Raw genomic sequence first — 57,547 nt, 5'->3', positions numbered from 1 at the left:
CCTGCCGAAGCAGGCAGCGATGGATCCGATGCACGGCGTGTCGCACTCGGCCGCCAGGTTACCGGCGCCGATCTCTCGCCCGATGGCCTCACCCTTGCGGTGCTGACCTACGACCGCCTGCTGCTCTACAAGCGCGCTGCCGGCGAACCCTGGTCGACCGCCGTCGCGCGCGCGCCCAACGCGCAGGCGTTGCCGTGGCTGCACCAGGCCGAGGCGATCGCGTGGTTGCCCGACGGCAAGGGCCTGATCGCAACCGGCGAGTTCAGCCCGGCGCCGCTGGTCTGGCTTCCGGCGACCCGCTGAAGGCCGCCATTCGTCGCCCACCGCTTGCGTGACTGATATCAGAGTGATATCACATCACCGCGCCCCAATTCCGGGGCAGGCGAGGCCTTCGATGAAAGAGAACCCCATCCGTTCCGCGGCCGGCATCCCCATGTTGCTCATGCTGCTGGCGGTGCTGCTGGTCGGCGGTTACCTGATTTTCAACGGAATCCGCATGCATGCCCCGCTGTGGATCGTCGGTGGCCTGCTGGTCAACCTGGTCGCCTTCTTCTGCCTGTTCGGCCTGTACATGGTCGAGCCCAACCAGGCCGCGGTGCTGAGCCTGTTCGGCAAGTACGTGGGCACGGTCAAGGAAAACGGCCTGCGCTGGAACAACCCCTTCTTCAGCAAGAAGAAGGTGAGCCAGCGCGTGCGCAACTTCGAAAGCGGCAAGCTCAAGGTCAACGAGCTCGACGGCAGCCCGATCGAGATCGCGGCGGTGATCGTGTGGCAGGTCGTGGACAGCGCCGAAGCGGTCTACAACGTCGACGACTACGAGAGCTTCGTGCACATCCAGTCCGAATCGGCGCTGCGTGCGATGGCCACCAGCTATCCCTACGACCAGCACGAGGAAGGCCAGTTCGCCCTGCGCAGCCATGCCGCGGAGATCTCGCAGCATCTGGAAAAGGAGCTGTCCGAGCGCCTCGCCGATGCCGGCGTTCAGGTGCTCAACGCGCGCATCAGCCACCTGGCCTACGCACCGGAAATCGCGCAGGCGATGCTGCAGCGCCAGCAGGCCAACGCGATCATCGCCGCGCGCACGCGCATCGTCGCCGGCGCGGTGGGCATGGTCGAAATGGCGCTGGCCGAGCTGCAGAAGAACGGCGTCGTGCACCTGGATGAAGAGCGCAAGGCGCAGATGGTCAGCAACTTGCTGGTGGTGTTGTGCGGCGAACGCGCCACGCAGCCGATCGTCAACGCGGGCACGCTGTACTGATGGCTGAAAAGAAGGCCTATCCGCTGCGCATCAACGCGGACGTGTTGAACGCCGCGCAGCGGTGGGCCGACGACGAGATCCGCTCGCTCAACGCGCAGATCGAATACGTGCTGCGCGACGCGCTGCGCAAGGCCGGGCGCCTGCCGGCGCCGCCGCCGACGAAGGAAGAGGACGACAACGATGGCGTATGACCGCTGGAACTACCAGGTCGTCGAAGTGAAGCCCGGCTTCATGGGCCTCAAGCGCGACGTGGTGCAGGAAAAGCTGGTGCAACTCGGCCTGCAGGGCTGGGAATTGGTGAGTGTCGTGCAATCGCATCCGTTCAAGCCCGTGCAGCTCTATCTCAAGAAACCCTTGTAGGGAGACAGGCCATGACGACGTCGCATCGCGGATATGTCACAGCTTCGGCCCTGGTGTTCACCGTCGTCGCATTGGCGCAGGCCTGGCGCGCGTTGGTCGGTGCGCCGGTGGAGATCGCCGGGCAGGCGATTCCGGTCGCGATCTCGTGGGTCGCCTTCGTCGTCGCGGGCGGCCTGGCGGCGTGGGGTTGGCGCACGCGCTGAGGCGTCGGGTACCCTTGGCGCATGCGACGCATGCCCAAGGTGTTGCTCAACACGCCCGACATCGAATTGTGGCCCGGCGGTTTGTTGCGTGCGCGCAGCAACCACGATGCGCGCGTGCTGTCGCGCGCAGTGCGCGTGCTGCGCCGCAAGCGCGACGGCCGCTATCTCGCCGCTGAGTTGCCCGAAGGCCTGATGCCGCTGGTGCCGTCGTTGCAGCGCGAGGACGGGATCGGCGAGGCGCTCGACGTATTGGATTCGTTCTCGGCGCACCAGCGTTGGGGCCTGGAGCGGGTGTACGACCTTCCCCTCGCCCGCCTGCACGAACACCTCGACCAACTCGGCATCGCCGAAGACGACTACGCGGACCGCACGGGCTTGTCGCTCGTCGCCGAACCCGATCGCCTCGACTTCGCCGGCTTCGACCGCTTCCGCCGCCCGATGTGGCTGCGGCCCGGTGCCGCGCGCGCATGGTTGCACCTGCAGGCCGAAGCCCTGCGCGACGACGTCGTACTCGAATCGATCAGCGGCTATCGCTCGCACGATTACCAACTCGGGATCTTCGAGCGGAAGCTCGCGCGCGGGCAGACGGTCGAAGAGATCCTCACCGTCAACGCCGCGCCCGGTTTCAGCGAACACCACGGTGGGCGCGCGCTCGACATCGGCACGCCGGATGAGCCGCCGGCCGAAGAGTCGTTCGAGAAGACGCGTGCATTCGCGTGGTTGCAGGACAACGCCGAAGGGCATGGATTCGTGCTGAGTTATCCGCGCGACAACCCGCACGGCATCGTCTACGAACCGTGGCATTGGTGTTGGCGTGGCGGGTGAACGCACGCTGGCGTCCGCTTGGACCTCCGGCCCGAACCACTTCAACCTCCTGCGCCTGATCGCCGCCTGGCTCGTGATCTACGGCCATGCGTGGGCGATCACGGGCACGCCGGGCGGCGATCTGTTCGCGCGCGCGACGCAGGTGAAGTTCGCCGGCGCGATCGCGGTGGACATGTTCTTCGTGATCAGCGGCTTCCTCATCGCCGCGAGCCTGCAGCGCAACACCGTGCGCGGCTATCTCGCTTCGCGCGCGCTGCGCATCCTGCCGGCGCTTGTCGTGTGCGTGGCGCTCACGGTGTTCGTGCTCGGGCCGTGGATGACGCACTCGGAGCATTACTGGTCCGCCGAAACATGGCGCTACCTGTGGTCGAACGCGACCCTGTGGCGCGCCGAATTCCACTTGCCCGGTGTGTTCGACACGCTGCCGCAAACGGCCGTCAACGGATCGCTCTGGACGCTGCCGGTCGAAGGGCGCCTGTACCTGTTGCTGCTCGGCGCATCGTTGGTCGGCGTGCTGACGGCGAAGCGCTACCTGGTGCCGTGGCTGCTGGTGCTGGCCGGGATCGTCGGCTTCGCGTTGTGGCGCGCACCGCTGCCGGATTGGCTGCTGAACGACTTGTGGTGCGTCGCGTTCTTCGTCACCGGCACGGCGGCGTGGTTGTGGCGGGCGCACATCCGCCTGTCGTGGATGCCGATCGTGGCCTTGCTGATCGTTGCGGCGTTGCTGCGCGGCTCGCCGTGGTTCGCGGCGCCCTACTTCGCGTTGATCGCGTATGGCACGTTGTGGCTCGCCTTCGCGCCGGTGCCGCCGCGGCTCGCACACCACGATCTGTCGTACGGCCTGTATCTCTACGGATGGCCGGCGGCGCAGATCGTGCAGACGTTTTCGCCGGGCCCGCCGCTGCACAACGTGTTGTGGGCGAGCGTGCTTGCGCTCGCACTCGCCGCGGCGAGCTGGTTCCTCATCGAACGCCCCGCGCTGCAATTCAAGCGCCGCTTCGGTACGCGCACGCCGATCGAGTCGCCTGCGCGGCCGACGCACGCGTAAGTTTTCAGAGCGCGCGAGTCTTCCGAGAAAAACGCGGAGCAATCGCCCTATCGCGCATGCAAGGGGTGCGCAAGGCTCTTCGAACCTTTCATCGGAGAGCCTGCCATGTCGCTGCGCACCCTGCTTGCAACGCTCGCGTTGCTGGTCGCAACACCGGCCGCGGCTTACGAGCCCGACCACTTCTACGTCATCCGTTCGAAACTCGACGGCCGCGTACTCACCGCCGAAGGCAATGCTTCGCACCTGCACGGACAGGCGCACGTCGCCACCGGCGTGGCGATGCGCGCGCCCGACAACTCACCCGCGCAACTTTGGTACGTCGAGCGCGCGCCGGGTGCCTACGGCGCGATGGGGATGATGTACATCCGTAATTACCTCGGCGGGCGCGTGCTCGATGTCGAAGGCTGGCAGACCAACGTCATCAAGTACGCGAAGAAGTCGGCACCGGAGTGGAACCAGCTCTGGCGCATCGACGGCAATCGCATCCAGTCGTACCGGGCCACGAACCATTGGCAATGTCTGGACGTGCTGTACGCCAACTGGCGCTACGGGCCGAACACCGGGCGGTGGAATTGCACCGGCGGCAGCAACCAGCAATGGGATTGGGTGCGGAAGGAACGCATCGTGCGGATGGGCGACGTGCCTGGGCGCGCCACGGTTGCGCCTGCGGGCGGATTGATGTTCGCGCGCCCGCTGATACCCGAGGAGGCGAGTGCCGGGGGAATCTACGGTTGGCCTGTTCCCGCCAGCCCCAAGATGAAGTCGTACGTGCTTCTGACGTGGAAGAACTCGAAGGCTGCCTGCGAACGCCTCGTCGTGAACGGCACCCCCAATTGGCGTCTGCCAACGCAGAACGAGTTCGTCACGTTGCTCAACACCTACAAGCCGCTGGGCGCACCGCCTTCGGGCGTTGCGCTCGAGCGTCTGGGCTGGATCAACGGGACGCACTGGCTCTCGCGCGTCGTCGGTGAGTACTGGAACGGGTTGATCGTGCCCGATGACCCGACGCGGGAAGACGCGTGGGCCACCGACACCCCCTTCCTTGCGGCCTGCGTGCGCTGATGCGCAGCGAGGCGCTCGCACCTCACCCCTGCGAGCGCTTCACCGGTTTCGCATCCTTCGCCTTCGGTGCATTCGCCAGGTCCGCGATGCGCCAGAGATACAGGCTCGCGTAGGTGCGATACGGCCCCCACTTCTCGCCGCGCGCCTGCAGGACTTTCGGCGCCGGCATCTCGTCGAGTTTGTCGATCGCCTGCGCGCCCTTGCGGATGCCGAGATCGTCGATGGGCAACACGTCGGGCCGGCCGAGTCGGAACATCAACATCATCTCCACCGTCCAGCGGCCGATGCCGCGGATCGGGACGAGCGCGGCGATGATCGCGTCTTCGTCCATCGTGGACATCTGCTTCAGCGTGGGGATTTCGCCGCGTTCCTCGCGCAACGCAAGATCACGCAGCGCAAGCGATTTGTTGCCCGACACGCCGCATGCGCGCAACGCGACATCGTCGATGCGCGCGAGCGTGTCGCAATGGAAACGATCGCTGGCGATCGCGGCTTCCACGCGGCCGACGATCGTCGCCGCGGCCTTGCCGCTCAGCTGTTGGTAGAGGATGGCGCGCGCGAGCGCGTCGACCGGATCGAAGGGTTTGCGCCAGCGCGGGTCGGCTTCGATGGGGCCGAGCTTTTCCATCCACTTGCCGAGCTTGCGGTCGCGCTTGGTCAGGTGCGACCAGGCCGCGTCGGTGTCGAATCCCCGGGTGCGTCGCGCCATCGTGTCTCCTTCAGCGTCGCAGGCAATGCGCGGCGAACAACAACCAGCCGGCGATCGTGATCATGCCGCCCAGCGGCGCGAATGTCGTGGGCCCGTGCGCGACCGCGGCGCCGACGAGGCTGCCGGAGAACAACAGCACGCCCGCGAGCAACGCCATCAACGAAACCGCACCGAGCCAATGCGCACCATGGCGCGCGAGGGCCGCGAGCGCGATGCCGTGGCCGAAGGCGAATGTCGCCGCGATGATCACTTGTTCGCGCGCGTGCGGCTCGAGCGTTGCATGCATCGCATACGCGGACAGCGCCACCGCGCAGGCGGCGAACAGGCCGCCGGCGAAACCCGCCAGGCGGATGGTGATCGTGCGTTCGCCCGTGCGCATGCGTTCCTCCAAAACGACGAACGCCGCGAGCGCGGCGTTCGTCTTCAAGCATCGATGTCGATCGGCTTACTTCAGCTGCCAGAACAGCTGGTAGTGGCCTTCGTCGGTGAAGCCCGGGTCCACGCCGTTGGTCCACGATTCGAACGGACGGCCGGTGGTTTCGTAACCGCGGGTCATCGTCCAGGCGCGCAGCGAGTCGCGCACCTTGGCGAGGTTGATCATGTGGCCGGTGAAGCCGGCGGTGGCGAAGCGCGCGGGCGTGGTGCGCACGAACTGCACCTGCTGCTCGAGCTTCGGCGCCGGGATTTCCGACGGTTCGCCCGTCTCGCCCTTCTTGCGCACCGGGATCGCGGTGTCGAAGGAGTAGGCGTCGGCGGCGAATTCGGTGGTGATCACGCGCACCGGGCCGGCGGCTTCCAGGCCGTTGGCGTCCATCACCTTGCGGATCCACTGCAGGTTGGCGTTCATCGCCTGCTGGATCTTGTCGGGGTCGCGTTCGACCGTGGCCGGCGCGAACAGCAGGTTCTCCGCCGGGAGTTCGACGACCTTCGGCAGGTCGACCGGGCTCTTGCGGCCGAAGTCGGCGTTGTAGTCGTAGTTCGGCACGCCGGCCAGCATGTTGGTCAGCTTGCCCAGGCCCAGCTTGATGTCGTCGCCGACCGAGCGGATGTACAGGCCCGAGTAGCGGCCGAACAGGTCGAAGCCGTAATCGACGTCGTAGGTCTGCGTGATTTCGACGTTGCGGTTGTTGCGGCCCGTCGGCTTGAGCATGAAGACGGTTTTCTTGTCGGTGCCGCGGTTGCGATCGACGATGTCGTATTCGATGCGGTTGGGCTCGTTCTTGACGAGCGTCCACTTGCCCGTGCCGACCATCTTGTTCGTCGAGTTGTATTCGAAGCCGGCGCCCACGCCGGTATCGGGACCGAAGAACTTCCAGTCCATGCGCGGGTCGCGCAGCGCCAGGGTGTTCCATTCCTTGAAACGACGCGGGCTGGTGAGCGTGTCGCGCACGATGACCATCTTGCGATTCGTCTCGATGCTTTCGGACACGTGGCGCGAAGACGGCAGCGCGATGCCGACGACGACGAAGAGCACGGCGACGATCGCCAGGGAAATCAGGATCTCGATCAAACGGGTCATTCGGGGGTCTCCAGACCGGGCCGCCGCCGGGCGGCCCGCACAGACCGGCGATGCTAGCAGGTGAGCGGCCGTGCTTGCGAGCCACCGGAATGATGGGCCGCAAGCGGCCCTTCATTTCCGGGCTTATGTCACAGCCCGGCCGTCGGTCACACCAATTGCAGTTCGAACGCCTTCAGCACCGCACGGGTGCGATCACGCACGCCGAGCTTGGACAGGATGTTGGACACGTGGTTCTTGATGGTGCCCTCGGCCACGCCCAGCGAGTTGGCGATCTCCTTGTTGGAAAAGCCGCTTGCCATCAGGCGCAGGATTTCCGTTTCGCGATCCGTCAGGGGGTCCGGACGGTCGAGGCTCACGAAATCGTTGCGCATGTGCTCCAGGCCCGACAGCAGCCGTTGCGTCACGGCCGGTTGGACCAGCGAGCCGCCCGCCGCGACGGTCTGGATCGCGCCGACCAGCTGTTCGAGCGTCACGTCCTTGAGCAGGTAGCCCTTGGCACCCGCCTTCAGGCCCGCGAGCACGAGTTGGTCGTCGTCGAACGTCGTGAGGATGATCGTCGGCGGCAGGGTGTTGGCGCGGCCCAGGGCCTGCAGGGCTTCCAGGCCCGACATCACGGGCATGCGCATGTCCATGAGGACGACGTCCGGCTGGATCTGGGGGATCAACTCGACGGCCTGGCGGCCATCGCCGGCCTCGGCGACGACCTCCATCCCCGGGGCGAGGGCCAGCAGCGAACGGATGCCCTGCCGCACGAGGGTCTGGTCGTCGACCAGGCAGATGCGGATGGTGGCGGTGTTCATGACGCGGTGGCTCCTTCGGGGGTGGTCTCGCCCGGCGTGGGCGGGGTTTGCGAGGGGTTGGACCCTGAAGCGGCCGCAATGTTGCCGAGCGGCACGCCGAGCATGGTGGCGGGCAAGGCCAGGCGCAGGCGGAAGCCGGCGCCGGGGGTCGATTCGACCTGCAGATCCCCGCCGTGCTGCGCCAGCCGCTCGCGCATGCCGCGCAGGCCGTTGCCGGGGATCAGCGCTTCGGTGCCCGTGCCGTCGTCGCGCGCCTCGATGGCGATGCCGCCGTCGACCCGGCGCGCGTCGATCCACAGGTTGCGCGCGCCCGCATGGCGCACCGCATTCGTGATGATTTCCTGCGTGCAGCGCAGCAAGACATGCGCGCGCTCGGGATCGTCGAGCGTCAGCGGCTCTTCGATATCCATGTGGATCGCGAGCGACGGGACGTTCTCCGCCAGGGGCCGCAGGGCCGCGGCGATGTCGATCGCCCCACCCTCGCGCAACTGGCTCACCGCTTCGCGCACGTCGGTCAGCAACAGGCGCGCGAGCGTGTGCGCCTGCTGCACGTGTTCCTTCACCCGCCCGTCGGACAGATGGCCCGCCACTTCCAGGTTGAGGCTGAGCGCGGTGAGGTGGTGGCCGAGCAGGTCGTGCAATTCGCGCGAGATGCGCGTGCGTTCGTTGACGCGCGCGCTTTCGGCGAGCAGCGCGCGTGTCGCGCGCAATTCGGAATTCAGCCGTCGTTGTTCTTCGCGCGCCTGCGCCTGCTGCCGCGCGACCAGGCTGGTGACGAACACGAAGCCCGAGAAGCCCGCATACAGCACCGATTGCATCAACGCTTCGAGCAAGGGGAAGTTGAGCCCGTGCACGAACACCGGCACCACCGCGAGCTGGCTCAGGACCAGCCACGCCACGCCCAGCGGGAGCGGCAACAACCACGGCAGCACGCACGCGGCGACCATCAGCAACACGCTGCCCAGGCCGCTCTCGTTCCAGTAGCTCACGCCCACCGCGGCGAGCGTGAGAATCAGCAACAGCGCGAAATCCCCGACCGTGCGCCGCCGCACGCCCAGCCCGCGCGTGAGCCATGCATAGCTCACCCCGAAGGCGAAGTACGAGACCCACCCCTGCCACGGCATGGGGCGCAGCGCGAGTTGTTCCTCCGCGCCGTCGCCGAGCAAGGGCACGAGCCAGGAATACACGAGGGGCAGGCTGACGACGGCCCACGTGAAGAGGCCTGCGTAGCGCAGGAGGCGGTCATGGCCGAAACGGGCGAACATGCCCAATCCTAGCCCTCCGGGGCGGCAGGTGCGGGAGGCCGAAAGTCATGCCCCACCCCCCGGATCGCGTGCGATAATCCGCGCCAGCGCCGGGGACAGCGCGTCCCACCCGCCCGCAAGACCTTGAGAAAGACCGGAGCCGTCAATGTCGATTGTTGTCCGCGACGTGCGTGAGCACGAGCTGGATTCCGTCCTTGCCCTCAACAACGCCGCCGGCCCCGCGATCCTGCCGCTCGACGCGGCCAAGCTCCGCAGCTTCTTCGATTCCGCCGAATACTTCCGCGTCGCCGAGCGCGACGGGACGATCGCCGGCTTCCTCGTGGGTTTTGGGTCCGACACGGCGCACGAGAGCGACAACTTCGCCTGGTTCCGGGCGCGCACGCCTGCGTTCTTCTACATCGACCGCATCGTGGTGGCTTCGCGCCGTCGCGGCGGCGGCGTGGGCCGCGCGTTGTACGCCGACGTCCAGAGCTATGCCGAGCTTCGCCATCCGCAGTTGTGCTGCGAGGTGCTGCTCGAGCCGGGCACCGACCACGCCCTGCTCTTCCACGGCAGCTTCGGCTTCCGTGAAGTCGGCCAGAACGTCATGCACAACGGCCACCGCGCCGCGATGCTGATGAAGGACCTGTGCAGCTACGCCTGGGTGCGCGAAACCTACGGCGACACCCTGCCCGCCGCGCCCTGGATGCCGATGCCGCGCGTGCAGTCGCTCACGCTCGCGCACCGCCCGACCGGAACCTGCGCGTGAGCACGGCCATCGATTACGAACAGGCAGGCGAACTCAAGATCGGCCAGGTCGGCATCGCCAACCTGCGCGTGCGCACCCTCGACGTCGCGCAACTTGCCGCCGAAATGCGCGACCGCGTGCAGCGCGCGCCCAAGCTGTTCGCGCGCGCCGCGGTGATCCTGGATTTCGGTGGCTTGTCGAAGACGCCCGACGTCGACACCGCGCGCAAGCTGGTCGACGGCCTGCGCGAAGCCGGCGTGCTGCCGGTCGCCCTGGCCTACGGCACGCGCGAGATCGAAGAACTCGCCGCCGCGCTGAACCTCCCGCTGCTGTCCAAGTTCCGCGCGCAGTACGAACGCACCGGCGACGCACCGGCCGAACCGGCGCCCGCGCCGCGCGCGGCATCCAAGACCGCACCCGCCGCCGAACCGGCGCCCGCGCCGCCGACGTCGCAACCCGGCGCCGCTCCGGGCATGATGCAGGTCACGCCCGTGCGCAGTGGCCAGCAGGTGTACGCGGAAAATTGCGACCTCACCGTGGTGACCACCGTCGGTGCGGGCGCGGAAGTGATCGCGGACGGCTCCATCCACATCTACGGTGCATTGCGTGGTCGCGCGCTCGCCGGCGCGCAGGGCAACGAGAAGGCGCGGATCTTCTGCCGCGAATTCCATGCCGAGCTCGTGGCGGTGGCCGGTCACTACAAGGTGCTGGAAGACATTCCGAAGGACCTGCGCGGCAAGGCGGTGCAGGTATGGCTCGACCAGGGGCAGCTCCGCATCGCGGCGCTGGACTGAACAACAACAAGAACGCATTCGAGAGGAACATCACTTGGCCGAAATCATCGTAGTCACTTCCGGCAAGGGCGGCGTGGGCAAGACCACGACCAGCGCAAGCATCGCTTGCGGCCTGGCACGCCAGGGCAAGAAGGTCGCCGTCATCGACTTCGACGTCGGCCTGCGCAACCTCGACCTGATCATGGGTTGCGAGCGCCGCGTGGTGTACGACTTCGTCAACGTGATCCACGGCGAGGCTTCGCTGAAGCAGGCGCTGATCAAGGACAAGCGTTTCGACACGCTCCACGTGCTGGCCGCCTCGCAGACGCGCGACAAGGACGCGCTCGCGAAGGAAGGCGTCGAGAAGGTGCTCAACGATCTGGCCGAAGACGGTTTCGACTACATCGTGTGCGATTCGCCGGCCGGCATCGAGAAGGGCGCGTTCCTCGCGATGTACTTCGCCGACCAGGCGATCGTCGTGGTGAACCCGGAAGTCTCCTCGGTGCGCGACTCCGACCGCATCCTCGGCCTGCTCGCTTCCAAGACGCGCAAGGCCGAGAACGGCGAGCGCGTGAAGGAACACCTGCTGCTGACGCGCTACAGCCCTTCGCGCGTGGAAACCGGCGAGATGTTGTCGATCACCGACGTCGAGGAAGTGCTCGGCCTCAAGACGATCGGCGTGATCCCCGAATCCGGCGACGTGCTCAACGCGTCGAACAAGGGCGAGCCGGTGATCCTGGACATGGAATCCAACGCCGGCCAGGCCTACGACGACGCGGTCGCGCGCCTGATGGGACAGGAACGTCCCATGCGCTTCACGCTGCCCGAGAAGAAGGGATTCTTCACCAAGCTCTTCGGGGGCTGAGCCATGTCGATCTTCGATTTCCTCAAGCCCAAGAAGAACACCGCCGCCGTTGCGAAGGACCGTCTGCGCATCATCATCGCGCAGGAACGCAGTGCCCACGGCGGGCCCGATTACTTGCCTCTCCTCCGTCGCGAGTTGCTCGAGGTGATCCGCAAGTACGTCAACGTCGACGCGGAAGCTGTGAAGGTCGACGTGGTCAAGGACGGCGAGCACGACGTGCTGGACATCTCGGTGGCGTTGCCGGAGGAGCGCGCCGCGGTGGGCTGACGCGTGTCCGTGTTGACGCTGTCGGACATCGATCACGGCCATGTCGCCGCGTTGCTCGGTGCGTACGGGTTGCAGTTGGTGCACGTCGATGATGGTGCGCCCATTCCCGGGAGTTACTGGGGCGAGCCCGAGGCCGGGCTCGTCGGTGCGACGGTGTACGCGCGCGCTGATACGCCGGTGCATTCGTTGTTGCATGAGGCGGCGCATTTAATCGTGTTGCCGCCGGAGAAGCGGTCGGCGGTGCATACCGATGCCACGGATTCGGTCGCGGAGGAAGACGCGGTCTGCGTGCTGCAGTCCTTGTTGGGTGATGCGATTCCCGGTGTCGGGGCCGCGCGTGTGTTCGCTGATATGGATGCGTGGGGGTATACGTTCCGCCTGGGGTCTGCGCGGGCTTACGTCGAGCAGGATGCGACGGAGGCTTGGGAGTGGTTGGCGCGTCGTGGGTTGGTCGACGTTGAATCCAAGTCGCTGGTGGATCCGACGGTTTGACGTCCCACCTCCCCTCCAGGGGAGGTCAAAAAGAAGCCCGCCACATGGCGGGTTTCTTTTTGGGTGGGGTAAAGCTTGAGGTGCAGTACGCAGACCCATCGTCTTTGTAGTTTGTGCGCCACCACCAGACCGGCGCATCGGCACGCCGCATTGAAGGCCACATTGCTACGCAAGAGCTCACGCTCCGCAATGTGACCTTCAACGCGACGACCGCTGCGCACCAGGGCTGTTTGTTTCGCGACAGCCCTTGATGAGTGAGTGCGTCGACGCTGATCGATTCGCGCCGACTGCCAGCACACCCGATGGACGGAACCTCGCCCACCTCGGCGCGCGCACCGTCGTGACTTCGTCGCCTCTGGCAGGCGATGTTCCTCGCAGCGATCTGATGGGCGAAGCGGCGCCGCTCTCCCTATGGGAGAGCGGTTGGGTGAGGGCGCTACTTCAGAGCGCGCTCCTGGATTTCAGCGGACCAGTAGACCGTTTTGAGAACGCGTCCGATGCTGCGTTCGACGCGCTTGAACACCCACGCGAACGAATGTGGGCGCAACGACTTGTCGTATCCGCTCGCGGCAGACGTGCCAGGCTCTGCTAGCCGCCCCATGACGCGCATGTACTCGCGCAACTCGACGAGCTCGAGATGCGATCTCTCCGGAAGAACGTAAACCGCAAGCGGACGCTGCGGACGCGCTGCATCTTGCATGGAAACCTCCCTCGATTCGTTTCCCTCGCACCGGATGGCACGAAGGTGTCGGGAGGTGAAATTCCGCCGGCAGCGAGGACAAAGCCGGAACGTTCTGTCGATGCGTTTGAAAGGTCCTCCGACAAGCGCTGAAGGTCTTCGCCAACACCTCAGCGGCTTGCGATAGGCCCTCTCCCAACCGCTCTCCCGCAGGGAGAGCGGCACCGCTTCGCCCGTCAGATCGCTGCGAGGAACCTCGCCTGCCAGAGGCGACGAAGCACGACGGTGCGCGCGCCGAGGTGGGCGAGGTTCCGTCCATCGGGTGTGCTGGCAGTCGGCGCGAATCGATCACACCACGGCGCAAACATTCACCAAGGGCTGTCGCGCACCCAACCACTCGTGGTGCGCAGCGGTCGTCGCGTTGAAGGCCACATTGCGGAGCTTGAGCTCTTGCGGAGCAATGTGGCCTTCAATGCGGCGTGCCGATGCGCCGGTCTGGTGGCGGCGCGCAAACAACCACCACGATGGTTCTGCGTACTGCACCTCAAGCTTTACCCCACCCAAAAAGAAACCCGCCATGCGGCGGGCTTCTTTTTGACCTCCCCTGGAGGGGAGGTGGTGCGTACCCTCAGCCCTTAGCAGCCGGCGTCGCATTCCACCCACAAGTCTTCCCTTCGTTCTGCTTCTTCAACCAATCCTGCAACGGCGCGAAGTACTCAAGCACAGGCGTCGCGTCCATCTTGTCGCTGCCCGTCATCTCCTTCAACGTCGCCTGCCACGGCTGGCTCGCACCGCGGGACAACATCCGGCTGAACTTCTCACCCGCCGCCTTGTTCCCGTAGAAGCTGCACCCGTGCAGCGGACCCTTGTACCCGGCCTCATCGCACAACGCCTTGTAGAACTGGAACTGCAACACGTGCGACAGGAAATAACGCGTGTACGGCGTATTGCCCGGCACGTGGTACTTCGCACCTGCGTCGAAGAACTCCTCACCGCGCGCCGACGCCGGCGCGACACCCTGGTACTTCGCCTTCAGATCCCACCACGCCTTGTTGTACTGATCCGGCTTGATCGACCCATCGAACACCCCCCAACGCCAACGATCGATCATCAGCCCGAACGGCAGGAACGACACCTTCGCCAACGCCATGCGCATCTGCGCATTGATCAACGACTGATCGCTCTGCTGCTGCTCACCGACCAACCCGATCGAATGGAGATACTGCGGCGTCATCGCCAACACGATCGTGTCGCCGATCGCCTCGTGGAACCCATCGTGCGCGCCGTTCTGGAACAACGGCGGCAGATGCTTGTACGCCGTGTAGTAATACACGTGCCCGAGCTCGTGGTAGATCGTCGTGAAATCTTCCTCGTTCGGCTTGATGCACATCTTGGTGCGCACATCGTCGGCCATGTCCATCGGCCACGCACTCGCATGGCACACCACGTCGCGATCGCGCGGCTTGATGAACTGCGACTTCTCCCAGTACGTCGCCGGCAGCTTGGGCATGCCGAGCGAAGCGTAGAAATCTTCCGCGCGCTCGGTCATGTGCTTCGCGGTGGCGAGCTGGCCGATGACGCGCATGTCGGCGAGATCGTCGGCTGTCGGTGAACCATCATGCTGCGCGAGCGCGAGGTTGAAATCCTGCGTCGCCAGGTCCTGCAGCTTTCCGGTGATGTTGAGATCGTCGCCATTCGGATACGGCTGCAGGATGTCCCACAGGTTGCTCCAGTCCTGCTGCCACATGTTGCCCATCAGGTGCGCGGGCAGCATGCCGCCGGCCACTTCGCCGCGGTCGCCGTATTTCGCTTCGAGTTGCGTGCGCGCGTAGCAGTGCAGTTGGTCGTAGAGCGGCTTGACCTGACCCCACAGACGATCGGTGTCCGCGGCGAATTGCGCGGGCGTCATGTCGTAACCCGAGCGCCAGAGTTCACCCGTGTCGGCGAAGCCCATGTCGCGCGCGCCGATGTTCGACAGCTCGACGAACTTGACGTAGTCCGGCCGCATCGGCTGCGCGATGGTGTGCCAGCCCTGCCAGGCGTCGAGTTGTTCGTCGTAATCGCGGCTCGTGCGCAGCACGTCTTCGAGTTCGCCGAGTTGGCGGCACTTCTTCGCCGTGCCCGTGCCGCTGCAGTACGTGCCCTTGCCGTACATGCCTTCCAACTTGCTCGCGAGTTTGGTCAGCGCTTCGAGTTGCGCCGGATCCTTCGGCGGCGGCATGTCGGCCTGCAGCTTGAGCAACTGGATCGCGCGCGCGGTGTCCGGCGAAAGTTGCTGGCCTTCGTACTTGCGCGATTGTTCGATCCACCCGCGCAACTGCGTGAGGTTGCGTTCTTCGGCCTTCGCCGACACCAGTTCGCTGTCGCTGTTGATGTAGGTCGAGGACAGCCACTGCGCAGACGCGAGTTCCGGATAGCCCTTCTTGATTTCCGCGTTCACGCGCGCGACGAACTGGTCGGCCGTCTCGCCCTTGGGCGCCGGTGCGACGCCGGTGGGCGCGGGCTCGGTTTCGGCGGGCTTCTTGCAGCCGGCGATCGTGAACACACTCGCGGTCACGGCGAGGGCGAGCAGGAGGTGGCGTGGCTTCACGGGGCATTCCTGGGGCGTGCGCCGGCGGGCGCGAGGACGGCAGGCTAGCAAAGCGGCTGTCGGGTCGCGATAGGCGCCGTCACGGGCCGAACGGATCGGGGCTCGGGGACGGCATCGGGCGCGCGCCCTCCTCCGCCCAGCCGTAGGTGCCGATCAGGGGCACGAAGGCGACGTCGTCGAACTCCCGGGTTTCGAATCGAACAGCGTCCACGCGCGTCACGCGCACGAGGCGCTGGTGATGCAACGAGCGTCCGACCGGCATGACCAGGCGCCCGCCGATCGCCAGTTGCTGCTTCAAGGCGTCCGGCACGTCGGGTCCGCCGGCCGCCGCGATGATCGCGTCGAAGGGCGCGGCCTCCGCCCAGCCGCACGTGCCATCGCCGGTGCGCACTTCGATGTTGGCGTAATGCAGATCGTCGAAGCGGCCGCGCGCGAGATCGCTCAATTGGCCGTGGCGTTCGATCGTGTAAACACGCGCGGCGATCTGCGCCATCACCGCGGCTGCATAACCGGAGCCGGCGCCGATTTCGAGCACGCGCGCGCCGTGCGCAATGCGCGCAATTTCGATCATGCGCGCGACGATGTAAGGCTGCGAAATCGTCTGCCCCGCCGCGATGGGCAGCGGCCCGTCCTCGTAGGCGTAGTCCTGGAGGGACGCATCGACGAAGCGCTCGCGCGGCACATGGCGCATCGCGTCCAACAAGGCCGCGTCGTGGATGCCGCGCGCGGCGATCTGCCGCCGGACCATGGATTCGCGCTGGGGGCCGAAATCCCGCATGGCGTACCCCGTTGCATGAACGTCGCAATTCGCGCCAACCCTAACGAGAACAGGGTCGAAGCGACGTGACCCACCCCATCCGCAGGCGTATCCTCGGTGGATGAACGAGACCTCCCCCCGCACCCAGGTCCCGGCGCCGCCCGCAGACCTCGCCCCGCAGCCCCTCGACCACGCCACCGCCCTGCCCGCACGTTTCTACGCCGACCCGGCGTACGGCGCGGTGGACCGCGCGCTGATCTTCGATCGTGGCTGGCAGTTGATCGCGCACGTGTGCCAGTTGCGCAACGCGGGCGACCACGCGATCGGCAACTTCGCGGGCTTGCCCGTGATTGCCGTGCGCGGTGCGGATACGGTCATTCGCGTCTTCCACAACGTGTGCCGCCATCGCGCCGGCCCGCTCGCGCAGTGCGACGGTTTGGGTGCGAAGGCCTTGCGTTGCCGCTACCACGGCTGGACGTACACGCTCGACGGCACGCTGCGTTCGGCGCCGGAAATGGGCGATGCACCCGACTTCAACGTGAGCGACGTGAAGTTGCCGCAGCTCGCGGTGCGCGTGTGGCAAGGCCTGGTGTTCGCGTGCGTCGATCCGGAGCGTGCGCCCGACTTCGATGCGTTCGTCGAAGGCATCGATGCGCGCATCGGCGAGGATCGCGGGCTCGAACAGTACGGCCACCATCATCGCGTCGCGTATGAAGTCGGCTGCAACTGGAAGGTCTACATCGACAATTACCTGGAGGGTTACCACGTCCCGCACGTGCACCCCGGGTTGAACAAGTTGCTCGACTACCGCAGCTACGTCACGCAGACCGCGCGCTGGTACTCGTTCCAGTGGAGCCCGCTGGAAAGTGGCGACGAGCTCTATGGCAACGGCGACGCGCTGTATTACTGGATGTGGCCGAACACGATGCTCAACATCGTCCCCGGCCGCCTGCAGACCAACCGCGTGGTGCCGCTGGGCATCGATCGTTGCCGCGTGGAGTTCGATTTCTACTACGCGATGGACGACAGTCCCGCCGGCCAGGCGCGTCGCGCCGCCGACCTGAGCTTCAGCGATGAAGTGCAGGTCGAAGACCTGACCATCTGCGAAGACGTCCAACGCGGGCTGTCGTCGGGTTCCTATGTGGCGGGCCGACTGAACCCGTTGCGCGAGAACGCGGTGCACCACTTCCACGAGTTGCTGCGCGCCACTTACCGCGACGGCGCCTGACCCGGGACGCCGTGGAACCCGCGCCGGGACTGGCGCGTGACGGCGTTCATGTCGCGGAGTACGGTCGGTTCGTAGAATGCGCGGCGCTGGATCGCCAGCGTTTCCGTGATCACCCGGGGTGTCCCCAATGCGCCTGACCGCCGTCTCCCTCGCAATCTCCGCGCTCCTGCTCGCAGCGCCCACCGCGCACGCGCAGGACGCCCGCAAGTCGTTCAGCGCCCAGGGCGCCGACGAGAAGTCCGCGTGCGACGCCGCCAACAAGCAGGCGCGCGACTGGGCGAAACAAGGCAAGTCGCAGGGTCGCGCACGCCAACTGCTCGACGACGGCAAGTGCGCCTGCACCGCCGCGGCCGGCGGTCAGTCGTGCACGCTCGATGTCGCCGTGCGCGACGAGCAGCACGAGGAAGAAGAGGAACGCTGATCGTGGATGCAGCGCCAGGGAAGGCGATCTCCACGCGACGCCTGGCCGTCCTGTTGGGCGGGCTGGCGATGTTCGGCCCGTTCTCGATCGACACGATCTTCCCCGCGTTTCCGCAGATGGGCGCGCAGCTCGCGGCCGACAAGGTCGCGATGCAGCAGACGATCTCCGTCTACCTGATCGCCTACGCGCTCATGAGCCTCGTGCACGGGCCGCTGTCCGATGCGATCGGCCGCAGGCGCGTGATCCTCGCCGGCCTGTTCGTCTTCGCGCTGGCCTCCGCCGGTTGCGCGCTGTCGCATGACCTGACGACTTTGCTGTGGTTCCGCGCGTTGCAAGGCTTGAGCGCGGGCGTCGGCCTGATCGTCGGGCGCGCGGTGATCCGCGACGTGCTGCACGGCGACGACGCGCAACGTTTGATGAGCCAGGTGTCGATGATCTTCGGCATCGCGCCCGCGATCGCGCCGGTGATCGGCGGCTGGATCCTCGGCTGGTCGGCGTGGCCGGTGATCTTCTGGTTCCTGGTCGTCTTCTCGATCCTGCTGTGGTTCGCAACGCTCGTGGCGTTGCCCGAAACGCATCCGCAACCCGCGCGCCTGCCCTTGCGCGCGAAGCCCTTGATGCGCAATTACGTCGCGATCTTCCTCAACCCGCGCTTCCAACGATTGGCGGCGGCCGGCACGTTCAACTTCGGCGCGTTGTTCCTGTACATCGCATCGGCGCCGGCCTTCGTGCTCGATCTGCTGCGCCTGGACGAGCGCAGCTTCGCGTGGTTCTTCGTGCCGATGATCGGCGGCATGATGCTCGGCGCGTTCACCTCGGGCCGCATCGCCGGGAAGATCGACGGCACCACGCAGGTGCGCATGGGATTTGCGTTTTGCGGCGTGGCCGCGGCGCTCAACATCGCCTACAACCTGTTCGTCGACGTGCCCACGGTGCCGTGGGCGGTGTTGCCGATGATGCTGAACTCCTTCGGCATCGCACTGGTGTTTCCGATCGTCACGCTCGCCATTCTCGACATGTATCCACGGCAGCGCGGCAGCGCGTCGTCGTTGCAGGCTTTCACCGGCCTGGTGTCGAACGCGGTGATCGCGGGCATCCTGTCGCCGTTGTTGAGCCAGCATGCGGTGCATCTGGCCCTCGGTGCGGCGGTGTTCTCCTTGCTGGGCTGGGCCTTCTGGCGGTGGGAGATGCACGTGAATTCGCGCATGCGGATGTGTGCGGCGGTGGAAGTCGGCGGGCTGGAGCCCACCGAACGGTTGTAACGACGTCATCCACGTTCAACGACCGCTAACTTGGTGGCTGGTCCAGACGTTCGAGTATTTCAGTCGCCTGGAACACGCGTCCCCATCGACGTTCGTTGACCAACTGGACGATGCCTGCCGCGTGCAGGTTGTTGAGCGCAGCGTTCGCGGCCGGTTGCGATACGCCCAAGCCTTCGACCGCTTGTTGCACCGAAAGCACCGGATGTCCAAGAAGAAAACGGGGCAGTCGGCGCGTGGCCGAATGCGCACGATATCGCTCAAGCGATTTTTCCCAACGCTCCGCCATCGCAGCGAGATCCTGCGCAATGGAAACCGATTCGTTGCACGATTCCACGATCGCCCGGCTCAACAGACGCAGCCACGGCGCCCACTGCCCGCGTAATTGCACGCTCGCGAGCGCTTCGTAGTACTCCGTCTTTGCTCGCAGCAACGCACCCGACAGATAAAGCGGCGGATAGCCTTCGGCAGCAAGCAGCAACGGGAAGAGCAAGCGACCCGTACGGCCGTTGCCATCCTGATAGGGATGAATCGTTTCGAACTGCGCGTGTGCGATCGCCATCTGCGCCAGAAGCGTGAGTTCGCCCTGCTCGTCCTCGCGCGGTGCGTACTGCAGGATCGCGCCCTCGAATTCCTCCATGCATCGCGGCACGTCCGCTGGCGGAGCGGGCACGAATGCGGCGTCCTCGATCCTCGACGAGGTGCCGATCCAGACCTGCTCGGTGCGGTAGGCCCCGACCGGCAGCCGTGTCGTTTCGTCTTGCATCAGCAGCGCGTGCAGCGCGTCGATCAATCGCAGGTCGAGCGCGGCGCGCCCACCTTCGCGAATCCGTTCGAGCCCGTGCTGGAGCGCGAGAACATAGCGTTCGGTGACTTTGACGTCGGGTGGCAAGCCCCGCTCGCCACGCGTCGCTTCGTAGGTCAACAGCTCCGAAAGATTGGAACGCGTCCCTTCGATCTGCGAGCTCTTGACGGCTTCGCGCCTGGCCAAAGTGCGCGTCACCATTTCGACGTTCGGGATATGTGCCACCGCCCCTTGCAAGCGGCCGAGGGCTGCGTAGGCGTCCCCCAATGCGGCGCCCTGCACGGCCTCGACCGAAAGCTGCCTCGGGGTGGGAGGAGCGACCAGAGCCAAGGCATTCGGGGTGCCCGAAGCGGGCACGAGGTTGGCCTGTCGGTCGACTGCGATTTGGTCGCGGCGCATCCCGGATCCTTATAAAGACACGGCTTCTTATTAAGGATACAAGAACAACCTTATTAACTGCAATAGATTAGTTAAGCTTGTACGGCAAACCTTATTATTCTCCGCCAGCTTTAAAAGCTTTGGTCATGCAGGCTCTGGTTCTCCGGGAATTGGAGGCAGGGCTGGCAATTCCCGGCGCACCCGATACGCCCACGCATACATCGTCGGCAACACGATCAGCGTCAGCAGCGTCGCGACCGACAAGCCCCCCATGATCGCCCACGCCATCGGGCCCCAGAAGGTCGATCGCGTCAGCGGGATCATCGCGAGGATGGCAGCCATCGCCGTCAACACGATCGGGCGGAAGCGGCGCAGGGTCGAACCGACGATCGCATCCCAGGGCGCGATGCCCTGCGCGAGGTCCTGGTCGATCTGGTCGATGAGGATCACCGAGTTGCGCATGATCATGCCGGCGAGCGCGATCGTGCCGAGCAAGGCCACGAACCCGAACGGCACGCGGAACACCGCCAGGATCAACGCGACACCGATCATCCCGAGCGGCGCGGTCGCCACCACCAGCGCAGTCTTCTTCATGTCCTGCAACTGCATCATCAGCAACACGAGGATCACCGCGACCGCCAGCGGCACGACGGCAGCGATCGACTTCTGGCTGTCTTCGCTGGATTCCGCCGCACCACCGACTTCGATGCGATAGCCGAGCGGCAGCGTATCGGCGATGGCTTTCACCGCCGGCCACGTGCGCGCGGTGACATCGGGCGCTTCGGCGCCGGCGACGTCGGCACGCACGGTGACAGTCGGAATGCGATTGCGACGCCACAGGATGCTCGTTTCGCTGCCGAGCTCGATGCGCGCGACCTGCGAGAGCGCGACGTACTTGCCATCACGCGTGTAGAGCTTCGCGTCCTTGATGTTCGACAGGTCGGTGCGTTCGGCGCCTTCCAAACGCGTGACGACGTCGATGAGGCGGTCGCCTTCGCGGAACTGCGTCGTGGCATGGCCCGACAGGGAGTTCTGCGTGGTGTCGGCGATCTGCTTCGACGACACGCCGAGCGCGCGCGCCTTGTCCTGGTCGACGATCAATCGCACGGTCTGCAGGCGTTCGCCGAGATCGGAGTTGACGTCGCGGATCGCGGGATCCTTGCGCAACACGTCCTGCACCTTGGCGACGATCGCGGGCAGCTTCTCAGGATCGGGGCCCGAGACGCGCAGCTTGATCGGATAACCGACCGGCGGGCCATTCTCCAGGCGCGACACGCGGCCGCGCACGTTCGAATACCCCGTGCGGAACTGCGCTTCGATGCGCGCAAGCACGCGCTCGCGCGCCTCCTCGCCCTTCGTCATCACCATGACCTGGCCGAAGTTGGTGTTCGGCAATTGCACGTCGAGCGGCAGATAGAAGCGCGGGCTGCCCGCACCAATGTAACCGGTGACCGCTTCGACATCGGGGTCGTCGCGCAAGGCTTTTTCGAGGCGCGAAACCGCTTCGTCGGTCGCCTTGATGCTCGCCGCTTCCGGCAACCACAGGTCGACCATCAACTCCGGTCGGCTCGACGCGGGGAAAAACTGCTGCGGCACGGTCTGGAACAAGGCCATCGCGCCGAGGAACATCGCCACCGTCCAACCCAGCACGAGACCGCGACGACGCAGACAAGCTTCGAGCACGCGGCGGAATATCCCGTAGAAGCCGCGCGTGGTGTCGATGTCGTGCGCGTGGCCGTCCTTCGCCTTGCGTTCGGGCAGCAGCTTGTAGCCCAGGTACGGAGTGAACACCACCGCCACCACCCACGACAGAATCAGCGCGATGCCCACGACCTGGAACAGCGAGATCGTGTATTCGCCCGCGCTGGATTTCGCCATGCCGACGGGCAGGAAGCCCGCAGCGGTGATCAGGGTGCCGGTGAGCATCGGGAACGCGGTCGCGGTGTAGGCGAAGCTCGCCGCGCGCACGCGATCCCAACCTTGTTCGAGTTTCAGCGCCATCATCTCCACCGCGATGATCGCGTCGTCCACGAGCAAGCCGAGCGCGATGATCAACGCGCCGAGCGAGATGCGCTGCAGGTCGATGCCGAGGAAGTACATCGCCAGGAAGGTCATCGCCAGCACCAGCGGAATCGACAACGCGACCACGATGCCCGTGCGCCAACCCAGCGACAGGAAGCTCACGGCGAGCACGATGAGGATGGCTTCGGCCAGGCTCTTGGTGAACTCGTGGACGGACTCCTTCACGACCTTCGGTTGGTTGGAGACCGCATGGATTTCGACACCAACCGGCAGCGCCGCCTGCACGCGCGCGACCGCCGCTTCCAGGTCGTGGCCCATGCGGATCACGTCGCCGCCTTCGCGCATCGCAATCGCAAGCCCAATGGCGTCCTTGCCGTCGAAGTGCATCTTGGTTTCGACCGGATCGGTGTAGCCGCGATAGACGCGCGCGATGTCGCCCAGGCGCACCGTGTGCCCGTTCGCATCCAGGCCGATGTCTTCGATGGCCTCGACCGAATCGAACTCGCCGGTGATCTTCAGCGCAACACGCTGGCGGCCGGCTTGCACGACGCCGGCCGGCACCATCGCGTTGGTCGCCCGCAGCGTGTCTTCGACGATCTGCGGATTCAATCCGATCGACGCGAGCTTCGCCGAAGAAGTCTCCACGAAGATCTTCTCGTCCTGCACGCCGATGTACTGCACCTTGCTCACGTCGGGCACGCGCAGGAATTCATCGCGCGCCTGGTCGACGAACTTGCGCAGCTCCGCGTACGAGAACCCGTCGCTGGTGAACGCGTACAGATTGCCGAACGTGTCGCCGAACTCGTCGTTGAACATTGGCCCCTGCACGCCTTCGGGGAATTCGTGCTGGATGTCGTTGAGTTTCTTGCGCACCTGGTACCAGACGTCGGGCACCTTCGACGCCGGCAGCTCATCGCGCAACGCGACGGTGATCTGCATGAAGCCCGGCTTGGAGAAGCTGCTCAGGTAATCGACTTCGGCCACTTCCTGCAGCTTGCGTTCGACGCGGTCGGTGACCTGCTGCGCCATCGCATCGGCGCCCGCGCCCGGCCACTTCGCCTGCACGACCATCGCCTTGACGGTGAAGTTCGGGTCTTCCATCTGCCCGAGGTGGCGCCACGCGAAGATGCCGCCGGCGGCGAACAACAGCATCAGGAACAGCACGAACTGCGGGTGGGCGATCGCCCACCGCGAAAGGTTGAAATCCTTCACGAGGCGACATCCATCCGGACCTTCTGGCCCGCATGCAGCAGGTTCACGCCGGCGGTGACGACGATCTCGCCATCGCGCAGCCCGCGGCTGACGAGCACGCCGTCATCCTCGGCATGCGAGAGCGACACGGGACGCAAGGCCACGCGCGCGGTCTTCGGATCGACGATCCACACGTGCGGTTTGCCGTTCGGGTCGTAGATCGCGGTGAGCGGCAGGCGGCGCAGCGTGCCCTTGGTCGGCAGCGCGACGTGCAGTTTCGCCGTCATGCCCAGGCGCACTGCAGCGTCGGCGCCGACGACGGTGATCTTCGCGCTGTAGGTGCGGGTGACCGCGTCGGCGTCGGGCGCGAGTTCGCGCAGGCGGCCGGTGTAGCGATGTTGCGGATCGGCCCAGAGTTCGATGGTGAGTGCGCGCGCGGTGCGCAGCTCGTCCACGCGCGATTCGGGAATGCTGACGATGATTTCGCGTTCGCCGTCTTCGGCGACGCGCGCAACGACCTGGCCGGCGGAAACGACCTGTCCCGACTCTGCTTCGATGCTGGTGACCACGCCGCGAGAGGTCGAACGCAGCGTCGTGTAGTTCGCCTGGTTCGCGACGACGCCGTTGTTGGCCTGCGCGGCGCGCAGCGCTTCCTGCGCGGTCTGCAGGTTCATGCGCGCCTTGTCGAGCTCCGAGCGCGAGACGTACTGCATCGCCGAGAGTTGCGAGAAGCGCGCGTAGTCATTCTTCGCCTGCTCGTACTGGCTGCGCGCCGAAGCGACCTGGCTGCGCGAGGCGTTCGCATTCAACGCCGCGTCGGTCGGATCCAGGCGGAACAACACTTCGCCCTTGTCGACCGTGTCGCCGACTTCGACCGCGCGCGACTGGATGCGGCCGCCGACCATGAAACCGAGCGCGGCTTCTCTACGCGCGCGAATCTCGCCGGAGTACAGCGCATCGGAGTGATTGCCCGCCGCGCCCACGCGCAGCGTGCGCACCGGGCGCGGATCTTCTTCCGTGGGCACGGCCGCGCGCGAGCACGCGGCGAGAAGGACGACGGCCAGGGCAGCCGGCAACAGGCGAACGACGGGCGAACGAACGAAACGGCGCATGGCGGAGTCCGGGGGAATCAATCGGCGGGGGGAGTGGGAAGCGGCGCGTCCTTGCGCCCAGGGGAGCGTCGGGCACCGCGCAGCGCGTCCCACAGCTCGGCGATGGAGTGGAACGGCTTGGATCGGCCGGTCTTCACGTCCTCGACCACGCCATCGATCCCCACGCGCCCATGGCGGCGGTAGATGCGGACGACGAAAGAGCGGATGGGGGCGGTCAACGCAGTACTCCGTGGGGAACACGGAGCAGGGTCGATCAGGGCCGCCGATTTATTGCCTACGGATCAGGGAACGGCCGCGCCGCTCAGCCCTTCACGGCCTGGTAAAGCCGCTCGCTGCTGGCCGAGGGTTGCAGGCCCAGCGTGATCGAAAGGATCTGCCGCAGGCGCTGGTAGGCCGCGATCGCTTCGCTGCGACGGCCGCTGCGGTCGTAGCAGCGCATCAGGCCCTGGTAGAAGGATTCGATCGCCGGGTCGGCGTCGATGCCGCGCATGTACAGCGCGATGGCGGCCGTGTCGTCGCCCGCCGCTTCGCGGCGTTCGGCCTGGCGCGCGAGCGCGTGGATGAAGCGGCCGCGCAGGCGTTCGCGCGCGGCGACGGGCCAGGGCTCGCCTTCGTCTTCGACGAGGAACGCGCCACTGTAGAGTTCGAGCGCGCGCTGCAAGGGTTGCGCTTCGGCGTCGATGTCGTGGCGATGCGCGGCTTCGTCGGCCGCCGCCAACGCGCGGTCGAACGCGAACACGTCGACCCACACGCGCTCGGCATCAAGCGACACCCGCCCCCCGCGCTGCACGATCGCTGCCGGATCGCCGAGCAGCGTGCGCAACCGCAACACCGTCGCATCGAGCGCACGCGCGCCGGCATCGCCCTCCTCGTCCGGCCACAGCGCGTCGAGCAAACGCTGCTCCGACACGCTGCGCCCGCCGAGCGCGATGATCGCCTTGAGCAACGCGAGCGTCTTCTTCGGCACCTTGCGCGAAAACGCGAGCGGCTGGCCTTCGCGCAACACTTCGAACCGGCCGAGCGTGCGCACTTCGAATCGCCAGGGCCAGCGCGGTGGATCGGCGTGCGGCGCGCGCAGCGAGAACTCGCGGATCGCGCGCCGCGCATCGCCTTCGGAGATGCCCAGTTGCAGCGCGGCGCCGTAGACCTCCGACAACAACGAGGGATGCATGCGCAGCATGAACTGGCCGTGGTGCGCGTTGAGGCCGGCGACGCTGCGTTCGATCCAGGGGCGTGCCGCTTCCGGGCCCGCGCGACGCAACTGGATCCACGCCTCGACCGCTTCGATGCCATGCACGTGGTGCTGCAAACAGGTGTCCGTCAGCAACGCGCGGGCCTCATCGAGGATCGGCGCGACGTCGGCGTCCCCATCGGCTTCCACTTCCGCGATGGCCAACAACAGGCGACTGCCGAAGCGCAGCCACACCGGTCCGAAGTCGTCCATGCCGGCGACCACTTCGCGCGCGGTCTTGCGTGCCGCTTCGTATTCGTGCCGCAGGATCGCGATCCAGGTGCGGATCGCACCATCCAGCGCGCGATCGAGTTTGCGCGCGAAGGTCCAGTACGCTTCCGCGCGCACGCGTTCGGCTTCGGCGGTGTCCGCATCGCCTGCGCACAGCGCGGCGATCGCGCGCCCGAGGTGCGCGAAGATGCGCAGCGGCGGCAGCATCAGCGCGTTTTCGTTCGCGATCGCCTGCGACTCGTCGTAGATCTTGAGCGCCTCGACATCGTTGCCCTGCTTGTCGCGGAAATGCGCGAGTTGCAGCAGCCACAGTGCGCGATAGCTGGGCGTCAGCGTCGGATCGGCCACCCACGGCGCGGCCATCGCGACGATGCGGTCGCTTTCGTCGAACTCGCCGTTGATCTGGTGGTAGGCGAGCATCAGCGTGGCCGCATCGACGCGCGCGTTGGCGGGGATGTCGTCGCGTTGCAACAGCGTGCGCAGGCGCGCGACACGGGCTTGCGTCAGGTCCGCGCGCGGGCGCGCGAAGCTCAGGGCGAACAGGAGTGCGGCGTTGACGCGTAACTCGGCGGCCGCGGCGGGAAACGGAGGTGCGTTGTCGAGTTGCGGCAGCAACAGGTCGATCCATTCTTCGACCTGGCCGTGGTCGAATTCGAGGTAATGCGTCGCGAGGATCGCGCCGATGGCGAGGATGCGGCCCATCGGTTCGGCCTCGCCGAAGCGCGCGTGCGCCACTTCGAACCGCGCACGCGCCTGCAACGCCGCGAACGGCGACAAGGCAATGCCATGCCACAGCGCCATCCACGGCGAAGCATCCTGCACCTGCGGCGGCAGGACATCGAACCAACTCTTCAACGTCGTCACGCGCCCCTGCTCCAGCAGCATCGGCGCGAACCGCAGCGCGATCTGCGCGGCGGACGGCCAGTCCTGCGTGGTCGCCGCGATGTCGAACGCGGCTTCCACCTGCTCGGCCTGCGTGAGCAGCGCGATCGCATCGCGCCGCACGGCGGCGAGTGCTTCTGGCGACATCGTTTGTTCGAGACGTTCGAGCAGGAATGCGCGGAACAGATCGTGGAACTGGTAGGCATCGCCGCGCCGTTCGACGAACAGCCGCTTGCGATACAGCGAATCGAGCAAATGGCCCGCGGCGGGATCGCCCGCGATCATCGCCGCCTGCGCAGCGGTGGCGCGCGGCAGCAGCGCGATGCGCATCAACTGCGTCTGCACCGTCGGCGACAGGGCATCGAGAATCTGGCCGGCGAAGTAGCCGAACAACACATCCCGCCCCTGCGATTGCGCGAGGCCCGTCTCCGCATGGCCGCGCTTCACTTGTTCCAGGGTGAGCACGAGACCGACCGGCCAGCCGTCGGATTGCGCGTGCACCGCACGCAGCGTGGTTTCGTCCAGGTGTTGCCGCAGCGCGGCGATGCCGCAGGTTTCGTCGAAGGTCAGCCGCAGGTCGTCCCAATCGAGCAGCGCGACGCGATCCATCGCGCGCAAGGCCGCGCATTCGGGCGGCGGTTCGCCGCGGCTGGTCGCGACGATGACGACGCGTTCGGGCGCTTCGCGCGCGATCGCTTCCAGCAACGCGTGCAGCGGCGCGCCGGCCGGAAGTTCGTGATAGTTGTCGAAGACGAGCGCGGCCGGCGGCTTGAAACGTTCGAACAGCGCGCGGAAATACAAACGCGCGAAGGCCGCCGGATCGGCGCCGTGCTCGGGCGTGAACGTCGGCAGCGGTGCATCGCGCTTGCGCGCCGGTGGCGCGGCGCGGTTGAGATAGTGGAAGAAGGTCGACAGATCGCGGTCGCCCGCATCGACCTGGTACCAGACGCCACCGACCTTGTGCTGCTGCAACCAACTGGCGACCAGCGCGGTCTTGCCGGCACCGGGCGGACCGACGACCCAGACGATCGGCCGTGCGGCTTCATCGAGGCGCGCGAACAGGCGATCGCGCGGCAATACCTGGTGCAATTTCGGACGCGTGAGTTTGGCGAGCGGCACCGGTCTGGCCTCCCTCGAGACCTGCAACGATCATACGCTCTAACGCACGATCGGCGGCGGTGGTGCCATCTTGATGCCGGCGTCCGCGAACGCCCCCAGCAGCATCATGCGCAGGTCGCTCGCCACGCGCCGGCGGTCCATGCCGGGCACGAGTTCGACCCAGTAGTTCAGCGTGAAACGCAGGCCGTTGTCGGCGAAGTCCTCGAGCAACACGGTGGGCTCGGGATCGTCGACGAGCTGCCCGTGGCGTTGCGCGGCGGCGCGCATCGTCTCGACCACCGCGCGCGGCTCCGAGTCGCCATCGAGCACCACGCTCAGGGACTGACGCTGCATCCGCGTGCGATAGGTGACGTTCTTGACGTTCTCTTCCATCAGCACGGAATTGGGGATCAGCGTGTCGGCGCCGTCGGCATCGCGCACGACGGACGTGCGCAGGTCGATGTCGACCACCATGCCGCGCAGGGAACCCACTTCGATCACGTCGCCGAGGCGGAAGGGGCGTTCGACCAGCACGAGCACGCCGCTGATCAGGTTCTTGAACAGCGTCTGCATGCCGAACCCGATGCCGATCGCCACCGCGCCGCCGATGAACGCGAAGGCCGCGAGCGGAATTCCCGCGATCGCCAGGCTCGCGAGCACGCAGGCCGCCATGAGCAACGCGAGCGCCCAGCGTCGCATCAACCGCGCGCGGCCCTCGTCCAGGCCGCGTCGACGATGCAGCCAGCGCTCCCACCACGACGTGAGCTTCGCCGCGAGGAACAGGCCGATCACCAACAGCAACGGCGCCTGCACGACCTTGCCCACGGTCACGCCGCGCGGCACTTCGGTCTTGCGACCGTCGACCTCGACCGTCTGGTTGACGGTGAACAACTCGAAATTCCACGCGCGCGAGACCGCGTCGCGCACGAAGGCCCACGCCAGGCTCACGCGTTCGCGCCAACCGTAGGCGTTGGCGCGCGCGTCGAAGTCTTCGCGCATGCGCGCCACCAGGTCGATCAGGCGCGACTCGTCGAAGCGGGCGTGCTGCGCCATCTGCAGGCGTTGGTCGAACACATCGCGCAGCGCGCGTTTGTCGGCGGCATCCGGCGCGTTGGGGGCCTGCGCGATTTCGGTGGACAACGCGCCGCTGCGAGCCAAGATCTGGTCGGACATCGACGCGAGGAATTCGCGGCGGCGTTCGAGGCGCTCGACGAGCATCGGGCCGTTGCGACGCGCTTCGACGATGGCGCCCTCGTCGTGATCGCGGTAGATCCGCACCGCCATTTGCCACGCAAGTTGTTCGGTCGCCAGGTTGGTGAGTGCTTCGCGCGTCAGCTCGATGTCGATGTCGGCATTCGCGATGCGTTCCTTGAGCGTCTCCAGTTGCAGCGCGTTGACGGTCGCGCCCTTCTGCGCGAGCTCGCCGCGCGCCCGTTCGCGTTCGCGCGTCGCCGCCGCCATGCGTCGACGCAACTCGTCGCCGCGTGCGCGCAGCCGAACGTCCACGGCCGCGGCATCGCGCGAGGACACCGTCAGCGGGCGTCGGCCCGCCGAGGTCAGCGCACTGGCGATCGCGTCGCGCTGCGCCTGCGCGAACGTCTGCTGCACGCCCAGCAATCGCAACATCATGTCGACTTCGGCGGTGGCCGATTCGGTCAGGCCCGTTTCGAGTTTCGCCATCGCGATGGCGTCGGGGTCGGCGCCCGCGTCGAGGAGCGTGCGCTCGGCGGCGACCTTCTCGGTGAGTTGCGCGGCCATCGACGTGCGTTCCTGTTCCAGCAGCTCGGTCCGCCGTGCACCGCTGGCGATCTCCGCGTCGAGCCGCTGGATCTCGCGCCGCAGGTCGTCGAGCGCGAGCAGGCTTTCCGGCGGCGTGACCCGCCCCGGCTGCCCGGACAGACGCTCGACGTCGGCGATGGCGCGCACCATGTCCTGGCGGCGCTCGAGCGAGGCGAGCAACTGGCGCCGGAGGAAATCGGCGCGATCTTCGGTGATGGTGTCCGTCGACGGGTTGATCTGCGCCCGCAGGGCCTGCGCCTGCGCGGCGAGCGCGTGCGTGGACGCGGTCTGCGGCGCCTGCGCGAACGCCAGGCCCGCGCACAGCAGCGCGGGGACTACGAGCAGGCGGAGCGTCGCGGCGTTCATGACAGGGAGGGTGGGACCTCGCCAGAACGGATTGGCTATTTATCGTCGAACGCGGACCCGACCGCCACTCCGGCCGGGGGACGACACATCGCCCAAGCAAAGGCTGCGGCCGTCATCCCCCTTCCAAGGGGGATCGAGCGCGCAAAGCGCGCTCGAGGGGGATAACGCCCCGCAGACCCCTCACCCGCCGTTCTTTGCCAGCCAGGCGTCGATCTGCGCCAGGCGATCCTTGCGGATCTTCAAGCGGTACTCGATGTTCGCGATCGCCGTTTCCGTCGGGCGGCGCGAGCCGGCCGCGATGTGCTTCTCGGCGTACGAACGCAGCTTGCCGACCATCGCCGGATCCAGCGACGAGGTCGCAAGGCCCGGGTAGTAGCGGCTCTGCGAGGTCGTGTCGACGCGCTTGCCGACCGCCGCCTGGTTCTTCAACGCGAAGTCGAAGGCCATGTCCGGATGGTCCTTGGCGACGTAGGAAATCATGCTCGCGCTGTTGGTCTCGCCCGGTTCGTCGGTGAGCGCCAGGTCCAACGCACGCTGCGCGACGGCCGGGTCTTCGGCGACCGAGAGCATCGTGTACAGCTGGTCGCGCACGAGCGGCGTCTTTTCGCTCTTCGCCATCGCGTGCAACTTGTCCCACGTCGCGGCGTCGGCATGCGACGCGACGACGCCGAGGATCGTGCGACGCAGCGGCGCGGGCATCGCGTTCGGATCGGATTCGGACGCGGCGAAGCGACGGCGCGCCTCGGCGACGGTCTTCTCGTCACCCAACTGCGCGAGCGTTTCGATCAGCGTGGTGCGCAGGATCGCGACCGGGTCGGCCTCGCCCGGCTTCGCTTCCCAACCCACGCGCGCCATCACCGGCTGCAAGGTCTTGACGGCGAACTTGCGATACCGCTCCTGGCGCTGCGCGTCGCCCGCGTAATAGCGGTCGAGCGAAGCGAGGCTGTCGGCGACGTCGCCCCAGATCTGCGGGTCGGCATCGGCCGGCACGCGCATCGCAAGGTCCAGGTAATCCGACGGCGACTGCAGGCCCGCCATGCCGAGCGACCACACGTCGTTCATCATGCCGAGCTGGTCGATCGGCGCGAGCTTCGCGAAACCATCGCGCAACTGCGCGAACTGCGCCTGCGTGTACAGCGTGCGGTAGTAACCGCTCTGCCCCGCGTTGACGACGACCGGGCCGCAACCCGGCACTTCCAGCGTGCCCGAGCCACCCTGCACGAGCGTGCGCGCAGGCTGCCCGCCGACGCTCTGCGCGATCACCGGCACGCGCCAGGTGAGCGGCTGCTTGTCCGCGCGGTCCTTCGTGAACTCGCCCTGCTTGAGTTGCAGCGTGGTCTTGCCGCCCTTGCACGTCGCCGATTCCACGCGGATCAGCGGGATGCCCGGCTGCAGGGTGAAGTCGTGCGCGATGTCGACGATCGGCACGCCCGAAGCGGTCTGCACCGCATTCCAGAGGTCGTCGGACTTCGTGTTGCCGTAAGCGTGCGTCTTCATGTACGCGCGCACGCCGTCGCGCCATGCATCGCCGCCGACGTAGCCTTCGAGCATGCCGATGACGGCGCTGCCCTTCTGGTAGGTGATCGAGTCGAAGGCCTGCGCGGCCTGTTCGACGGTCTCGACTTTCTGCACGACCGGGTGCGTGGTCGCCACCGAGTCCAGGCCCATCGCCGCTTCACGCTGGCCGACCTTGCCGAGCACGGTGTTCCATTCCGGATGCAGCTTCTGCGTGGTGCGCGCGGCCATCCACGTGGCGAAGCCTTCGTTGAGCCACAGATCGTCCCACCAACTCATCGTGACCAGGTCGCCGAACCACTGGTGCGCGATTTCATGCGCGGCGATGGAGAACACGCCCTGCTTGTCGGACTGCGTGGAGATCGTCGGGTCGAGCAGCAGCGCATATTCGAACGTGTAGATCGCGCCCCAGTTTTCCATCGCGCCGAAGAACTGGCTGCGGCCCGGGGAAGCGACGTTGTCGAGCTTCGGCAGTGGATACGGCGTGGCGAAGTAATCGTTGTATTCCTTCAGCACGTCGGCCGAGGAATCCAGCGCGAACTTCGCCTGGTCCGCCACGCCGCGCTGCGTGACCACGCCGACTTCGATCGGGCCTTCCATGCGCGTCGCACGGTCGAAGTCGCCCACGCCGAAGAACAGCAGGTAGGTCGACATCTTCGGAGAAGGTTGGAACTTCACGCGCTTCAGGCCGTTGCCCAGATCCTTCGAATCGGCGATCGGCATGTTGCTGACGGCCATGTACTTCGACGGCACGTCGGCGGTCAGGTCGAACACCGCCTTGTGGTTGGGTTCGTCGAAGGACGGGATGAACTTGCGCGCATCGGAGGCTTCGAACTGCGTGTACAGCGCGCGTTGCTTGCCGTCCTTGTTTTCGTAGTCGATCGCGAACAGGCCGTTGGCCTGCGTGCCGATCTTGCCGGTGTAGTCGGTCGACAACACGTACTGGCCGGCGGGCAGCGGCGCATCGAAGGTGAAGGTCGCGGTCTGCGAAGCGGCATCCGTCGTGACCTTCGGCTTCTGCACCTTGCCGTCGCGCGGATTGAGCACCGCGTTGGCGAAGGTCATGTCGACCGCGTTGAGCACGATCTTGTCGGTGGGTTCCAGCACGTCGACGGAGATCGCGATCTTGCCGTCGAAGTTCATCTTGTCGGCATGCGGCACGACGGCGATGGTGTAGTGCGTTGGACGCACGTTGCGCGGCAACTGCGTGGTCGCGTCGGTGACGGGCGGTGCGACGTGGGGCGCGGCGGTTTGCGCCGCGGCGTCGAGAGTGGCGCCGGCCAGGGCGATCGCGATGGCGGAAACGAGAAGGCGACGCATGCGTGGATCCTTGGGATTCGGGGCCCGCCCCCTGCGGGCGGATTCCGTCGATGGTGCAGGCGCAGGCGCGCGCGCCCCACCGCCGGAAGTCATGTTTCACATGGCCTTGATCCGTAAGTGCTTGTTCGGCGCCAACGCATGCGAAAGATAAATGGCAGTTCGGCTGCGTTTGGCCTTCGCGACAGCCTCCGGCGTGCCGGTCGCGACGATGCGCCCACCCGCCTCCCCTGCCCCGGGACCGACGTCGACGACCCAGTCGGCATCGGCGACGACGCGCATCTCATGCTCGACGACGATGACGGTGTTGCCCGCATCGACGAGGCCATGCAATTGGCGCATGAGGCGATCGACGTCGGCCGGATGCAGGCCCGTCGTGGGTTCGTCGAGGACGTACAACGTGTCGCCGCGTTGGCTGCGCTGCAGTTCGGTCGCGAGCTTGATGCGTTGCGCTTCACCGCCGGAGAGTTCGGTCGCCGGTTGCCCAAGGCGCAGATAGCCCAGGCCGATGTCGTGCAACAAATGCAGCGGTCGTTGCAGCGGTGGCTCGTCTGCGAAGAACGCGAGTGCTTCGTCGACCGTCATCCCGAGGACGTCGGCGATGTTCTTCCCCTGCCATTGGATTTCGAGCGTCTTCTTGTCGTAGCGCGCGCCGTGGCACGTGGGGCACGGCACGAAGACGCTGGGCATGAAGAGCAACTCGACACTGACGAAGCCTTCGCCTTCGCAGGTCGGGCAACGACCCTTGGCGACGTTGAAGGAGAACTGGCCGGCGTCGTACTTGCGCGCTTTCGCGGCCTTCGTCGCGGCGAACAACTTGCGCACGTAATCGAACAAACCGGTGTACGTGGCCAGGTTCGAACGCGGCGTGCGGCCGATGGGCTTCTGGTCGACGTTCACGAGGCGGCGGATGGCATCGGCGCCGGATGCGATGCGCCCCGTCGTCTGTTGCACGACGGTGGGCACTTCGCTTTCTTCTTCCTCCGCTTCGGGCGCATGGCCCAGGTGCGCTGCGACCAGATCGACCAGCGCCTGGCTGACGAGACTGGATTTGCCGGAGCCCGAGATGCCCGTGACCGCGGTGAACACGCCCAACGGGAATCGCGCATCGAGCGCATGCAGGTTGTTGCGCGAAACGTGCGCGAGTTCGATCCACGCCTGCGGCGTGCGACGTTCGCGGTGCACGGGGACTGCTTCGCCGAACAGATAGCGACGCGTGTGCGAGGACTTGATGTGCGCCAAGCCTTCGGGTGGGCCGCTATAAAGAATCTGGCCACCGTGTTGGCCCGCGTCCGGGCCGACATCCACGAGCCAATCGGCGCGGCGCATCATGTCGAGGTCGTGTTCGACGACGAAGATCGTGTTGCCGGCCGCGCGTAATTGGTCGAGCGCTTTGTGCAGGGCTTCGCTGTCCGCCGGATGCAGGCCCGCCGACGGTTCGTCGAGCACGTACACGACGCCGAACAGATGCGAACGGATCTGCGTCGCGAGCCGCAGGCGTTGCAACTCGCCGGGCGACAAGGTCGGCGTGGTGCGATCCATCGCGAGATACCCCAGGCCGAGCGCCTGCAGCGTGCCGATGCGATCGACCAAATCTTCGGCGAGCCGCTGCGCCGCGATGCGCTTTTCTTCGGACAGGCGCGCCGCGCCTTTCACGGCGGGGCGCAGGACCTCGGCCATGCGATCGAGCGACAGCGCAGTGAGCTCGGCGATGTCGAGTCCTGCGAACTTCACCGACAAGGCTTCACGCTTGAGACGCTTTCCTTCGCAAAGCGGACACACGCTTCCGACCATGAAGCGCGCGACGCGCTTCTTCATCGTCGCACTCTGCGTGGTCGCGAAGGTGTGCCGCACGTACTTGCGCGCGCCCATGAAGGTGCCCATGTACGCGGGCTCCTGCTTGCTGCGCACGGCGGCGCGCGTTTCCTTCGGCGTGAAGCCGGGATATACCGGCGCGACCGGTTGTTCCTCGGTGAAGAGGATCCAGTCGCGGTCCTTCTTCGGCAGATCGCGCCACGGAATGTCGACGTCGTAGCCGAGCGTGACCAGGATGTCGCGCAGGTTCTGTCCATGCCACGCGGGCGGCCACGCGGCGATCGCCTTCTCGCGAATGGTGAGCGAGGGATCGGGGACCATCGACGCTTCGGTCACCGCATACACATTGCCGAGCCCGTGGCACTCGGGACACGCACCCTGCGCGGTGTTGGGCGAGAAATCCTCCGCGTACAACATCGCCTGCTTCGCCGGATAGTCGCCGGCGCGCGAATACAGCATGCGCACGAGGCTCGACAGCGTGGTTACGCTGCCGACCGACGACCGCACGCTCGGCGTGCCGCGCTGTTGCTGCAACGCGACCGCGGGCGGCAGCCCTTCGATGCTGTCGACATCGGGAATGCCGACCTGATCGATCAGGCGACGCGCGTAAGGATTGACCGACTCGAAATAACGCCGCTGCGCCTCGGCGTAGAGTGTGCCGAAAGCGAGCGAAGATTTGCCCGAGCCCGAGACGCCGGAGAACACGACGAGCGCGTCGCGCGGCACGTCGACGTCGATGTCCTTGAGGTTGTGTTCGCGTGCGCCGCGGACGCGGACGAAGTCTTCGGGGGTGCGCTTGCGTGAGCCCATGCGAGAAGAGCCTAGCCCAACCGCTCAAACCCGAACAACCGCTTCAACGGATGCGCACGCCGCTCCACATGCGCACGCAGCAACGCACCGCCCAACACCGAATACGTGATGCCATTGCCCCCATACGCCATCGCGAACTGCACCCGCGGCCCCAACGCTTCATGCGGCCCGAAGAACGGCAACCCATCCTTCGTTTCCGCGAACGTGCCGGCCCACGCGAACGCGGGCACGAGCGTCGGCAGTTGCGGCATCGCCTTCGCCACGTTTTTCACCAGCGTGCGCGCCTTCGAATTGACGCGGCGGTCGCGGCGCGCGGGGATGTCGATGCGATCGTCTTCGCCGCCGACGAGCAGGCGGCCGTCCTCGGTGCTGCGCATGTAGAGGTAGGGGCGCGCGGTTTCCCAGACGAGGGTGTCGGCGATGGCGCCCAGCCCGCCGTCGTCGAGTGGATCGCTGATGAAAGCGTAGCTGCTGCGGTTGGTCGCGACGCGTTGCGGGATCCATTGCTGCGCGGCGTAGCCGGCGGCGACGATGACGTGGTCGGCGGTGATGCGCGTGCCGTTCGCGATTTCCAGCACTACGCGGCGCGAAGTCGGGTGGAGTTTGACCACCGACGTGCGGTCGTGGATCGCGACGCCCTGGGCCGCGAGTCGTTGCAGCAGGCGCGAGGCCATGCGGTAGGGATCCACGCGCGCGGAGTTTCCGCTCAGCAGCGCGCCCGGTGCGTCGATGCCGTAGTCGGAGTGCAACTGCGCTTCCGAGAGCCAGTCCACGTCGATGCCGATGCGGCGCCGTGCTTCCAGTTCCTCGCGCAGGTGCCGCACGTGCCGGCCTTTGCTCGCGTAATACAGCGACTTGGTGCGCGCGAACCCCACGTCGCGCACTTCGCGCGCGATGTGCGTCACTTCGTCGACGGCTTGCACGCATGCGCCGTACGCAAGCGCGGCGTCGTCTTCACCGTAGCGTTTCGTCAACTCGGTGAGGTGGGTGTCGATTTCGTACTGCAGCAACGCCGTGCTCGCGGCCGTGCTGCCCCAGGCCACGTCGCGGTGTTCGACGATGCAGGTGTCGTAACCGTTGGCGGCGAACACGCGTGCGATCAGCGCGCCGGTGATGCCCGCGCCGATGATCGCGACGTCGCAGCGCAGGTCGCGCTGCAACGCGGGGAATGTCGCCATGAGGCCGTTCTTCACGGCCCAGTAGGGATAACCCGATTTGAGATCCATCGGCCGAGCCTGCGGGCCCGGCCGTGAGGACGACGCTTACGCGAAGGGATCGCGCAGGATCATCGTGTGGTCGCGGTCCGGACCGGTCGACACGATCGCCAGCGGGCAGCCGGCGAGTTCCTCGAGCGCACGCAGGTACGCGCGGGCGGCGGCGGGGAGCTTCTCCCACTCGGTGACACCGTGGGTGTTCTCGTCCCAACCGGGGAATTCGAGATACACGGGCGTGCATTCTTCCCAGCCCGCTGCGTCGAGCGGCGCGTATTCGGTGCGCTTGCCGCGGTATTCGTACGCGATGCAGATCTTCAGCTTCTCCATCCCGTCGAGCACGTCGAGCTTGGTGATGCACAGGCCGGTGATGCCGTTGATCGCCACCGCGCGCTTGAGCGCGACGATGTCCATCCAGCCGCAACGACGCGGGCGGCCGGTGGTGGCGCCGTATTCCTGGCCACGGTCGCGGATGCCCTGGCCGACGTCGTCGTCGAGTTCGGTAGGGAACGGGCCGCCGCCCACGCGCGTGGCGTAGGCCTTCGCGATGCCGAGAACGTAATCGATCGCGTCGGCGCCGACACCCGCGCCCGCAAGCGCGCCGCCGACGGTGGTGTTGGACGAGGTGACGTACGGATACGTGCCGTGGTCGATGTCCAGCAGCGAGCCCTGCGCGCCTTCGAACAGCACGCGCTTGCCCTGCTTGCGCAGCTCGTGGCACGTGCCGGCGACGTCGGATTTCATCGGTTCGATGTATTGACCGAAGGCGAGCGCTTCGTCGAGCGTCTTCTGGAAGTCGATCGCCTCGACCTTGAAGTAATTCGTCAGCACGAAGTTGTGATAGTCGAGCGTCTCGCGCAGCTTTTCGGCGAGTTCCTTCGGATAGCTCAGGTCGGCCACGCGGATACCGCGGCGCGCGACCTTGTCTTCATACGCAGGGCCGATGCCGCGGCCGGTGGTGCCGATGGCCTTGCCGCCGGCGGCCTTCTCGCGCGCCTGATCCAGCGCGATGTGGTACGGCATGATGATCGGCGTGGCCGGGCTGATCTTCAGGCGCGAACGCACGTCGACGCCGGTGGCTTCGAGTTCGTCGATTTCCTTGCGCAGCGCGCCGGGGTGCAGTACCACGCCGTTGCCGATCAGGCACAGCGCGTCGGGGCGCAGGATGCCCGAGGGAATCAGGTGCAGGACGGTCTTCTTGCCGTTGATGACCAGCGTGTGGCCGGCGTTGTGGCCGCCCTGGAAGCGCACGACGGCGCCGATTTCCTCGGTGAGCAGGTCGACGATCTTGCCCTTGCCTTCATCGCCCCACTGGGCCCCGAGTACGACAACTGACTGGCCCACGGCTTCGCTCCTGGTTTTGCGGCATGTCTAGACACGGAAAAAGCCGGAGGGCTTTGGGGGCCCGTCCGGCTTTTGTGGATTATCCGGGATTCGGCGGCTCGCCGGAACCCCGGATTTGTGAAGACGACTCAGCGGTCGTCTTTCATGTACTGCAGGAACGGGTCGTCCTTGTCGAGCGCGATCACCGTCGAGCCATCCCGGAAGGTGGCGCGATAGGCCTCCAGGCTGCGCTGGAAGGCGAAGAAGCCCGGATCGCGGTTGGCGGCCACGGCGTAGAGGCGGGCGGCCTCGGCGTCGCCTTCACCGCGGAGCTTCTGCGCGTCGCGCTCGGCGTCGGCCACGATCACCACCTGGTCGCGATCGGCATTGGCGCGGATCTGGCGCGCCTGCTCCTCGCCCTCGGCGCGCAGGCGGCTGGCGACCTGCTGTCGCTGGGCGCGCATGCGGCTGTAGACGTTGCCGATGACTTCGCTGTCGGTGGGCAGGTCGATCTGCTTGATGCGCAGGTCGACGATGCGCACGCCAAGCGAGGCGGCACCGCGGTTGATGGCGGCGAGCTGGTGCCCGACGATCTGCGCGCGGTCGCCGGAAACCACCTGCGACAGCGTGCGCGCGTTGATTTCGTTGCGCAGCGAGTCGCGGATGATCGGCGCAAGACGCAGCACGGCGGTTTGCTCGTCGCCGTTGGTCGAGCGGTAGAACGTGCGCAAATCCTCGATGCGGCCGATCGCGAAGAAGTCGACGCTGATGTCCTTCTTCTCGGCGGTGAGGTAACGCTCCGGGTCGGAGTCGTACACGGTGAGGCGGCGGTCGAAGACGAGCTTGGATTCGACCAGCGGCCACTTGAAATGCAGGCCAGGGCCGATATCGGTGCGCACGACGCGGCCGAGGTTCAGCACGATCGCGCCCTCGCCTTCGCGCACGGTGAACACCGAACCAAGCAACGCCAGCAGCGCGGCGACGGCCAGCGGGATCCAGATCTGAAACCTCATCGCGATTCCTCCTCGCGGCCGGTGCGGGGATTACGCGTCGGGCGGCCTTCGGCGCCGAGCGTTTCGGACGTCGGTGCCACCGATTCGACCGGCACGACCGGCGGCGTGGACGCCACCGAACCGGCGGGCGCGTTCTGCGCACCCAGCGGGACATACAGCAACTGGCGGCCGTCGCCCACGATCTTGCGGTTGCGGGTGAACACGTCCTGCAGCGTTTCCAGCCACAGGCGCTTGCGCGTCACGTCGGGCGCGCCCTTGTACTGGTCGACGAGCAGCGAGAAGCGCTCGGCGTCACCGGTGGCGCGCGCGATGATCGCGGTGCGATAGCCCTGCGCGCCGGTGCGGATCTGCGCCGCCTGGCCGCGCGCTTCGGGCACGACCTTCGCCGCGTACGCGAGCGATTCGCTGATCGTCTTTTCCTTTTCCTGCTGCGCGCTGTTGACGTCGTCGAACGCGGGCTTCACTTCATCCGGCGGACGCGCGTTGGGCAGGTTGAGTTCCGAGACGACCAGGCCGGTCTTGTACGCATCGAGCGAGGCCTGCAGGCGCTGCTTGGCCGTCACCGACAAGGCGCTGCGCGCGCCGAGCACGGTGTCGAGCGTGGAGCGGCCGACCTGTTCGCGCACGGTGCTGAGCGCGGCCTGTTCGAGCACGCGACCGGCGTCGCGGCTGCTGAACAGGTACTGCTGCGGATCGGCGACGCTGTACTGCACGTTGATCTCCACGCGCACGATGTTCTCGTCGCGCGTGAGCACCGGCACGGTCTCGTTGAACGTCCGGATCTGCGTGGCCTCGACCTTGGTGACGCGTTCGATCGGCCAGGGCCACTTGAAGTGCGGGCCGGGCTGCAGCACGCGGGCGAACTGGCCGAAGCGCAGCACGACGCCGCGCTGCTGTTCGGTCACCAGCACGAAGGTGTTGAAGGCGAGCCACAGGACGAGCAGCACGGCGATCCAGCGGCCGATGCTGCCGCCGTTGCCCCCGAAGAGGCCGCGCAGGGGTTCGAGGTAGCGGTCGAAACCGCCGCCGCCACCGCGCCGTTGCTGCCAGGGGTTGCGGCCGTCCTTGTTCGACGAACCGCCGGGGGTATTCCAGGCCATGCACGCTCCTGTGGGCCGCGGGGCAACTCCCCCGCCGGAGGCTGGCGCGATCGGGCGCGCACGAACCGGCCGATTCTAAACCGGAGATCCCCAACAGGAGGGGCGACCCCGAAACCGGCCGGCATCAAAACCAGCAAGGACTACGTTGGGGCCGACGCGCCCTCAGGCAAGAGCGGCCGTAACGGCTCGCCGTAGGCGTGGGCCACGATGCGCGCCGCGTCGGCCTCGGCCAGGTCCAGGCTGAGGGTCCAGCCGTGCTCGTCGTGGTGCTCGGCGAGCACCGCACCCAGCTCGTGCAGCCGCGCGCGCAGGCGCCCGGCGCCCGGGGGCAGCTGCACTTCGCCGGAGACGCGGCGCAATCCGAGGCGCGCGCCGAGGGCATCGCGCAGCAGGTCCAGGCCATCGCGGTCGCGCGCGGAGAGCCACACACGTTCGCGCGCGGCCTGGGGATGGACGTGATCGTGGCCGTCGGTCGGCAGGTCGTGGCGCGCTTCAGCGCCATCGATGCGATCGATCTTGTTGTAGACGAGCAACTGCGGGATGTCGCCCGCACCGATTTCTTCGAGGACCTCGTCGACTTGCGCGATGCGCTCTTCGCGCAACGGATCGGCGGCGTCGATCACGTGCAGCAGCAGATCGGCTTCGCGCGCTTCGGCGAGGGTCGAACGGAATGCAGCGACGAGTTCATGCGGCAGATCGCGCACGAAGCCGACGGTGTCGGCGAGCACGACCGAACCACCGGGCAGCGCAATGCGGCGCACGGTGGGATCGAGCGTGGCGAACAACAGATCCGCCGCGTACGCATCGGCGCCGGTGAGTGCGTTGAACAGCGTCGACTTGCCTGCGTTGGTGTAACCCACGAGGGCAACGCGCGGCAGCTCGCTGCGCACGCGTGCGCGCCGCATCTGCGTGCGCTGCACTTCGACTTTTTCCAGGCGACGCTGCAATTGTTCGACGCGCTTCTGCAGCAGTCGACGGTCGGTTTCCAACTGCGTTTCGCCGGGACCGCGCAAACCGATCGCACCGCCGCGCTGGCGTTCCAGGTGGGTCCACCCGCGCACCAGGCGCGTGGCCATGTGGCGCAACTGCGCGAGTTCGACCTGCAGCTTGCCTTCGTGGCTGCGCGCGCGTTGCGCGAAGATGTCGAGGATCAGGCCGGTGCGATCGACGACGCGCCGCTCCAGCGCCTTCTCGAGATTGCGTTCCTGCACGGGGCTCAGCGGATGGTTGACGAGCACGAGGTCGGCGCCGGTCGCATCGGCGGCGGCCTTCACTTCCTCGAGCTTGCCGCTGCCGATGAGCGTGGCGGGATTGGGCCGATCGATGCGCGCGGTCATCAGGTGCGCAACTTTGGCGCCGGCCGAGCGCGCCAGGTCGGCGAACTCTTCCACGGCGCCATCGTCGAGGCCCCCACGATGCGGCTGGATCAGCAGGGCGGTCTCGCCCTTCTTGCTACGTTCGAACATGCAGGGGTTTTACACCACACCGCGCGAAAAGCACGGGAGTGCTTACTGTTCCTCGTCCGTGCCGACTTCTTCGGTGCTGCCGTCGGCCGCCTGCACGTAGCCGCCGCCCGGGCCCACGCGCACGTTGCGCGCCGGCACGACGGTGGAGATCGCGTGCTTGTAGACCATCTGGCTGACGGTGTTGCGCAACAGGACGACGAATTGGTCGAAGGACTCGATCGTGCCCTGGAGCTTGATGCCGTTGACCAGGTAGATGGAGACCGGGACGCGTTCGCGGCGCAGCGCGTTCAGGAAAGGATCCTGCAAAGATTGGCCCTTGGACATGGGTGTTCCCCCAATTGTTGTTGTGTGTGCCGAACGCGGCAGGCCACCGCGCATCGCCCGACCCGCACTCCCCGCGGCGGCGACAGGCTGAATCGTACACGGCCCGCCGGTGCCGGCGCGCATGACGGAGGTCCCGGTTGTGGGTTCTGCCGGGGCGTTATCCCCCTCGAGCGCGCTTTGCGCGCTCGATCCCCCTTGGAAGGGGGATGGGAGCCGTCAGGAGAGGAACGTCTGCGCGAGTCGGCGCAGGTCGCTTGCGTCCGTCGCGGGATCGCGCCACACGGCGTCCAGCTCGCCGCGCAACCACGTCCATTGGCGCTTCGCGAGCTGGCGCGTGGCGGCGATCGCGCGCTCGCGAAATGCGGCCGCGTCGCCCTGCCCTTCAAGAAACTCCCACGCCTGCCGATAGCCGACGGCGCGGATCGCGGGTAGGTCCAGCGGCGCGGGATGGCGCTGGAGTTCGGGAAGCGCGCGCAGGCGACGGACTTCGTCGAGGAAACCTGCGTCGAGCATCGCGTCGAACCGGCGCGCGATGCGCTCGTGCAGCACCGCGCGCTCGCGCGGCGCGAGCACGAGCTTGAACACGCGCACGGGCGGGCGGTGGCGCGCATGCATGCGCTGCCATTCGGAAATCGGGCGTCCACTGGCGCGATACACCTCCAGCGCGCGCTGGATGCGTTGCGGATCGGTGGCGTGGATGCGGCGCGCGGCGTCGGGATCGACTTGCGCGAGCGACGCGTGCATCGCGGGCCAGCCGCGCTGCGCCGCTTCTTCCGCGATCTGCGCGCGCAACGCCGGATCGGCATCGGGCATCGGCGCCAGGCCGTGCAACAGCGCGTGGAAGTACAGGCCGGTGCCGCCGGCGAGGATCGGTGTCTTGCCGCGCGCGAGGATGTCGTCGATTGCGATACGCGCATCGCGCGCGAACTCGGCCGCCGAATACGTCTCCCACGGATCGCGCACATCGATCAGGTGATGCGCGACCTGCGCGCGTTCTTCAGGCGACGGCTTGGCGGCGCCGATGTCGAGGCCGCGATAGACCAGCGCCGAATCCACGCTGACGATCTCGCCGTCGAACCGCGCCGCGCATTCCAGCGCGAACGCGGTCTTGCCCGATGCCGTCGGCCCCGCGATGGCGAGCGCGCGCGGGCGGCGGTCCTCCATCGCTCAGTAGCCGTTCTCGGCAAGCGCGGCATGCACCTGCGCGTGCGTGGCTTGCACCGACTCCACCGGCACGCGGTCGAGCAGGCTCGCGAGCACGATCGCGACCGCTGCGGCGGCGAAGCCCGGCACCATTTCGTACAGCGCGCTGCCGTACTGATCCACCGCGATCTGCTTCCACAGGATGACCGTGAGCGCACCGACGACCATGCCCGCGAGCGCGCCGTTGCGCGTCATGCGCGACCAGAACAGCGAGAACAACACGACCGGCCCGAACGCCGCGCCGAAGCCCGCCCACGCATAGCTCACCAAACCGAGCACGCGCGATTCGGGATCGCGCGCGATCCAGATCGACAGCAGCGACACCGCGAGCACCATCGCGCGGCCGAACCACACCAGCTCGCGCTGCGAGGCCTTCGGCCGCAGGAACCCCTTGTAGAAGTCTTCGGTCAGCGCACTCGAACACACGAGCAACTGGCACGACAGCGTGCTCATGATCGCCGCGAGGATCGCCGACAACAGCACGCCCGCGATCCACGGATTGAACAGCAGGTTCGACAGCACGATGAACACGCGTTCGGGATTGGCCTTCACCGCCTCGCCGCCCGGATGCGCGGCGAAGTACGCGATGCCGAAGAAACCCACCGCCATCGCGCCGAACAGGCACAGGATCATCCACGTCATGCCGATGCGGCGCGCCTTCGGGATCGAACGCAAATCGTCGGCCGCCATGAAGCGCGCCAGGATGTGCGGCTGCCCGAAATACCCAAGGCCCCACGCCAGCAGCGACACGATGCCGACGACGCCGAGCGCGCCGCCCTTGAAGGGATCGAGCTTCGCCGGGTCGATGGAGCGAATCAGCATCATGCTTTCATCGAAGCCGCCCGTACCGATGATCACCACCACCGGCGTGAGCACCAGCGCGAAGATCATCAGCGAAGCTTGCACCGTGTCGGTCCAACTCACCGCGAGGAACCCACCGACCAGCGTGTAGAGGATCGTCGCCGCCGCGCCCCACCACAGGGCTTGCGCATACGGCACGCCGAACACGCTTTCGAACAGGCGTGCACCGGCCACGATGCCGCTCGCGCAATACACGGCGAAGAACACGAGGATCACCAGCGCCGACAGAACGCGCAGGATCCGCGAGCGATCGTCGAAGCGATGGGTGAAGTAATCGGGCAGCGTAAGCGCGTTCTTCGTGCGCTCGGTGTACACGCGCAGGGGACCTGCAACGAACTTCCAGTTGGCCCACGCGCCGAGGATCAGGCCGACGGCGATCCAGCCTTCCGACAAGCCGCCCAGGAACAACGCACCCGGTAAACCGAGGAGCAACCAACCGCTCATGTCGGACGCGCCGGCCGACAACGCGGTGACGTAGCTGCCCAGCGAACGCCCGCCGAGGATGTAGTCGTCGAAACTCTTGGTCGAACGCCAGGCAATCACGCCGATGGCGACCATCGCGAGCAAGTAGATGGCGAAGGTGACGACGAGCGGTGTGCTGGCGGTCATGCGGGGCTCCCCTGTGGTGGGGGGAGTGTAGCCGGAGCCCCGCCAGCCTGGCTGGCGGGGACCGGATTCAACTTTAGAAATCGCGCGACCAACGCACGCCGAACGTCCTCGGCGGCGTACTCACGGTGTACGGCTGTGCGCCGCAGACCGCGATGTTGCACTCGGCGAAGTGCGTCAGGTCACCCAGTTCGTTCGTCACGTTCCGGATGAAGAAGTCCAGCTTCCACGACCCGCGCTGGAAGCCCGTCGACACATCGAGTGTCGTGTACGCGTCCAGGTGCTGGTACGGAGTGAAGCTGAAATCGGTGCCCACCACGCCGCGTTCGAGATCGCGCAGATCCTGCGTGCGATCGCCCACGTGGAAGAGCGCACCCTGCGCGTAGGCTTCGTACTCGCCGACATCCCACGAGTAACGACCCGTGAGGTTGCCCTTGAAGCGCGGCGTGATCGGCAAGCGATCGCCCTTCACCGCCTGCGGGCCGATGTCGTTGATCTCGCCCGTCGACGGATTGAACGAACCCGGCGGACAGACGCTGATCGGGTTGCCCGCGAGATCGCCGTAACCGCAGTAGTCCTCCGACAACGTCGCGTCGTAGAACGCCACGCCGCCGGTGAGCATGAAGTTGTAGGTCACCGCCCACTGCAGTTCCATTTCCAGGCCGTCGATCTGCGCGGCACCCGCATTGCGGATTTCCGTCAGGCCGTTCGCGCCCAGGTAGGAGAACTGGAAGTCGTCCCAATTCTGGTGGAACAGCGCGCCGTTCCAGGCCAGGCGCTTGTCCAGCCACATCGTCTTCCAGCCGAACTCGTAGTTCTTCAGGTAATCCGAGACGTACGGCGGCACCGTGCCACGACGATTGATACCGCCGGGTCGATAACCTTCCGAATACGTCGCGTACAGCAACTTGGAGTCGCTCAGGTCCCAGGTCACGTTGAGGCGGCCGAGCGAACCGGACTCGCGCACTTCGCGGTCGTTGACCAGGCAGGGCGCGTTTTCGTACGGAATCCACGCCGAGCGGTCATCGCCGTATTGCGCGAAGCACGCGCCTTCACCGTACGGCGGATCGCCGCCCGACGAATAGCCGATGCCGAACCCGTAATAGCCCTTCAGGCTGTTGCGTGCGCGGAACCAGCGGCCACCGGCGGTGACGTGCCAGGCATCGGTGATGTCGAAGGTGAGTTCGCCGAACACCGCTTCGTCCTGGTCTTCGCGATCCTGCTCGGTCAACCAGATCGTGTCTTCCCAGCCGCCGACGGACAGCACGGTCGCGAGGCCGTCGATCCTGTAGCGCTGTTCGATGTCGTGCTTGTGCTGCTGCCAGAACAGACCGCCGACGAAGCGCAGGCGATTGTCCGCCGGCGATGCGACGCGCAGCTCGTGGCTGGTCATGCGATAGGCATCCTTCGCCTGGATGTACTGCGAAGGATTCACCAGCGCGCCGTCGTCGTCGTAGAAGTACGCGCCGTAACCACGCAGCGTGTCGTACCAGAAGCCGTAGTCGCTGTAGTCGGCTTCCGATTCGACGTTGCGGTTGAGGTGGCCGAAAGCGTACGTGATGTCGAAGTTGCCGATCTTGCCCTGCACCGTCAGCGCGGCCTGGTTCCAGGTGTCGCGCGAGGATTCGGGATAGGCGTGGTTGACTTCGAACTCGCCGACGCTCGGATCCCAACCGGTGCTGCCCGTCGCGGTCTGCCGCTGGCCCATGATCATCGGCGTCACCGACCATTCGTCGGTGATGTCCCACTTCAGCGCGACGCGCGCGCCGGTGGCGTTGGCTTCGTTGTAGTTGGCGTCGGCGAGCAGGTCGTTGTTCTGCACGATCCCCGAAGTCGGGAACACGCGCGTGCCCGGCCGGTTGTCGACATAGCCGGCATCGTGGCGGTTCCAGCCCACGACGCGGATCGCCGCGTTGCTTGCGATCGGCACGTTGACCATGCCTTCGAGCACGTGGCCGATGCCGCCGTCCTCGACCACGTTGAGCTCGGCCGCCGCGCTCGCCGCGAAGCCCGATGCATCCGGCTTGTTCGTGATGATGCGCAGCGTGCCCGACTGCGAGCTCGCGCCGTACAGCGTGCCCTGCGGACCGGCGAGCGCTTCGACGCGCGCGATGTCGTACATGTGCACGTCGAGCGCGCCGGTGATCGTGGTGATCGGCTGTTCGTCGAGGTAAACGCCGACGCTGGGCTGCGAACCGGAATGGTTGCCGTCGCCGCCGCTGGCCACGCCGCGCATGTACACCTGCAGGAAGCCCGGGCCAGAGAACACGCCGCCGCCGGCCGTGCCGAAGGTGACGCTGGGCAGCAGCTTCACGTAATCCTGGAAGTTCGAAACCTGGTGCTGCTCGAGCGTTTCGCTGCTGATCGCCTGGATGCTGATCGGCACCTTCTGCAAATCTTCCGCGCGCTTCTGCGCGGTGACGGTCACCGTCTCGAGCGTTGCGGTGCGCGATTGACCTTGCGCAGCCTGATCGGCCGCCTGTCTTGCGGCGTCGGCGGCCTGGCTTGCCGCCTGCTGCGAGGCCTGCTCGGTCTGCTGTGCCTCCTGCGCGAACGCGACACCTGCCTGGCAACCGATGATCACCGCCATGGCGAGCGCGTGCCTCGCAAGCGGCCGCCGCGCGGACACGCGACGTGTGTTTGAAATTCCCATTTTCCCCTTCCCTCCCTTTGTTGTGAACAAACTCAGTCGAGCAGGCGCGGCGGCACCGACGGATACGCCGCCAGCACCGGCCCCAAGGCTTCCTCCAGCGGGGCCAACCAAGGCGCGTAATGACGCCACTGGTCCAGGCCTTCGCGGTAGATCGGTTGGCGCACCTGTTCCGAACTCGCCGTCCGCACCGGACGGTCGTTCTCGAAGAAGCGCAGGCACGCGGGATCGAACGGCAGGCCGCAGTAATCGAGCAGGCGACGCACTTCCTGCTCGGTGTCCTCGACCATCGTTTCGTAATGCACGCGATGCACCCGGCCGGGCAGCACCGCGTCGAAATGCGCCATCAACGCAACGTAATCGCGGTAATAAAGGCCGATGTCTTCCAGCCGGAAGCTGAAATCCTGCCCGCGCGCGAACTGTTGCTTGAACAACGAGAACCCGCAGGCGAGCGGATGGCGCCGCGCGTCGATGATCCGCGCGTTCGGCAAGGCCAGGTGGATCAGGCCGACGTGCTGGAAGTTGTTCGGCATCTTGTCGATGAACAACGGCGCGCCGGCCTTGCGATGGATGCGCGTGCGCTCGAGGTATTCCTCGCCGATGGCGCGGAATTCGTCGAGGTCCAGCGTGGGCAGAACGTCGTGGTAATGGCGCGCCCCCACCGCTTCGCCGCGACGACGCAATTCCTTCGTCATCGACAACAGGTCGGGCAACTCCATCGTCCCTTCGACATCGGGATGGCTGGAGAGGATTTGTTCGACCAGCGTCGAACCGGCGCGCGGCATGCCGACGATGAAGATCGGGTCGCGCGCATCGCTGCCGCTGCCATCGCGTTGCGCGAAGAACTCCGGCGTGTACGTCGCGATCGCCTTGCGCACGCGCGCGGTGTTGTCCGCGGGCACCCACGGGATGATGGCGACGCGCTGCGTGTTGCCGCGACGATAGTGTTCGAAGGACGCGGCGTATTCACCCGCGTCCTCCAACGCCTTGCCGAGCGCGAAATCCAGGTGCAGGCGGTCGTCGGGCGCGAGTTCGCTGCGCGCGAGTTGCGCGCGGATCGTCGCGAGATCTTCGGGCGTGAAGCGGAAAGTCTTGAGGTTGGCCAGGCTCCACCACGCATCGCCGAAGCGCGGTTCCAGGCGCGCGGCTTCGCGATAGGCCTCGATGGCCCGCGCGGTGTTGCCCGCAGTCTTCAACGCGTGACCGTAACTCAGCCACAAGCGCGCCTGGTGCGGGTATTCGCGCACGAGGGCTTCGTACACCGGAATGGCGGCGTCGTAATCGCCGGTGCGGCACAGGACGACCGCGCGCAGGTTTCGGTAGCCGGCGTTCGCGGGATCCTTGGCGAGCAGCGCGTCGACTTCGGCGAGCGACTCGACCGGCTTGTTCGCACGATGCAACACCATCGCGTAGTGATGGCGCGCCGCGTCGAAACCCGGCACGAGTTCCAGGCAGCGCGCGAGCAGCGATTCGGCTTCGTCGATGCGGCCCATGCGTGCCTGCGTCTCGGCGAGCATGCGCAGCGCCGGGGCGTCGGTGGGCGAGGCGCGCAGGTGATCGCGCAGCAGCGCTTCGGCGTCGGGAATGCGATTGGCCTGCAACGCGGCGGCGGCCTGCATCAACTTCGGCTCGCGCACCGAATGCACGAGGTGCGTGGCGTAGGCTTCTTCGGCGCCGGCGAGATCGCCGATCGCGGACAGGTGGTCGCCGAGCGCGAGCCACGCGCGCGGCAATTCCGGCTTCAGCGCGACCGCGCGACGCAACGCGGCGACCGCATCGTCGCCGCGGCCGCCACGGCCGAGCGCGATGCCGAGTTCGAGTTGCACGGCCGGCGACTTGGGTTGCTCGCGCGCCAGGGGTTCGAGGATGCGCGCGGCACCTTCGGCATCGCCGCAGGCATTGCGCGAAGCACCGAGCAACAGCAGCGCGACCGGATGGCCATCGACGACCCGCAGGATTTCCGCCGCCTGCCGGCCGGCGAGCGCCGGATCCGTCGACAGCAATCGCGAAGCGTGGGCCAGCGCGGCTTCGACCGAAGCCGTCGGCTCGTGCGCGTGTGTCATCCGTCGACCGTGGACATGCAACCCCCAACCGGGTGATGCCCGAGACTAGGCTGCGTACGCCTGCGCATGCAAGGGTCGGAAGCGGTTACAGCGGCTTTTTGGCGCGTAATCGCCGGGCGTTGCGCAATTCGATCTGCTCAATCCTCGTCGGGCCACCGGATCGTGGGCTTCGCTTCCCGCGCCCGCACCGCCGGCTGCGCGGCAACGGCCGCCCAGACCTTCAATGCATCGACCGTCGGCGCCACGTCGTGGACGCGCACCAACTTCGCGCCCCGCTGCGCGGCGATCAGGTGCGCCGCGACCGAGCCGGCGACGCGCTCGTGCGGATCGGCCCGATCCGTCAGGTCGCCGATGGTCTTCTTGCGCGACAGGCCCGCGAGCACCGGCACGCCGAGTTCGACAATCGTCTCCAGCCGCGCGAGCAACGCCAGGTTGTGGTCGCGGTTCTTGCCGAACCCGAAGCCCGGATCGACCACGATGCGCGATTTCGGGATCCCCGCCATCTCCGCCGCGAAGATGCGCTCGGCGAGGAAACGGTGCACATCGGACACGACTTCGTCGTACACCGGTGCGTCCTGCATCGACCGCGGCTCGCCCAGCATGTGCATCAACACCACCGGCACGCCGAGCGATGCGGCCGCATCGAGCGCGCCGTCGCGACGCAACGCGAAAACATCGTTGATCATCCCCGCGCCCGCGCCGACCGCGGCGCGCATGACCTCTGGTTTAGAGGTATCGACGCTGATCGGGAGCGAGGTCGCGCGCACCAATCCCTCGATCACCGGGATGACGCGGCGGAGCTCTTCTTCGATTGAAACCTCGTCGGCCCCCGGCCGCGTGGATTCACCGCCGACATCGAGGATGTCCGCGCCCTCCTCCGCCAGCCGCACGCCATGCGCGATCGCCGCGTCCGTGCTCGCATGCTCGCCGCCATCGGAAAACGAATCGGGCGTGACGTTGACGATGCCCATGACCCGCGTGCGGTCGAGGCGCACGACGCGGCCGTTGCAGTCCAGTTGCGGAGTGATATCGAACATGGATGGGTTGTAGCGGCTCAACCCTTTTCGCGCAACATCGTCACGATCGCCTGGAACCGCGGGTGGTCGCGCAAGGGCCACAGGTCGGAGTCGTGTTCGATCCACTCCAGGTTGCCTTCGCCGTGTTGCACGGCGCGTTCCAGCAGGTCGACCGACTGCTCCCCGTCGCCGTCGAGGGCGAAGAAGCAGGCGCCGTTGTAGAGGACGTCGAAATCGTTCGGGCGGATGCGCAGCGCGTACGCCATCTCGGCGTGGCCGAAGTCGCCGACGCGCAGGTGCTGCATCAGGCCGGCGGTCATGTAGTGCGCGCGGGCGTTCTCCGGATCGATGTGCGCCTGGTGGCTTGCGCAGGCCAGGCCTTCGATCGCGAGCTTCTGCTTGCGCTCATGGTCCCCACCGGCCTCCGCGGCGTTGACCGCGAGCGCGAGCGCCTGGAATTCATCCGGTTGCACGCGGTGCGCGGCGACGAACAGGTCGACGGCGCGCGCGTAGTTGCCCTGCGTGAAGCAATGGCGCGCGTAGAAGTAATACGCGACGTAGAGTTCGGGATCGAGCTTGAGTGCATGTTCGAAGGCTTCCGTCGCACCGTCGTGGTCGCCGGAGATCATCAGCGAATGGCCCTTCGCGACATGCGCTTCGGCGAGGTCGGGGTCCAGTTCCAGCGCGCGATGCGCGGCGCTCTTGGCTTCTTCCAACGCACCGCTGTCGGGATTCACCATGCGCCAGAGCATCAGTTCGCACAACGAATCGGACAGGCCCGCCCACGCCTGCCCGTACTCCGGGTCCAGTTCGATGGCGTGGCGGAACATCGACGGCGCCTGCTTCATCGTGATTTCGGTCATGCGCGCGCTCGCTTGCCGACCGCGCAGGTAGTACTCGTACGCGCGCATGTCGCGCGGCGCCCGCTTCTGCAGGTCGAAGGCCACGGGCGCTTGCAAGGTCGGTCGCACGGCGTTGACGACGTTGCGCGCGATCTCTTCCTGGATCGCGAAGATGTCCGCGAGATTGCGGTCGAAGTTCTCCGACCACAGGTGGTAACCGTTCGACGCGTCGACGAGCTGCGCGGTCACGCGCACGCGATCGCCGGCCTTGCGCACGCTGCCTTCCACGATCGCCGCGACGTGCAATTCGCGGCCGATGTCGGTGGGTGTCGCGCTGCCGTCGCGAAACCGGAAGGACGCCGTGCGCGAGGCGACATGCAGGCCGCGCACTTTCGCGAGCGCGTTGAGGATCTCTTCGGCCAGGCCATCGCAGAAATAATCCTGGTCGCCGGCCTCGCTCATGTCGGAGAACGGCAGGATGGCGACGGAGGCCTCGGGTGGCGGCAACTCGGCGGGCTGCGGTGGCAGCGCATCGGTCGCGCGGCGCGTGGGCGTGTCGCCGTTGTTCGCGATCGGTTCCGGCAACGCGGGCGTGCGTTCGATGCCGTGCGGCTGCACGTCGTAGATCCACGCGAGCACGCACGCCAGCACGAAGCCGAGCGCGAGCAACACGATCAGCAGGCGCGAGGACCACGGCGGCAGGCCCAGCGGTTCGAACGTCGCCTCGGCCACCTGCACGAGCAACCAGCCGACGATGAGGTACGCCACCGCCACGCGGAAGACGCGCCGGCGACGAAACTCCGACAACGTGTTGCGCAGGCGGGCGGCGATGTCGGGCATGCGATCTCCCAAACGACAAGGGCCCCCGAGGGAGCCCTGTCTTTCAAGCAACGCAATCGCCCTGTCGGGACGGCCGCGCCGGGTTCAGGTTTGCGCCGCGGGACCGCCGATCGGCGGCAGCGGGCGCGCTTCGCCCTTGTTGTTGCGCGTCCAACCCGCCGGCGGCGGCGGCTCGCGGCCTTCCATGATCGCGTCGATCTGCGGCACGTCGATGGTTTCGTACTCCAGCAGCGTCTTCGCCATCACGTGCAGCTTGTCGAGGTTCTCGGTCAGGATCTGCTTGGTGCGGTTGTAGGCCTTGTCGAGGATGCCGTGCACGACTTCGTCGATCTTGCGCGCGGTGTCGTCGGAGACGTTCTTGTGCTGCGTGACCGAGCGGCCCAGGAACACTTCGTCTTCTTCTTCACCGTAGGCGATCGGACCGAGCTCGTCGGACAGGCCCCACTTGGTCGCCATGTTGCGCGCCATCTTCGTCGCGCGCTCGATGTCGTTCGACGCACCGGTGGTGACCTTGTCGTTGCCGAAGATCAACTCTTCGGCGACGCGACCGCCGTACAGCGAGCACAGCATCGATTCGATGGCGGTGCGGTTGTACGAATACTTGTCGCCCTCGGGCAGGTACATCGTCACGCCCAGCGCGCGACCGCGCGGAATGATCGTGACCTTGTAGACCGGGTCGTGTTCCGGCATCAGGCGACCGACGATGGCGTGGCCGGCTTCGTGATACGCGGTGAGCGTCTTTTCCTGCTCGCTCATCGCCATCGAACGGCGCTCGGTGCCCATCAGGATCTTGTCGCGCGCACGGTCGAAGTGCTCCATCCGCACGTCCTTCGCGTTCTCGCGCGCGGCGAACAACGCCGCTTCGTTCACGAGGTTGGCGAGGTCGGCGCCGCTGAAGCCCGGCGTGCCGCGGGCGATGGTCATCGCCTCGACATCGTCGGCCAGCGGAACGCGGCGCATGTGCACGCGCAGGATCTGGTCGCGGCCCTTCACGTCGGGCAGGCCGACGGTGACCTGGCGGTCGAAACGGCCCGGGCGCAGCAGCGCCGGGTCGAGCACGTCGGGACGGTTGGTCGCGGCGATCACGATCACGCCTTCGCCGCCTTCGAACCCGTCCATCTCGACGAGCAACTGGTTGAGCGTCTGCTCGCGCTCATCGTGCCCGCCGCCGAGGCCCGCGCCACGATGGCGGCCGACCGCGTCGATTTCGTCGATGAAGATGATGCACGGCGCGTGCTTCTTGGCCTGCTCGAACATGTCGCGCACGCGGCTGGCGCCGACGCCGACGAACATCTCGACGAAGTCCGAACCGGAGATCGAGAAGAACGGCACCTTGGCTTCGCCGGCGATCGCGCGCGCAAGCAGCGTCTTGCCGGTGCCCGGAGGACCGACCATCAGCACGCCGCGCGGGATCTTGCCGCCGAGTTTCTGGAACTTTCCGGGATCGCGCAGGAACTCGACGAGCTCGGCGACTTCCTCCTTCGCTTCGTCGCAACCGGCGACGTCCGCGAAGGTGGCCTTCGTCTGGTCTTCGTTGAGCAGCTTGGCGCGCGAACGGCCGAAGGACATCGCGCCCTTGCCGCCGCCCTGCTGCATCTGCCGCATGAAGTAGATCCAGATGCCGATGAAGAGCAACAGCGGACCGATGTTGATCAGGATGCCGACCAGCGAGATACCGCTCGACGGCGGCGCCTGCTTGATCTCCACCTTGTGGTTGATCAGATCGTCGACCAAGCGCTCGTCGCGACGCGGGGCGACGGTTTCGCCCTTCGTGTTGTCCTTGCGCTCGAACTTGATCGTCTTCTCGTCCTCGCCGATGTCGACCGACTTGATCTTGTCGTTGACCACATCCGCCTGGAACTGGGAATAGACGACGTCCTGGCCGCTCCCCATCTTCGGGCTGAAACTCTGGAACACCACCATCAGCACGACGGCGACGACCACCCACAACATCAGATTCTTGGCCAAGTCGTTCATCCTGTACTCCACAACGGAGTCGCGTTCACTTCATTCACCATGCGCCGGCCTTCCGGCCAGCTTGCCCTGCGCCAGGGCGTAAACCTCCGGCGACCGCTTGCGCGATGCCGCCGGCTTGCGGACCGCCACCTTGGCATATCGCCGCCGCAGCTGCCGCACGTAATCGTCGAACCCCACGCCCTGGAACAGCTTGATCAGGAACGTGCCGCCGGGCTTGAGATGGCCATCGGCGAAATCCATCGCCAGCTCGGCCAGGTGCATGCCCCGCGGTTGGTCCACCGCATCCACGCCACTTTTATTGGGGGCCATGTCGCTCAGTACAAGGTCGACGGGCTTCCCGCCCAGGGCGGCTTCCAGTGCCGATAACACGGCATCCTCCCTGAAATCGCCATGAAGGAACTCCACCCCGGCCAGGCTGGGCATCTCCAGGATGTCCAGCGCGATCACGCGGCCGGGGTCCTGGGTGCCGTTGTGCGACAGCCGGTCGAGCTCCGCGCGGACCCACTGCGACCAGCCGCCGGGCGCCGCGCCGAGGTCCACCACCACCATGCCGGGCTTCAGCAGGCGGTCGCGTTCGACCACTTCTTCCAGCTTGTAGGCCGCGCGCGAGCGCAGCCCCTCGGCCTGGGCCTTCTTCACGAAGGGGTCGGAAAAGTGTTCCTTCAACCAGCGCTGGCTGGACTTGCTGCGGGTCGCCATGCGCGGGGGTCCTCTCGGGTGGCCATGATACCCTGCCCCTCCCCCGTTCATCCCCGCGATTCCGATGCCGTCCGCAGTTCAGTTAACCAGCGCGCAGACCCGTTTCCTCCGTGGTCAGGCGCACGACCTCAACGCCATGCTGCAGGTCGGGGGCAAGGGAATCACCGACTCCCTGGTGACCGAGGTGGTCAACGCCCTCGAACAGCACGAGCTGATCAAGGTGAAGGTGGCCGCCGAAGACCGCGAGGCCCGCGACGCGATGATCGCCGACCTGGCGCAGCGCGCCGGCGCCGCGCTGGTGCAGCGCATCGGCCACACCGCCGTCCTGTATCGCCCGAGCAAGGACAAGCGGCAGATCGTGCTGCCCCGAGGCTGATCCCGGGTCGCGCGGCCATGCAGCTGAATCTCGAACGCCCCGACTACACCTGGTACCTGCGCGGCGCCGATGGCCGCCATGCGCTCGTGAACGAGCGCGAGATCATCGCCAGCTTCGTGATCGCGCCCGAAGCGCTGGTCGAGGATTGGCCGGTCACCGACGCCAAGGCGATGGAACCCGGCGACCTGGCGCCCGTCTTCGCGCTGCAACCCGAATTGATCGTGCTGGGCACCGGCCCGCGCCAGGTGTTTCCGTCGGCCGCCGTGTTCCATGCCTGTTTGTCGCAGGGCATCGGCTTCGAAGTGATGGACAACGCCGCCGCCGCGCGCACCTACAGCGTGCTGGCCGGTGAAGGGCGGCGCGTGGTCGCGGGATTCATGTTCCCGGCTTAGCGCTTCAGCGCTTCGGCAAATACGTCTGCGGGTCGACCGGTTTGCCGTTGTAGCGAATCTCGAAGTGCACCATCTCGCGCGCCGCGCCCGTGCGGCCCATTTCCGCGATCTGCTGCCCCGCTTTCACGAGCTGGCCTTCGTTGACCAGGCGCTTGCGGTTGTGGCCGTAGGCCGACAACCACGCTTCGTTGTGCTTGACGATGATCAGCTCGCCGTAACCGACGAGCCCCGCACCCGAATACACGACGACGCCATCGCCCGCCGCGCGCACGGGATCGCCGCTGTTGCCGCCGATGTCGATGCCCTGCTTCGTCGGTTCACCGGCGACGTAGCCGTTGAGGATCGTGCCGTTGGCCGGCCACGTCCACGCGATCGGGCTCGCCGCGGGCGGCGGCGGCACGGGACGCGGTGCGGGCGTGACGGGCTTGGGTGTCGCGGGTTTCGGCGCGCCGGGTTTCGACGGCGTGGTCGTGACGACCGATGTCGATCCCTTCGGATACAGGCGCAGGTGTTGTCCCGGGTAGATGGTGTACGGCGCGCCGATGCCGTTCCACGACGCGAGATCGCGGACGTCGATACCGTTGCGGAACGCGATGCCGTACATCGTGTCGCCCTTGTTCACGACGACCGTCTTGCCCGGCTTCGGCGTCGAAACGCGCGGCGCGGGCGACGAAGGCCCGTTGGCGCGATACACGGTGCTGCTGCCGCACGCGGCGAGCGCGAGCGCGCAGGCAATGGCCATTCCGATACGAAGCCTCGAAGCTTTCATCCGCCGCGCGCCTTCCACACCAGGACACCGATCAATGCCGCGAGCAACACCAGCGCGATCCAGCCGATGGGCTCGATGTACTTGTGCAGCACTTTTTCCGCGCGTTCGCCGCCGAGGCGGATGATCAGCGCGAGCAGGTAAACGCGCTTGCCGCGGCCGACGAACATGCTCGCCAGGTACGGCAGCATCGGCACGCCCACCACGCCCGAAGACCAGGTGAACACCTTCATCGGAATGGGCGAGAAACCGGCGAGCACGAGCATCCAGAACACCGCCCACGGCGATTCGATCATCTTCGCCTGGATCAGCGCGATGCCCGATTCCATGCCATGCAGCATCCCGAGCGCGGCGAACATCGGCTTGAGCGCAGCGAACGCGAAGTGCCCGAGGTAGTAGCCGACCACCGCGCCGACCATCGAACCGGCCAGGCTCAGCGTCGAAAACCAGAACCCGCGCCGCGGCGCCGCCACGCACATCGGCAGCAGCATCACTTCCGGCATGATCGGGAAGATGATCGCTTCGAAGAAACTCAGGATGACCAGCCACGTCGACGCGCGTTTGTGGCGTGCGAGCGCGATCGTGCGTTCGTAGAGCGGTCCGAACAACTTCATGCGTCAGTCCACCATCCCTGGCAACAACGGCACGAACACGACGGGCGCGAGCTGCGCTTCGTCGACGATGCCGGCTTCATCCTTGCGCAGGCGGATCAGCGTTTGTCCGCTGCTGCCGCCCACGGGGCACACGAGCGTGCCGTTCGGCGCGAGTTGCGTGGTGAGCGCATCGACCAGCGCAGGCGCGGCGGCGGTGACGATGATCGCGTCGAACGGTGCGAGTTCCGGCCAGCCGATGCGGCCGTCGTCGTGCTTGCTGCGCACGTTGAATCCGAGCGAACGGAACCGCTTGCGCGCGGTGCGCAGCAATTCGCCGATGCGCTCGACGGTGAAGACTTCCAGCCCCAGCGCGGCGAGGATCGCGGCCTGGTAACCCGAGCCCGTGCCGATCTCCAGCACGCGCATCGGCGGCGAACCGGCGGGGCGCGGAGATTCGAGCAAGGTCTGCGTCATCTTCGCCACGACCCACGGCTGCGAAATCGTCTGCCCGTGCCCGATCGGCAGCGCGGTGTCTTCATACGCGCGCGTGGCGAGGGCTTCGTCGAC

52 protein-coding genes (2 of these 52 only partly in view) are annotated in these 57,547 nt (G+C 66.7%); 18 read left to right on the top strand and 34 right to left on the bottom strand.

Going from position 1 to position 57,547, the window contains the following annotated elements; all coding sequences use genetic code 11:
• The 8 genes from GN331_RS07940 to GN331_RS07905 all read left to right on the top strand — a co-directional run.
• Positions 1-303: the end of a hypothetical protein gene (locus GN331_RS07940; RefSeq protein ID WP_156641460.1), read on the top strand. Its footprint begins 594 nt before the window's first position; the window shows 303 of its 897 coding nt (coding positions 595-897); its start codon lies off the left edge, out of view; it ends in the stop codon at positions 301-303.
• A 91-nt stretch (positions 304-394) separates the two neighbouring features.
• Entirely contained in the window at positions 395-1,258 is an 864-nt protein-coding gene (locus tag GN331_RS07935; RefSeq protein ID WP_156641459.1) for an SPFH domain-containing protein, read from the top strand.
• On the top strand, positions 1,258-1,449 hold the full coding sequence (locus GN331_RS07930; RefSeq protein ID WP_156641458.1) for a type II toxin-antitoxin system antitoxin: 192 nt from the start codon (positions 1,258-1,260) through the stop codon (positions 1,447-1,449). The genes GN331_RS07935 and GN331_RS07930 overlap by 1 nt, the downstream gene beginning before the upstream one ends.
• Positions 1,439-1,618: a DUF4177 domain-containing protein gene (locus GN331_RS07925; RefSeq protein ID WP_156641457.1), complete on the top strand. Its 180-nt coding sequence runs from the start codon at positions 1,439-1,441 to the stop codon at positions 1,616-1,618. Before GN331_RS07930 ends, GN331_RS07925 begins: the two co-directional genes overlap by 11 nt.
• Before the next feature lie 11 nt (positions 1,619-1,629).
• On the top strand, positions 1,630-1,821 hold the full coding sequence (locus tag GN331_RS07920; RefSeq protein WP_156641456.1) for a hypothetical protein: 192 nt from the start codon (positions 1,630-1,632) through the stop codon (positions 1,819-1,821).
• A 21-nt stretch (positions 1,822-1,842) separates the two neighbouring features.
• Positions 1,843-2,646 carry a M15 family metallopeptidase gene (locus tag GN331_RS07915; RefSeq protein ID WP_156641455.1) on the top strand — a complete coding sequence of 268 codons (804 nt, stop codon included), beginning with the start codon at positions 1,843-1,845 and terminating at the stop codon, positions 2,644-2,646.
• Positions 2,636-3,694 carry an acyltransferase family protein gene (locus GN331_RS07910; RefSeq protein WP_156641454.1) on the top strand — a complete coding sequence of 353 codons (1,059 nt, stop codon included), beginning with the start codon at positions 2,636-2,638 and terminating at the stop codon, positions 3,692-3,694. Before GN331_RS07915 ends, GN331_RS07910 begins: the two co-directional genes overlap by 11 nt.
• Before the next feature lie 105 nt (positions 3,695-3,799).
• Complete coding sequence (locus GN331_RS07905) at positions 3,800-4,756, top strand: RICIN domain-containing protein (RefSeq protein ID WP_156641453.1); 957 nt, start codon at positions 3,800-3,802, stop codon at positions 4,754-4,756.
• Positions 4,757-4,778: 22 nt separating this feature from the next.
• Here the strand turns inward: GN331_RS07905 and GN331_RS07900 are convergent, their stop codons facing one another.
• The 5 genes from GN331_RS07900 to GN331_RS07880 all read right to left on the bottom strand — a co-directional run bounded on the left by GN331_RS07900 (position 4,779) and on the right by GN331_RS07880 (position 9,049).
• Positions 4,779-5,465: a DNA-3-methyladenine glycosylase family protein gene (locus GN331_RS07900; protein WP_156641452.1), complete on the bottom strand. Its 687-nt coding sequence runs from the start codon at positions 5,463-5,465 to the stop codon at positions 4,779-4,781.
• 10 nt (positions 5,466-5,475) lie between these two features.
• The gene (locus GN331_RS07895) at positions 5,476-5,892 is read right to left on the bottom strand and encodes a DUF423 domain-containing protein (protein ID WP_231734427.1); all 417 of its coding nucleotides are present in this window, start codon (positions 5,890-5,892) and stop codon (positions 5,476-5,478) included.
• An 18-nt stretch (positions 5,893-5,910) separates the two neighbouring features.
• Entirely contained in the window at positions 5,911-6,984 is a 1,074-nt protein-coding gene (locus GN331_RS07890; RefSeq protein WP_156641451.1) for an SRPBCC family protein, read from the bottom strand.
• A 146-nt stretch (positions 6,985-7,130) separates the two neighbouring features.
• Positions 7,131-7,784 (bottom strand): response regulator, encoded by a 654-nt coding sequence (locus tag GN331_RS07885; RefSeq protein WP_156641450.1) that lies wholly within the window; start codon positions 7,782-7,784, stop codon positions 7,131-7,133.
• Positions 7,781-9,049, bottom strand: a complete 1,269-nt coding sequence (locus tag GN331_RS07880) for a sensor histidine kinase (RefSeq protein WP_156641449.1) — start codon at positions 9,047-9,049, stop codon at positions 7,781-7,783. The genes GN331_RS07885 and GN331_RS07880 overlap by 4 nt, the downstream gene beginning before the upstream one ends.
• Positions 9,050-9,194: 145 nt before the next feature.
• Between GN331_RS07880 and GN331_RS07875 the strand changes: the two genes are divergently transcribed.
• The 5 genes from GN331_RS07875 to GN331_RS07855 are packed head-to-tail and all read left to right on the top strand — an operon-like array spanning position 9,195 to position 12,173.
• A complete protein-coding gene (locus tag GN331_RS07875; RefSeq protein ID WP_156641448.1) occupies positions 9,195-9,797 on the top strand; it encodes a GNAT family N-acetyltransferase in 603 nt (200 codons plus the stop codon).
• Positions 9,794-10,570: a septum site-determining protein MinC gene (gene minC, locus GN331_RS07870; protein ID WP_331713413.1), complete on the top strand. Its 777-nt coding sequence runs from the start codon at positions 9,794-9,796 to the stop codon at positions 10,568-10,570. The genes GN331_RS07875 and minC overlap by 4 nt, the downstream gene beginning before the upstream one ends.
• 34 nt (positions 10,571-10,604) lie before the next feature.
• Positions 10,605-11,414 carry a septum site-determining protein MinD gene (gene minD / locus GN331_RS07865; RefSeq protein ID WP_156641447.1) on the top strand — a complete coding sequence of 270 codons (810 nt, stop codon included), beginning with the start codon at positions 10,605-10,607 and terminating at the stop codon, positions 11,412-11,414.
• A gap of 3 nt (positions 11,415-11,417) precedes the next feature.
• A complete protein-coding gene (gene minE / locus GN331_RS07860; protein WP_156641446.1) occupies positions 11,418-11,681 on the top strand; it encodes a cell division topological specificity factor MinE in 264 nt (87 codons plus the stop codon).
• Between the two features lie 9 nt (positions 11,682-11,690).
• Positions 11,691-12,173 (top strand): hypothetical protein, encoded by a 483-nt coding sequence (locus GN331_RS07855; protein ID WP_331713447.1) that lies wholly within the window; start codon positions 11,691-11,693, stop codon positions 12,171-12,173.
• A 436-nt stretch (positions 12,174-12,609) separates the two neighbouring features.
• Here GN331_RS07855 and GN331_RS07850 read toward each other — a convergent pair whose 3' ends face one another.
• From GN331_RS07850 to GN331_RS07835, 4 genes are all read right to left on the bottom strand, one after another.
• The gene (locus GN331_RS07850; RefSeq protein WP_156641445.1) at positions 12,610-12,873 is read right to left on the bottom strand and encodes an XAC0095 family protein; all 264 of its coding nucleotides are present in this window, start codon (positions 12,871-12,873) and stop codon (positions 12,610-12,612) included.
• A gap of 327 nt (positions 12,874-13,200) precedes the next feature.
• Positions 13,201-13,431, bottom strand: coding sequence for a hypothetical protein (locus GN331_RS07845; RefSeq protein ID WP_156641444.1), 231 nt, complete (start codon positions 13,429-13,431; stop codon positions 13,201-13,203).
• A gap of 49 nt (positions 13,432-13,480) precedes the next feature.
• Complete coding sequence (locus GN331_RS07840) at positions 13,481-15,442, bottom strand: M2 family metallopeptidase (protein WP_331713412.1); 1,962 nt, start codon at positions 15,440-15,442, stop codon at positions 13,481-13,483.
• Between the two features lie 79 nt (positions 15,443-15,521).
• The gene (locus GN331_RS07835) at positions 15,522-16,220 is read right to left on the bottom strand and encodes a protein-L-isoaspartate(D-aspartate) O-methyltransferase (protein WP_156641442.1); all 699 of its coding nucleotides are present in this window, start codon (positions 16,218-16,220) and stop codon (positions 15,522-15,524) included.
• A gap of 100 nt (positions 16,221-16,320) precedes the next feature.
• Between GN331_RS07835 and GN331_RS07830 the strand changes: the two genes are divergently transcribed.
• The 3 genes from GN331_RS07830 (at position 16,321) to GN331_RS07820 (ending at position 19,110) form a co-directional block, all read left to right on the top strand.
• Positions 16,321-17,427, top strand: a complete 1,107-nt coding sequence (locus GN331_RS07830; protein ID WP_156641441.1) for an aromatic ring-hydroxylating oxygenase subunit alpha — start codon at positions 16,321-16,323, stop codon at positions 17,425-17,427.
• Positions 17,428-17,554: 127 nt separating this feature from the next.
• Entirely contained in the window at positions 17,555-17,848 is a 294-nt protein-coding gene (locus GN331_RS07825; protein WP_156641440.1) for a hypothetical protein, read from the top strand.
• A 41-nt stretch (positions 17,849-17,889) separates the two neighbouring features.
• Positions 17,890-19,110: a multidrug effflux MFS transporter gene (locus GN331_RS07820; protein ID WP_156642008.1), complete on the top strand. Its 1,221-nt coding sequence runs from the start codon at positions 17,890-17,892 to the stop codon at positions 19,108-19,110.
• A 25-nt stretch (positions 19,111-19,135) separates the two neighbouring features.
• Here GN331_RS07820 and GN331_RS07815 read toward each other — a convergent pair whose 3' ends face one another.
• The 22 genes from GN331_RS07815 to rlmE all read right to left on the bottom strand — a co-directional run bounded on the left by GN331_RS07815 (position 19,136) and on the right by rlmE (position 54,853).
• Positions 19,136-20,311 (bottom strand): Fic family protein, encoded by a 1,176-nt coding sequence (locus tag GN331_RS07815; RefSeq protein WP_156641439.1) that lies wholly within the window; start codon positions 20,309-20,311, stop codon positions 19,136-19,138.
• A gap of 123 nt (positions 20,312-20,434) precedes the next feature.
• Positions 20,435-23,524 (bottom strand): efflux RND transporter permease subunit, encoded by a 3,090-nt coding sequence (locus GN331_RS07810; RefSeq protein ID WP_331713411.1) that lies wholly within the window; start codon positions 23,522-23,524, stop codon positions 20,435-20,437.
• Positions 23,521-24,615, bottom strand: a complete 1,095-nt coding sequence (locus GN331_RS07805) for an efflux RND transporter periplasmic adaptor subunit (protein ID WP_156641438.1) — start codon at positions 24,613-24,615, stop codon at positions 23,521-23,523. Before GN331_RS07805 ends, GN331_RS07810 begins: the two co-directional genes overlap by 4 nt.
• A 17-nt stretch (positions 24,616-24,632) precedes the next feature.
• Positions 24,633-24,833, bottom strand: a complete 201-nt coding sequence (locus GN331_RS07800; protein ID WP_156641437.1) for a hypothetical protein — start codon at positions 24,831-24,833, stop codon at positions 24,633-24,635.
• Between the two features lie 83 nt (positions 24,834-24,916).
• A complete protein-coding gene (locus GN331_RS16980) occupies positions 24,917-28,078 on the bottom strand; it encodes an AfsR/SARP family transcriptional regulator (protein WP_156641436.1) in 3,162 nt (1,053 codons plus the stop codon).
• A gap of 39 nt (positions 28,079-28,117) precedes the next feature.
• Positions 28,118-30,202 (bottom strand): mechanosensitive ion channel domain-containing protein, encoded by a 2,085-nt coding sequence (locus tag GN331_RS07790; protein WP_156641435.1) that lies wholly within the window; start codon positions 30,200-30,202, stop codon positions 28,118-28,120.
• Positions 30,203-30,382: 180 nt separating this feature from the next.
• Entirely contained in the window at positions 30,383-33,037 is a 2,655-nt protein-coding gene (locus GN331_RS07785) for a M1 family metallopeptidase (protein WP_156641434.1), read from the bottom strand.
• A gap of 96 nt (positions 33,038-33,133) precedes the next feature.
• Positions 33,134-35,659 (bottom strand): excinuclease ABC subunit UvrA, encoded by a 2,526-nt coding sequence (uvrA, locus tag GN331_RS07780; protein WP_156641433.1) that lies wholly within the window; start codon positions 35,657-35,659, stop codon positions 33,134-33,136.
• 11 nt (positions 35,660-35,670) lie between these two features.
• Positions 35,671-36,885, bottom strand: coding sequence for an NAD(P)/FAD-dependent oxidoreductase (locus tag GN331_RS07775; protein WP_156641432.1), 1,215 nt, complete (start codon positions 36,883-36,885; stop codon positions 35,671-35,673).
• Positions 36,886-36,921: 36 nt separating this feature from the next.
• A complete protein-coding gene (locus tag GN331_RS07770) occupies positions 36,922-38,214 on the bottom strand; it encodes an adenylosuccinate synthase (protein ID WP_331713410.1) in 1,293 nt (430 codons plus the stop codon).
• A gap of 128 nt (positions 38,215-38,342) precedes the next feature.
• On the bottom strand, positions 38,343-39,206 hold the full coding sequence (gene hflC / locus GN331_RS07765) for a protease modulator HflC (RefSeq protein WP_156641431.1): 864 nt from the start codon (positions 39,204-39,206) through the stop codon (positions 38,343-38,345).
• On the bottom strand, positions 39,203-40,306 hold the full coding sequence (gene hflK, locus GN331_RS07760; protein ID WP_156641430.1) for an FtsH protease activity modulator HflK: 1,104 nt from the start codon (positions 40,304-40,306) through the stop codon (positions 39,203-39,205). The genes hflC and hflK overlap by 4 nt, the downstream gene beginning before the upstream one ends.
• Before the next feature lie 140 nt (positions 40,307-40,446).
• Positions 40,447-41,772 carry a ribosome rescue GTPase HflX gene (hflX, locus tag GN331_RS07755; protein ID WP_156641429.1) on the bottom strand — a complete coding sequence of 442 codons (1,326 nt, stop codon included), beginning with the start codon at positions 41,770-41,772 and terminating at the stop codon, positions 40,447-40,449.
• 42 nt (positions 41,773-41,814) lie between these two features.
• Positions 41,815-42,096, bottom strand: coding sequence for an RNA chaperone Hfq (gene hfq, locus GN331_RS07750; protein ID WP_156641428.1), 282 nt, complete (start codon positions 42,094-42,096; stop codon positions 41,815-41,817).
• A 216-nt stretch (positions 42,097-42,312) separates the two neighbouring features.
• Positions 42,313-43,260 carry a tRNA (adenosine(37)-N6)-dimethylallyltransferase MiaA gene (gene miaA / locus GN331_RS07745; protein WP_156641427.1) on the bottom strand — a complete coding sequence of 316 codons (948 nt, stop codon included), beginning with the start codon at positions 43,258-43,260 and terminating at the stop codon, positions 42,313-42,315.
• A 3-nt stretch (positions 43,261-43,263) separates the two neighbouring features.
• Positions 43,264-44,769: a sodium/proline symporter PutP gene (gene putP / locus GN331_RS07740; RefSeq protein WP_156641426.1), complete on the bottom strand. Its 1,506-nt coding sequence runs from the start codon at positions 44,767-44,769 to the stop codon at positions 43,264-43,266.
• 73 nt (positions 44,770-44,842) lie between these two features.
• Positions 44,843-47,356, bottom strand: a complete 2,514-nt coding sequence (locus GN331_RS07735; protein WP_156641425.1) for a TonB-dependent receptor — start codon at positions 47,354-47,356, stop codon at positions 44,843-44,845.
• A gap of 95 nt (positions 47,357-47,451) precedes the next feature.
• Positions 47,452-49,479 carry a tetratricopeptide repeat-containing sulfotransferase family protein gene (locus tag GN331_RS07730; protein ID WP_156641424.1) on the bottom strand — a complete coding sequence of 676 codons (2,028 nt, stop codon included), beginning with the start codon at positions 49,477-49,479 and terminating at the stop codon, positions 47,452-47,454.
• A gap of 137 nt (positions 49,480-49,616) precedes the next feature.
• The gene (folP, locus tag GN331_RS07725; protein WP_156641423.1) at positions 49,617-50,516 is read right to left on the bottom strand and encodes a dihydropteroate synthase; all 900 of its coding nucleotides are present in this window, start codon (positions 50,514-50,516) and stop codon (positions 49,617-49,619) included.
• A 17-nt stretch (positions 50,517-50,533) separates the two neighbouring features.
• Positions 50,534-52,177, bottom strand: a complete 1,644-nt coding sequence (locus GN331_RS07720) for a TPR end-of-group domain-containing protein (RefSeq protein ID WP_156641422.1) — start codon at positions 52,175-52,177, stop codon at positions 50,534-50,536.
• An 84-nt stretch (positions 52,178-52,261) separates the two neighbouring features.
• Complete coding sequence (gene ftsH, locus GN331_RS07715) at positions 52,262-54,154, bottom strand: ATP-dependent zinc metalloprotease FtsH (RefSeq protein ID WP_156641421.1); 1,893 nt, start codon at positions 54,152-54,154, stop codon at positions 52,262-52,264.
• A 30-nt stretch (positions 54,155-54,184) separates the two neighbouring features.
• Positions 54,185-54,853, bottom strand: coding sequence for a 23S rRNA (uridine(2552)-2'-O)-methyltransferase RlmE (gene rlmE / locus GN331_RS07710; RefSeq protein ID WP_156641420.1), 669 nt, complete (start codon positions 54,851-54,853; stop codon positions 54,185-54,187).
• 64 nt (positions 54,854-54,917) lie between these two features.
• Between rlmE and yhbY the strand changes: the two genes are divergently transcribed.
• Together yhbY and GN331_RS07700 are read left to right on the top strand one after the other, a co-directional pair.
• Positions 54,918-55,229 carry a ribosome assembly RNA-binding protein YhbY gene (gene yhbY / locus GN331_RS07705; protein ID WP_156641419.1) on the top strand — a complete coding sequence of 104 codons (312 nt, stop codon included), beginning with the start codon at positions 54,918-54,920 and terminating at the stop codon, positions 55,227-55,229.
• A 17-nt stretch (positions 55,230-55,246) separates the two neighbouring features.
• The gene (locus tag GN331_RS07700) at positions 55,247-55,621 is read left to right on the top strand and encodes an Mth938-like domain-containing protein (protein WP_156641418.1); all 375 of its coding nucleotides are present in this window, start codon (positions 55,247-55,249) and stop codon (positions 55,619-55,621) included.
• Between the two features lie 4 nt (positions 55,622-55,625).
• Here the strand turns inward: GN331_RS07700 and GN331_RS07695 are convergent, their stop codons facing one another.
• The 3 genes in view from GN331_RS07695 to GN331_RS07685 are tightly spaced (at most 3 nt apart) and all read right to left on the bottom strand, a layout consistent with a single transcriptional unit that may run on beyond the window.
• Complete coding sequence (locus GN331_RS07695; RefSeq protein ID WP_156641417.1) at positions 55,626-56,390, bottom strand: peptidoglycan DD-metalloendopeptidase family protein; 765 nt, start codon at positions 56,388-56,390, stop codon at positions 55,626-55,628.
• Positions 56,387-57,001 (bottom strand): YqaA family protein, encoded by a 615-nt coding sequence (locus GN331_RS07690; RefSeq protein WP_156641416.1) that lies wholly within the window; start codon positions 56,999-57,001, stop codon positions 56,387-56,389. The genes GN331_RS07695 and GN331_RS07690 overlap by 4 nt, the downstream gene beginning before the upstream one ends.
• A gap of 3 nt (positions 57,002-57,004) precedes the next feature.
• Positions 57,005-57,547: the 3' portion of a protein-L-isoaspartate(D-aspartate) O-methyltransferase gene (locus GN331_RS07685; RefSeq protein WP_331713409.1), read on the bottom strand. The gene runs 153 nt beyond the window's last position; only the last 543 of its 696 coding nucleotides appear in the window; its start codon lies off the right edge, out of view; its stop codon occupies positions 57,005-57,007.

The organism is Noviluteimonas gilva (assembly GCF_009740395.1).
Taxonomy (GTDB): Bacteria; Pseudomonadota; Gammaproteobacteria; order Xanthomonadales; family Xanthomonadaceae; genus Noviluteimonas; species Noviluteimonas gilva.
This window is presented reverse-complemented; position numbering and strand designations above follow the sequence as displayed.

What these genes read in the sequence shown, in the direction of transcription:
- GN331_RS07730 (WP_156641424.1), bottom strand. Translation starts at nt 49,479, where the DNA reads ATGACACACGCGCACGAGCCGACGGCTTCGGTCGAAGCCGCGCTGGCC.
- miaA (WP_156641427.1), bottom strand. Translation starts at nt 43,260, where the DNA reads ATGGAGGACCGCCGCCCGCGCGCGCTCGCCATCGCGGGGCCGACGGCA.
- GN331_RS07815 (WP_156641439.1), bottom strand. Translation starts at nt 20,311, where the DNA reads ATGCGCCGCGACCAAATCGCAGTCGACCGACAGGCCAACCTCGTGCCC.
- GN331_RS07775 (WP_156641432.1), bottom strand. Translation starts at nt 36,885, where the DNA reads ATGGATCTCAAATCGGGTTATCCCTACTGGGCCGTGAAGAACGGCCTC.
- GN331_RS07920 (WP_156641456.1), top strand. Translation starts at nt 1,630, where the DNA reads ATGACGACGTCGCATCGCGGATATGTCACAGCTTCGGCCCTGGTGTTC.
- hflC (WP_156641431.1), bottom strand. Translation starts at nt 39,206, where the DNA reads ATGAGGTTTCAGATCTGGATCCCGCTGGCCGTCGCCGCGCTGCTGGCG.
- rlmE (WP_156641420.1), bottom strand. Translation starts at nt 54,853, where the DNA reads ATGGCGACCCGCAGCAAGTCCAGCCAGCGCTGGTTGAAGGAACACTTT.
- minE (WP_156641446.1), top strand. Translation starts at nt 11,418, where the DNA reads ATGTCGATCTTCGATTTCCTCAAGCCCAAGAAGAACACCGCCGCCGTT.
- GN331_RS07835 (WP_156641442.1), bottom strand. Translation starts at nt 16,220, where the DNA reads ATGCGGGATTTCGGCCCCCAGCGCGAATCCATGGTCCGGCGGCAGATC.
- GN331_RS07790 (WP_156641435.1), bottom strand. Translation starts at nt 30,202, where the DNA reads ATGAACGCCGCGACGCTCCGCCTGCTCGTAGTCCCCGCGCTGCTGTGC.
- yhbY (WP_156641419.1), top strand. Translation starts at nt 54,918, where the DNA reads ATGCCGTCCGCAGTTCAGTTAACCAGCGCGCAGACCCGTTTCCTCCGT.
- ftsH (WP_156641421.1), bottom strand. Translation starts at nt 54,154, where the DNA reads ATGAACGACTTGGCCAAGAATCTGATGTTGTGGGTGGTCGTCGCCGTC.
- hfq (WP_156641428.1), bottom strand. Translation starts at nt 42,096, where the DNA reads ATGTCCAAGGGCCAATCTTTGCAGGATCCTTTCCTGAACGCGCTGCGC.
- GN331_RS07930 (WP_156641458.1), top strand. Translation starts at nt 1,258, where the DNA reads ATGGCTGAAAAGAAGGCCTATCCGCTGCGCATCAACGCGGACGTGTTG.
- GN331_RS07735 (WP_156641425.1), bottom strand. Translation starts at nt 47,356, where the DNA reads ATGGCGGTGATCATCGGTTGCCAGGCAGGTGTCGCGTTCGCGCAGGAG.
- folP (WP_156641423.1), bottom strand. Translation starts at nt 50,516, where the DNA reads ATGTTCGATATCACTCCGCAACTGGACTGCAACGGCCGCGTCGTGCGC.
- hflK (WP_156641430.1), bottom strand. Translation starts at nt 40,306, where the DNA reads ATGGCCTGGAATACCCCCGGCGGTTCGTCGAACAAGGACGGCCGCAAC.
- GN331_RS07805 (WP_156641438.1), bottom strand. Translation starts at nt 24,615, where the DNA reads ATGCGCCGTTTCGTTCGTTCGCCCGTCGTTCGCCTGTTGCCGGCTGCC.
- putP (WP_156641426.1), bottom strand. Translation starts at nt 44,769, where the DNA reads ATGACCGCCAGCACACCGCTCGTCGTCACCTTCGCCATCTACTTGCTC.
- GN331_RS07830 (WP_156641441.1), top strand. Translation starts at nt 16,321, where the DNA reads ATGAACGAGACCTCCCCCCGCACCCAGGTCCCGGCGCCGCCCGCAGAC.
- hflX (WP_156641429.1), bottom strand. Translation starts at nt 41,772, where the DNA reads ATGTTCGAACGTAGCAAGAAGGGCGAGACCGCCCTGCTGATCCAGCCG.
- GN331_RS07695 (WP_156641417.1), bottom strand. Translation starts at nt 56,390, where the DNA reads ATGAAAGCTTCGAGGCTTCGTATCGGAATGGCCATTGCCTGCGCGCTC.
- GN331_RS07845 (WP_156641444.1), bottom strand. Translation starts at nt 13,431, where the DNA reads ATGGCGGGTTTCTTTTTGGGTGGGGTAAAGCTTGAGGTGCAGTACGCA.
- GN331_RS07890 (WP_156641451.1), bottom strand. Translation starts at nt 6,984, where the DNA reads ATGACCCGTTTGATCGAGATCCTGATTTCCCTGGCGATCGTCGCCGTG.
- GN331_RS07935 (WP_156641459.1), top strand. Translation starts at nt 395, where the DNA reads ATGAAAGAGAACCCCATCCGTTCCGCGGCCGGCATCCCCATGTTGCTC.
- GN331_RS07690 (WP_156641416.1), bottom strand. Translation starts at nt 57,001, where the DNA reads ATGAAGTTGTTCGGACCGCTCTACGAACGCACGATCGCGCTCGCACGC.
- GN331_RS07915 (WP_156641455.1), top strand. Translation starts at nt 1,843, where the DNA reads ATGCGACGCATGCCCAAGGTGTTGCTCAACACGCCCGACATCGAATTG.
- GN331_RS07905 (WP_156641453.1), top strand. Translation starts at nt 3,800, where the DNA reads ATGTCGCTGCGCACCCTGCTTGCAACGCTCGCGTTGCTGGTCGCAACA.
- GN331_RS07850 (WP_156641445.1), bottom strand. Translation starts at nt 12,873, where the DNA reads ATGCAAGATGCAGCGCGTCCGCAGCGTCCGCTTGCGGTTTACGTTCTT.
- GN331_RS07900 (WP_156641452.1), bottom strand. Translation starts at nt 5,465, where the DNA reads ATGGCGCGACGCACCCGGGGATTCGACACCGACGCGGCCTGGTCGCAC.
- GN331_RS07885 (WP_156641450.1), bottom strand. Translation starts at nt 7,784, where the DNA reads ATGAACACCGCCACCATCCGCATCTGCCTGGTCGACGACCAGACCCTC.
- GN331_RS07700 (WP_156641418.1), top strand. Translation starts at nt 55,247, where the DNA reads ATGCAGCTGAATCTCGAACGCCCCGACTACACCTGGTACCTGCGCGGC.
- GN331_RS07880 (WP_156641449.1), bottom strand. Translation starts at nt 9,049, where the DNA reads ATGTTCGCCCGTTTCGGCCATGACCGCCTCCTGCGCTACGCAGGCCTC.
- GN331_RS07875 (WP_156641448.1), top strand. Translation starts at nt 9,195, where the DNA reads ATGTCGATTGTTGTCCGCGACGTGCGTGAGCACGAGCTGGATTCCGTC.
- uvrA (WP_156641433.1), bottom strand. Translation starts at nt 35,659, where the DNA reads ATGGGCTCACGCAAGCGCACCCCCGAAGACTTCGTCCGCGTCCGCGGC.
- GN331_RS07825 (WP_156641440.1), top strand. Translation starts at nt 17,555, where the DNA reads ATGCGCCTGACCGCCGTCTCCCTCGCAATCTCCGCGCTCCTGCTCGCA.
- GN331_RS07785 (WP_156641434.1), bottom strand. Translation starts at nt 33,037, where the DNA reads ATGCGTCGCCTTCTCGTTTCCGCCATCGCGATCGCCCTGGCCGGCGCC.
- GN331_RS07720 (WP_156641422.1), bottom strand. Translation starts at nt 52,177, where the DNA reads ATGCCCGACATCGCCGCCCGCCTGCGCAACACGTTGTCGGAGTTTCGT.
- GN331_RS07925 (WP_156641457.1), top strand. Translation starts at nt 1,439, where the DNA reads ATGGCGTATGACCGCTGGAACTACCAGGTCGTCGAAGTGAAGCCCGGC.